This window comes from Salinimonas profundi (assembly GCF_014750655.1).
Classification (GTDB): Bacteria; Pseudomonadota; Gammaproteobacteria; order Enterobacterales; family Alteromonadaceae; genus Alteromonas; species Alteromonas profundi_A.
In genome coordinates, this window is record NZ_JABBXD010000016.1 from 1 (window position 1) to 54,429 (window position 54,429).

Below are 54,429 nucleotides of genomic sequence, written 5' to 3' on the forward strand. Positions count from 1 at the left end.
AATTAGAGTTTAAAAATTAGGCAGGTGATGCTGCGGCTTAACTAAGCGTTAAACTGCGGGACTTATTCGCAGTTTCCCTAGTTTGCGGCTAGTTTTGCGGAGCAGGCTGACTATGGGCTGAAACCTTTGTGTATTTACTGAATCTGGTAAGATTTCTAATCACATTTGGTATTTAGTGCAATTAACGAAGCAATTGCTGCATCGCTGAACTTGAGGAACAGTTTTGAGCAACTGGAGAACCGCAATTTTTGGAGGAACAGTTTCGCCTGGTGCAGCAGAAGCAGGATGGGAAAAGCAACAAAGCCAATGTAACCAGGGCTGGGGGAGCTGTTTAATGAAACAGAAGAGATAGCCGCTGAACCTAACACTGAGCAGGAAGCTATTTACTCTGTCCGCACAAAGCGCAACCCGCTATCCCAAGCACCGCGTTAGGACGTGATAGTTCACGATATTGCTGAGGAAGATAAAGTCTGCTTTCACTCTCCTATATTTTCTTTGTAATTAATTCAGGATAATAAGGAATTATTACAAATCTTTTAAGTACCTCCAGATCCTAAGAGCGCAGAGATGCTTCAATTTAAGCTGCCGGCAGCTTGGTGCGAGGGGAGTATTAGAATTTCATACGCACGATAACAAGCGACTGGCATAAATGCTGCTTGCCTACAAAGTTCCGAAGTTAGGTGTATAAACCATAAACAAGAGGAAATAATTTATGTCTCATAATAAATTTACTAGTTGTATTGAAGCTTGCTACAAATGTGCAACTGCCTGCGACCATTGTTCAACTGCCTGTTTGCAGGAGCCTGATCCTGCGAAAATGGCAGATTGCATACGTGCAGACTTAGACTGTGCTGATATCTGTCGGCTAGCTGCGGCAGCAATGGCGAGAGGAAGTGAGCATGCCAAGCAAATCTGCCGTCTCTGTGCTGACATATGTGAAGCTTGCGGTGAGCTTTGTGCTAAACACGAACCGGATCATTGTCAAGAATGTGCTCGTGCTTGCAAATCTTGTGCTGATGAATGCCGTAAGATGGCTGCCTAAGCTAAGTAAACCGTACTTTGGGAGCGCAGAAGACACATCTAGCGCAAGAGTTTCTTCATTGCGCTCTCAATATTGAGAAACACCTTTCATTAGTCCAGTATATTGGCTCGTATGGGTGACATTGAGGTCAGTTCATGCTTCTTAAGTACCGTATATTTTTGATATTATCCGCTAGAACCCTTCTTTCAGCAGAGGTCATTTTTTTGCTCGATTTTAGTTGAGGTTTCGGACCCTAAGAACCCACTGTATTCTTCCGATTCTGCTCGTATTTACTGAGGATTTAATCTCATTACTGATGCTAATCAGGTTCGACTGCTTGTTGCCACTGTATTAAAAACTCCTTTATGACTTCCTCATCTACTTGAATTAACAAAGACATGCTCACCAGGTAGTAGTATCCCATTGGCTTGGGGCTACTTGCATACCATTATTTATTTGGAAACTGCTGAGGAATCAAAAATATCTGGTGCAATTAAAGTATACCCTTAACGCACTTTCAATTATTTAGTGCATTAATTCAAAAAATAAACCTATAATGCACTCACATTAAGACACCATTGTAAAACGCACTGAAATCTATGTTTCGAGTTTATGGGTACCTAAGAGCTTCAACCGAAGAGCAAGATGCAACCAGAGCTAAAGCTGAATTAGAAAAATTTACCGAACAATTAGGGTTCGGCGTTGCTCACTGGTTTATTGAAAATGAATCCGGCGCAAAATTACAACGGCCTGAACTTTTTAGGTTACTGGATATCGCCATGCCTGGTGACGTTTTATTAGTTGAGCAAATAGACAGGCTAAGCCGACTCAAAAGTGAAGATTGGGAACAGTTGAAGCGGCTGATTAACGATAAGAATATTCGTATTGTTTCACTTGATTTGCCGTCCAGTTTCGCATTGATGCGCAACGCTGATGAATTCACTGAACGCATTCTCTCTTCAATTAACTCAATGATGCTTGATTTCCTTGCTGCCTTTGCCAGAAAAAATTACGAAGAGCGACGCAGGATGCAAGCGCAAGGGGTCGCCAAAGCCAAAATAGAGGGGAAGTATAAAGGCCGTCGCGAAGACAAAGACTTGCATAGTAGGATATTGCAACTTCTCGATGATGGACGTAGTTATAACTTCATTGAAAGGACAATAAGTTGCTCTAGGCACACTATTTCTAAAGTTAGCAAACGCCGTAAGGCAGCACTTGAAGAAGAGGTTCTGTAACTGTGCCATGAAAGCCAAACGGATTGCGCCAGAGGTACTTTTAGATCTGTCTTCACGGATGGAGCTATTCCCTGCGCGTTCCGATGAGCGCAAAAACATTGTTAAATCAGCATGTGATTTATATGGTGTTTCCAAAAGCACTCTTTATCGGCAACTACGTTCTGTAAACAAGCCCAAACCACTGAAGCGCACAGATTCAGGCAAATCAAGAGTCATTCCTATATCTGAGATGGAGAAGTATTGCGAGATTATTGCCGCGTTAAAAATTCGCACCACCAACAAGAATGGACGGCATATCTCTACGAATGTTGCTATTGATTTGCTGGAAAGTACGGGTGTTGATTCAGAATACGGTTTTATCAAGCTAGAAAAAGGTAAGCTCAGCAAAACAACCGTTAACAGGTATCTAGCGCAATTTGGGTTAGACAAACGCAACCTTATTAAAAACTCGCCGGCCGTCAGGTTTCAGGCTAGACACAGCAACGAGTGCTGGCAATTTGATTTAAGCCCTTCTGACTTAAAAAGTGTAGACGAACCGCTTTGGTATGACGAATCTAAAGGTCTGCCTATTTTAATGCTTTACTCTGTCGTTGATGATAGAAGCGGCGTTTGTTATCAGGAATACCGAAATGTTCACGGTGAAGACGCAGGTAACGCGCTGCGCTTCCTTTTTAATGCCATGTCCCCCAAGTCAGACCCAGATCTGCCCTTCCAAGGGATCCCACACATGATTTACATGGACAACGGGCCAATTGCACGAAGTCGGGTGTTTCAGTCTGTGATGAAGTACTTAGGCATTGATGTGAAGATACATATGCCAGATAGCAAGGATAAACGGCGAAAAACTGCTAGATCAAAAGGTAAAGTAGAAAGGGCCTTTCGCACAGTAAAAGAATGCCACGAGGTCCTTTATCACTTGCGAGAGCCAAAGAACGAAGTCGAAGCTAATCAGATGTTGAGCGATTATCTGAAGAAATATAACGACCATCAACATCGAGCAGAGCCACATTCTCGGATGGAGGACTGGCTTCAGAATATCGACGGTGCTGTTAGACAAATGTGCAGCTGGGAGCGTTTTTCATCTTTCGCACGCGAACCTGAAAAACGGAAAGTAGGTATTGATGCCAGAATTCCCGTTGACGGCAGTGTATATGAGGTAGATCCCGACCTCGCAGGTGAACAAGTCGTACTTTGGTGGGGCCTGTTTGACGACGAATTGTATGTTGAACATGATGGACAACGATACGGTGCTTATTTCCCGATCAGTGGTCCAATTCCGTTGTACCGATATCGTAAGTTTAAACAAACCAAAACAGAGAAGCGGCTTGGAAAACTCGAAACGCTAGCAAAGTCACTTAAATTACCGGACTCTGAAAACGATGAGAATCACCAAGTTATTTTGTCAATGAAGAACGTAGTTGAGCCAGTACCAACGCGAGAATTTGATGATCCAGACCCGTTTAACGAAAAGCGGTTTGAAAACATACTGAAAGCCAAGCTTGCCATATCCAAGTATTTAGGTAAACCCTTGACAATACTTGCGCAAGGCGACAGAGATATGATTGATGCTATTTTGTCTGAGTCTTTAGATAAAGAGGCTGTCATGAAATGGATAAAAGAATATTTCCATAATAGGAGTGGAGAACATGCAAATTGAAGTCATGGAACACTTTGGTATAAAGAAGTATTTTCGTGATGCAGACTTCTTTGAAACTGACACGGCCAAAAGGTTATTCAGACAACTCAAAAAGATCATACCTGAAGGCCAGCTCATCGCACTGACTGGTGTTGTCGGTATTGGCAAAACTACCTACCTAGAAAAAATACAAAAACAATTAGCTGCTGAAAAAAATGTGATAGTCGCAAAGTCACTCTCAGTGGAAAAATCCAAGACAAATTTAACCACTTTGATCACAGCGTTGTTTTACGATGTTTCAGGTGATAATGGCTATCGGGTACCAAAGCTTGGCGAAAAGCGCGAGCGAGATTTGCAGGAGCTCATCAAGAAGAGTAAAAAGCCTGTTGTGTTATTTTGTGATGAAGCCCATGACCTGCACCATCGCACACTGACAGGTCTTAAACGCCTAATGGAAGTCATCCATGAGGGCGGCGGCAAGTTATCTATTGTATTGGCGGGCCACCCTAAACTTAAAAATGACCTGAAATCTCCCACAATGGAAGAAGTTGGCTACCGCACGGTTACCATGTCTCTCGATGCCTCGCAGGGTATTTTACGCGACTATATTTACTGGCTCCTGGATAAATGCACCAATGACAATGTAAAACCAAAAGACGTTATTGAAGACCAAGCAGTGGATTATCTAACTGAACATCTCAGTACGCCTCTTCAGGTAGAACAACATCTAACATTAGCCCTAGAAGAAGCTTACAAAGTCGGTATAAAACCTATCAATGTTGACCTTTTGGAGGAAACACTGTCTAGCCGCATATATGAAATTGAACCGACACTTATCAGGCATGGTTACAATGAGCGCGTCATTGCTGAACAATTCCGCTATCGCCCATCCGAAATAAGAAAATTATTCTCTGGAGGGCTAGAACCAAATAGAGCGAAAGAAATGACAGCTGAAATGCGTGAAGCAGGACTGCCAATTTAGAGTCGATTAAAGGGGGCCCAACCCGATGAAATCGGTCCTAGTATCAATCAATGTGGTTCCATTCTTAATTAAAGTGAGCCAGCCTCATAGGGTAGAATCAATGATTGTGGGCCAGGAAGTGCGGATAAAATCGGGTCAGACAGAATAAGAAGTCAGGTCGCTACAGCTATTGGGTGACTGATTTTACTTACATCCGTACCTACGAAGGCTGGCTATATCTTACTGTGGTTATCGACTTATTCTCGCGGCGCGTCGTTGGATGGACAATGAAAAGTAGCCCCAAAGCTGATTTAGTCATTGATGCTCTGTTGATGGCAGTCTGGCGTCGCCGACCCAAAAAGAAAGTGCTGGTTCATTCAGATCAGGGGATTCAATATACCTCATCTGATTGGCGTTCCTTCCTAAACGAGCACAACCTGGAAGCCAGCATGAGCAGGAAAGACAACTGCCACGACAATGCCGTTGCCGAAAGCTTTTTCTCTTTGCTTAAAAAGGATCGGGTGAAAAGAAAGATCTACTCTACGCGCGCTGAGGCGAGGGCTGAGATATTCGATTACATCGAAGGATTTTACAATCCCAGACGCAATCATGGTACAAATGGAGGGCTTTCTCCAGTCAGATATGAAAAGCAGTATTATCAGCAGCTTGAAGATGTCTAGAAAATTGGGGGCTTACCACATCATAGTACGTCTTTATTCTGCCAAATCATACACTTAGCAGTTCGCAAAAGTGGTAGGTGAAAAGTAATGAAGTTCGTTATATTGAACTACACTGCTTGGTCTAAGGTGCAGACAACCGTGAGCGTTTGGCGGGTCGGAGATTTGCTCTTTCCTGCCATCAATTAAATGACTACCACATCGTGTTTGAGATGTACGACTTAGCTATTCAATAATGCAACGACTTTGCGTTTGCACGCTAGAGCCCCATCAGCTATCGATGTTCCCACCGCCACATCAAAATGTGCGTTTGCCTCTTCGAAGGTTTGTGCAAGTGCTGTTTCAATGTTATCCGTTAAAAACGACAATATGCTAAGAGTGTCGTCTTGGCTCAGGCCTAAGTAAATGCCATGAGCTAACCAATGTCGCGCGGTGATATCATGCCAACGGTAGTGTGTGTTTTTACTATGCACCTTCATCGCCATTTTTATCTTCTGACGCTGAATGTTTCCCTGACCAAAATAAGGATAAGCACTGATCACATCGTAGAACGGCGTCAGCCGGAACCCATCGGCATTAAGCGAAATACTAAAATTTTTCGCGTGGCCGTCGATGGCTGCAAGTAACCAGAAAACAACCTGAGACTGGAAAAAAGCGAGCCTGTCAGCATAAGCATTGGATGAATGGCTAAGTAGATCCATAATTGCTGCTGCCCCGGGACCGCCGTTTTCCTCATATTTCGAGCCGCTGGCCATGCCCAACGCCTGGCAGAAATCTTCCTGCGGCAACCTAAGGATATTATCGCGCTGTAACCGTCTATCAAAGCGTTCAACGACCAGGACTTTTTGATCTTCAAATTGTGCAATCTCAGCCTGTGCAACCGTCATATCCAGATGGCGCATGAAGGCCAGACAAAACCATTCATTGTCTACGCTCGATGACAAATCAATGCGTAGGTTTTCATGGTGCCGGATTGGCGGTTTAAAGATATGGGTGGTCGGGGTTGATTGATGCGGCCGGCACCACGTGTTATTCCACCGCGTCAGCGCCGTTTTTTCCTGAGCGCCGGCCAAGGAGATACGAAAATCTTCATCTGAATTCATACCCAGCATTTTCTCAATCCGTGCTTCTCGGATTGTTTGCGCAACTTGGGCTTCAGAAAGTGGTGTCATTGCCAAAGGCTGCATTTCCTCTTCCGGGTGTTGACTCGTGAAGGTTAATGCACCTACACAATCTTTTCCTACTTCGGCGAGCAAATCAAAAGGCTTGCTACTGTTGGCGCCTAGCCGGTCAACCATGTGCTGGCGAATAGCATCGGCATCCGGTAACAGATTATCAAAATAGGCGTGAACCGCATCGGTTTTTATCTCGGACATTTGCATAGGTAAACTAAGCGATATTGCTCTGCTACCTTCCATGCTCATCCACTCAGGCGCGTATTTAAAGCTCATTCGCCCACTTTTTAGGAATAGCTGCCCTACTACATAGCCGTTCATTGAACAGTAAAGGGTTTGAGTATGTGATTTCCTTCCCATTAGAAAGACAGCGACCGCGTAGTAATAGTGTTTTGTGGCCGTTCTACTTTGATATCCAGATTTAATGCCGCGCTAAGTTTAAGTAGCATATCGACCGACATTTTTTCAGGCATGGTTTCACAGTTAGAAATTACGCGTTGATAAACACCGATTTGCTTAGCAAGCTCAGCTTGATTCATTTTTTTAGCCTTACGAGCATCCCTTAATAGTGCACTTAAGTCTTTTGGGGTGTTTATTTTCATGGATAACTCTTATCAGATGTTTGTATACCCCATAATATATACATGAAATAGTATAAAATCAAAATATACTAAAATCTGTATAATAATGTTTTATACTAAAGAGCGTATAAACATGTTGTCCTTCCACTCACACAACTCCATCACACATGTTAGTATCGCCTTAATGTGTAAGAACCTAACTGAAACTAAGTAGAGCAAATAAGCGGTAGATTTGAAAAGGGATGACTAAGCTGATTGAAAAATTAACGCCGGTGACCGGTGTTACCGGAGCCTTTTCAAGCTACGTCCGTTCTCTGTGTATTATCTGATAGACAATACCCTGACAAACCACTCAGATTTAACACAGCGCACAGTTTTCACCGGCATATTTGCGACCAATAGGATACTTTCGTTCCAAGCACCGGTCTTATAAGACAACAAACACCAATTTTTCCAATGCGATGAGCCAACAGAACTCTGCAAATAATTTCTTTACGTCGCCATACCCCTAAAACGTCTTTAACCTCTGGCAAACTCAACCCCCCCACCCTGGCGCCAACCTTTAGTGACCCCTTTTAAAAAATCTCACACCAACCGACCCACCAAACCGCCTCAGAACAACCGACTTAGACGCCCTCCCTACCTGACCACCTTTACACCATACCAAACCAAGCTGACACCCTCCCGGGATACCCCGTGCTCTTTTAAAAGGGAGCGAACGCCACCCTGCCCGACAGGCGCGAAGCGCGCGCGACCGGCAGCTCTGCTGCCGGATGGTTTTGCAAGAGGGGGTTAGAGGTATGGCGACGTAAAATGGTTTGGTTTTGGCAACTAAGGGGTATTCAGTGGTATCATCTTTATTCATTAAAATGCCGACTTGCTAAGGAAAGTTTATGAGAAGAGCATCTGAATATTCCCAAACCCGAAACAACAGCGTTGAGCGTAAAGCAATACTCAGTGTTGTCTTGTTCGCCTGCGTGTTGTTTTCCATTGGCCTGGGCGTCATTATCAATTTGTTTCTGCTGACGCCATCACACGGACTGGCCGCTAGCCTCTTCGGCTCCCTTGCGCTCCCCGCTTGTACCTCGGCGTTCATTTTTCGGCACTACTACAAGCATCATTTCGTGCCCCTGGCAACTAATTAAGTTTTTCAGACTAGGAATGCACCTTACCTTTAAGAAATGCAATATTCAGGAGGAATAATGAAGAAAAATGTTTATATGGCTATCTTGACCAGTGCATTGTTTACGCCCTTTGCTAATTCTGCCGTCGACCTTAAGTGGACAGAATCTGTGGGGGAAGTTATCAAACCAACTAGAGTAACTCAGGATGGTCTTGAGGAATTTGGTTATGAAGGCTTCAATTTGACTTATGAGATGAAGAAGCCTTGCAAGTACTTAATGATTTTTGCTACAAGCATTTCTAATGATGGTGTTGAATTAGGAAAAGCTTCTTTTCAACATGCTCGTGTTTCCATTGGCGATAAGTTCAGAGATCCGTTTACCCTGATTGTTGATGGTAAATACCATATTCTTCTGGACAATATCACCTGCCTAAAACCGTAGATTAATCAATGTAAGTTGAGGACAGTCGAGATCCTTAATCCTAAATTTTGTTGAATTACTGTTAGCTCTTTAAATGGTACAATTCAGGAATATCACGCATTAGCATCAGATAACATGTAAAAGAGCCGCAGCATAGATATCAAAGTTTATAGCGCAATGAATCAACCCGGAGTGCTATAAGGGGGGTGATTCATTGCATATTCAATATTTTGAATTAGTTTTGCGTATTATCAACTATCCAATTGCTACACCCCCTATCCCCTAAAAAGGGTCTGACAACTGGTTTGCCTGAGTTCGTTCACTTACACTACCTGCAAATCAGGTTGACTTATTCGGGGGAATGGTAAGTTGTGGGAAGTAAAATGAAGCTCGGCATTATCTGTGCGCTGGTTCTAACTAACTCATATCTGGTTTTTCAGTATGCACAAGACAAGTTTTCTTTGCCAGATTGGCTGGATGAGATTGCACAGAGCTCAAAAGACGCAGTAATAACCGCTATCGATTCGCTGGCCACCAAACCTATGCCGGCAAAATTGGGGCTGGCTGAACCTGCAAAGCAATTAGCGCCGGTGGCAGAAGTACCCAGTGAGCTAGCGTTCACCGGTGCAAGCTGTCTCGATAAGCGTAAGGCTACCCAATCTAAACGAATCTTTACCTGGACAGACAGTCACGGGATTCAGCATATCTCCGACAAACCTCGCCGAGTTGATGATGGTACACCGGTAACCCTGGTAAGCAATATTCACGCGAAGGATTTATCCATTAACTTTCTTGGCCTCCAGGGTAGCTATAATCTAAAACAGAAGATCATTACTTCAGTAAATGCCAGCAAAACGCTCTTCGAACAGGTGGTACCTGCAGAGCTGGTGAAGCCACTTACTGTCAACTTCAGGCTCTTTACGGACAAGTCCGGCTATGAAATGTATCGCGGTCCCGCAACAGGCCTTCTTAAAAACTCTCAGGGGTTTTATCGCGCCGGCACCAATGAATCAGTGGTGTGGGTTAAAAACGAGGCCCAGGGTGAAAAAACTGCGGTGCACGAGGCCATGCATAGCATTAACCGGCACTACATTGGACAAATGAGTAAGTGGCTCAATGAAGGACTTGCTGAAGTGGCCGAGGACATTGCTAATAATCCATCTGTGCTGCGGTCAACGCTGCGTTCGAGGCGACTATTACCTGTCAGCGACTTGCTCAACAGCATTCCTGAACAATGGGCAAAAGATTCATCCACCCATTACCGAACCGCTAAAGCGTTGGTTAGCTATTTGTATTTTACAGATAGGACTGCCCTTACCCGTCTGCTGTTAGCTGAATCAGAAAACGGTTGCGAGACACTACAACAGGTCGAGGTTACCAGAATTATCGGAAAGGACGTCCGGACAATCGACGCTATGCTTAAACGCTGGCTCTCTTGAGAAAGTTGGTAAAGATTAAATCTTGCTATCAGGGCCAATATACAGCGGACAACGTCAGATGGTAGTGGCATAATCCCATATAAGTTGCACCTTACTTAACCTGTCCACCAGCAAACCAAAAGTGAGTATACAAAATGGAATTTGTATTAATAGCCTGTGTCCTATTGGCATTGCTAATCTTCGCCTACACCTATTATCGCATTGGAAGGGTTAAACATTCTGTGCACATGGACTGCATCCCTCCAGCTATCGTAATTGAGCTTGAAAAAGAAAAAGAGCAAGCAGCGGAGAAGCAAATAATTTAGATATGTGCTTAGCTTTGAGCAATAAATGAATGAACATAAGTTCGCTTAGCTGAAGCGGTCCGCCTGAGACGAGGAGCGGAAACATTCAACGCGCAAGCAACGGCGCGCGTAAGCGCATCCAGCGCCATTCGATAGGGGCTGCTCTACAAACTGAATACACCTTCTGTTGAGTTAATGCTATTCACCGTCATTGAAGTTAAATCTGTGTATTTGTCCAACCCCATCCCAACCTCTAAATTGAGTAGTGCATAGGCTGTCATATAGTGGTGTAGCTCTAACTCGATGGCATTAAACTCTTTTCTTCCCCTCGAAAACTCGAACATGTTCCCTACTAAAGCATGAATTTTAGCCGCTAATATCATTGCAGCATTTACGTTGTCAGCTGATGGAGATATACGGTACTGACCTTTACAGTCCTCACACATACCCGATAAACGAGTGTCAAATACTTGAAGGTTGGATAATATCCTAGCTAGGTAATCACCTACGTCATCGTTGGCATTACTAATACATTCTTTGATTGTCTCACGGGCTTTGACTGGTAATCGAGGGTATGGAATTTCAAAGTCGCTGTCACTAGGCTGTGAAGCTTGTTCATAGTCGTCCCATAATTTGTCCAAGGACCGCGCTGCCGACTTCAAATAAGTTGTGAGTTCTGAAAGTGCGTCAGGTAGCATGGCTCTAGCAGCTTTGAATTGACGCTTTCTAGCTTGCTCAGAATGGTACTTAGTAGCCTTAAAGACCAATACACTTGAGATTAACGCTAAAACACCAACGTTAAAACTTTGCCACCTATCCCAAACACTTTGTAGATACACCCAGTCACACCTAACTATCAGAGGACCTATGAACATCCCATATATATAGACAAAGAGAGCCATAAGGAGAGTATATCTGTTGCTTATCACCTGGGTGAGATTTACCAACCTGAGCAGGCTGGAGAGCGACTCTTTTATGTTGGTTGCCTTTTTGCGTATTGACGTGTGAAGTGCAACGATGATGTGTCCCTTTCTTGTCTTTGTACTTTCCATATATATGAACTATTCACTAAATATTTCAAAGAGTAAATACTTGAGAAAACCTTCTTTAAACTGCCAAGTCATACACTTAGCCGTACGCCACACTGGGCAGTGAAAGATAAAGCTATCGATGTCTGAAGTGCCTCCCGAGCGATAGCTTTATATACAAAGCTGCCTGACGGCCATAGAACCCTTAATTGCAGCGAATAGCGTAATCCATACAGCCAGAAACGTAGACTTCTGCAGTACCTCAATCAGTTATTTTTCATACTCTGTTTGATTTTAGTTCACGACATAATCGATAGCTTGAATTTTCTATCATACGCCCACCCCATAACATCAGCAGGTAATACTTCATACTCGAAAGCGTATTCTGTCAGCCTGAAGCAGTTCCCATCAAAGTAGCCTTTTGCTACCAGAACCGGCTGGCCTATTGTTAGCAGAACTGGCTCGCCCATTTCCGGCATTTTGTTTATTGGAGAGTACACTATGCTTTCCTCAAAGATAGAAAATTTTATATGAGGATATGGACTGCGAAACTGTACAAAGTAGCTGAATGGATGAAGCGGCACATTTAAGTGCCGCAGCATTCCTCCTTCACTACCTACCTACTGGAATTTTCCAAGCCTCATAACCATAGTCATGAGCATCCAGTAGTTCGTTACTATTACGCTTACGACGGTATCGTCTATAAATATACTGCTGGCTCATAATTCGAACCCTCCAGTTATATCAGGAAATATCGTCGAGTGGCTGACATCGGATGGTAGACACTTTCTTCCATATTTCTGTGGAAGCACGCTGAGTGTGCCTTTACTGGTTTTTTGATTCTGCATTGAGAACCTCCATTCCAAAATATTATAAGGATGGAAGCTCTTGTGTACCCAGACATTTACGCCGATAGTGGAAAAAACGACCGGGTGCGGAGAGTATTGGTACTTGCAAAATTCTAGTGCAATACGATACTTTATCCACGTGACACAAATTGTGTCGCCTTTGGGATCCTAACCAAAGTACAAGAGCTTCTGGTTTTTGTAACTTGAGGGGGTCAAACTGGCAGGTTTGACCTCCTTTTCCCTCCTCCGCATATCCTTTTGCGCAAGTCACTCTAGCAAGATAGTGAGGTTTGAGTTTCATTGCAACCCAATATCTGGTGCTTGAAGCAGCGTTCAAACCGATAGCATTTTTAGGTTAGTGCTGACTAACCTAAAAGGATTTTACAAGCTTAATTTATCAAGAATGCAAGCAACTTTGATCGAAAGATCCGTAACATAAATTTATTATTCTATTTTTTTCAGACATTATAACTTAACAACATATAGTGGCATTTTTTCAACAAAACACTACATCTTGTGCATTAGAGTCAAGCTACATACCAGATTGTAGAGCTGACATCACCAATCATTCGGTGCGCGCTCATGTTAAAATTTGGCGATAATCAAGATGATGAGTTCATCTAATACTTCCTCTCGCTATTCACCAAACCTTGTTTAAAAGTTATACTGTACATATCAACAGCAATAATGGTCGGGGGCGACATTGAATCTTCTACGCTTGTACATGACAGACATTGAAAGCAGTCTCAGTGAACTCTGCCAATTAGTGCGGCAGTATGCGATTGCAGAGCAAGCAATAATGTTTAGCCTACCTGCCATTACAAAAGAAGATGAAGCACTTCTTATTGCCGATGATTACGAATCGATTCCTGTCACAACAATTGTCGGTCAGGCAGCAGTAGAACTGGCTATTAAAGCGCTCAAGGACATGTATGTTACCGATAACGCGATGTCACGGCGCTTTGTACAGAAATATCCCGGCCTTATCCCACTTAGCTGCAGTTGGGAAATGCTGGCGCCAGTCATTGACCGCGTTAACCTTGCTAAACAGAACTTTCGCGGCGAAGTTCAAAAGTATGAAGATGCTGAAGAAAGGTTCTTTGAGGTACACGATCGGTTCAATTATCTCATTACTACCATGGCGTATCGTGGTATCAATGCCTTTGAAGGCGACTATAAAGGCTTTTACTTCAACTGGTCACGTCGTGCACGGGGCGGAACAAAAACAGCTCAGGAATGGATTGAGCGCCTAGAAAGCGCTCGTTTCACCATACCAAGCTCACACACTAAACACTCCTGGAATGCTCTTATTGACCAGGAGCAGGAACAAATTAGGAACTGTGGGGCTGAGAAACTAAGTATGCGCCGGCCAAACAAACTTCGTCCCGAGTGCTCTGTGCGTTATGCTGATGGGAATATGCGTGGCCATAGTGCCAGCATGCCCTTTTTCATCGCTGACCATACCTGCAAGCCGAATTTTACAGAACTGAAGGACTACACACGCAAAGCGGCAAGGTCAGCGTCATCAAAGTGGAAGCTGGTGGCCAACCGTCCTAAATTATATATGGCGATATAAATGTCAGCTCTAAATGCAATCAATTGACTGATTAAGCTGCAAATTGTACAGCTAAATCGAACAATCCGATTTATTGAAGTTATTTCCTATATTTTGTATTGACCACCCCTTAAAGTGCCCACGTCGAATTATGACAAGTCGTACTTATAAGGAATTTTTAAATGAAACGCACTTTAGTTGCAGCTGCAATCGCCACTTTTTCAATGAACGCATTCTCTGCCCAGACTTTCTCTGATGGTCCTGCCTGGGATTTTGTTGAAGCTGGCTATCAAGTTGCTGACGTCGACGACGTCGATGTATTCGAACCATCGGGTTTTGACATTGAAGGCTCTATGCTGGTCGGTGAAAACTTTTTTGTGAACGGTGGGTATCGCAACCTTGATGATGAAGAAATGGGCGTCGAGCTTGAACTGAGCCAATTGAGCCTAGGTGTGGGATATCGTTACGGCATGACAAAAAGCACAGATGTATTTGCAACTGTGAGCTTTGAAAACCTGGATGCTGAAGTCAATTTTGAAGGTGAGAACTTTTTCGCTGGCGATGAAAACGGCTTTGGTGTTGCTATTGGTGTTCGCTCCATGGTTATCGACCAGCTTGAGCTGTCAGCACAGGTTAAGCAAATAGAGTTAGATGAAACATCTAACACCGGTTTTGAGGCAGGTATCAATTACTACTTCACTCCGGCGCTTGCTATCGGTGCGACCTATGAAGACCGTGATGATTATTCATTTACCGGTGCGCATGTTCGCTACGCATTTTAATAATTAGCGGGCTTCAGGCCCGCTTTTTTCACTCACATTATCTTCACCAACCACCAGCAGTTTAGCCTTTCCGGCTTTATAGTGATTACACTTAGCGCATTTCAACTTTTACTCATCGCGTCAAATTTAAAAAGTCTTGGATTTATCATGTATTAATGTAAGCATAGCGAAATATATATGCTTATAAGACATTTACGATAATCCTTATGACTGATTTTACCGATACGTTAACCCACCAAAGAAAGCTTCAGGCAGCAACCAACGAACTGACAGTCGAGCAGCTCGAAGACATTCGCACAAAGCTTGAAAACATCATTGAAAAGCGACGCGAGAAGGCAGCGGCACTGGAAGCTGAAAAAGCAGAGAAAAACAATAAGATTGAGAGCGTGCTGGCGCTTCTTCAAGAAGAGGGGCTCTCTCTTGATGATTTGACAGATAGCAATAAACCTTCGAAAAATACCGGCAAGAAACGTCCTATTAAGTATCGCCTGGTTGACGATCAGGGGAAGGAACATTTGTGGACAGGTATTGGTCGGATGCCAAAGGTTTACAAGCAAGCGTTAGATAACGGTAATCAGCTTGAAGAATACGAAATCAAGTAATAACGATATATACAAAAAAGGGGCTTTCAAGCCCCTTTCTTATGCCGCGTTTGGAATGTAGTGGTGTTTGTAGTAACGCATATTATCGGCCACTATCGCATCGAGGATCCCTGCTTTAGTAACACCTTCCTCAAAATCCTCTTCAATGCCCAAATGTTTACGCCTGGCTTCAATATCTTCCTGAAGAGAACCGCCCGGGTACCGGTGAACAAGCAGCTTCATCGCTTCACTTTCTCCTATTCTTTGCGCCAATTGTTCAACGACGTAGGTGTCAGTACGCGTTGAATTAACGCGCCATAAGAACTGTGGGCCGAATGTAGACATCATCAGCTGTTCAAGCCAACCATCGTCAGTATCAAATATGCCAAGCATCGTCGCACCACGTTTTGAAGGCTTTTTGAGACTGTTTTTTAAGTGATATTCCATTGTTGGACTAAGCTGAAACTCTTCAACAATAGATTTAACATTTTGAGCAGTACCTGAGCCTAAAATGATTATGCTAGATGCCAGTCTTTTAATATCAGCAGGAAATGCATCTGCTAATTGACTTGCAAGGGTGACATCAACACCCCACTTACGCCCCTCAAGTACGGCTGTAATAAGCTGCAAAATGAATTCTGGCACTTCACTACCACGATGAATCTCATCAGCACAAAAGCGTTTAACAGTTCGCTGTAAGCGCTCAACGTCCAGCTTGTGATATTTGCGATAATCAATCTTGTAAAGGCCAACTTCTGCTTCCATTTCTTTTAATGAATCTGGTCCCTTGTACATGTCAGTTGTTAATACATGATATGCCAAGGTATAAAAAAGTGTTGTGCGACGCTGTCCTTCAATTCCTCGCCCTTTAGTGACGTCATCAAGATCTAACGAAACAATCCTGGATTGGCCTATGTCAAAAAGCGTTTCGCCCCCAAGAATTGGATAGGCATTAACAGCTGCACGAAGTTTTCTTGAAACGTAACTGGTTATCGGCTCTTGGCTTAACGTTTTTGCATCTACAAATTCATCAGCAATCCGCGGATCCGAACAAAGTGAATTTAGATAGGGCACTGTAGGGACTGCGTATCGTTGCGCCAACGATGCAAGACGGGGCTCATCCTGAAGATAAAGGAAGTCTACAATGTCCCACCAGATTGGACGCTTTGCTTCTGATTCAAAACTGTATTTCTCTAAAGCTTCATCTACCTCTTCACATAAGCCTGGAACGTATGTATGAGCGTGAAGGCGTTCAGACAAACGCTTGTATGCCAAGTCAATAAGGCCATTTATCACATCCAGCGTACCTTCAGGTGGCGCCGAACCATCATCTTGAGCAGTTAATGATGAGACCAAGTTTAATATTGTAGAGCGATGGCCAGAAAGTGGATAACGTAGACCAAGCTGCGTATCCATGGGATTGATGCGATTTTCTTTCGTATTTTGAAGCCGGTTATATGCAGCTAGGTGCTGTTTGCTCAATGGAAGAAGAGATTTAACAAGCTCAACAAATCCTTTGGAGCCGGGGCCAATATCTATCTGACGAATATAAGGTATTTCTTGGGCGTCAGGGTGCAATAAAAGAGAAAAATTATCACCCGCCAGCTCAACTGTTTTACCAAATCCCATTGGCCCAACGATCATTTTCGTCCAGTGAGACTGTTTAATTGAGTAGGGCTGCACAGGCATTATTTTGCCACGTATGGAGCGCATAATACGCGAGCCTGACTCCCATACGCTTGCCGGCTGAGTAATGGGTAGCAAACTGATTGTATCGGACAAGGTATAGGGAAGCGGTTTTGCTGAGTTACCCCTGGTCAAGCCAGGAATACTTGATAGCACTGATTCAACAACATCACCCTCCGCTTGCGCCGATTCAGCATGTCCCCAAGATTGAAGGATTCGTGCTATTTGTTCACGCCGTTTTTTGGCAAGACTAACATCACCATCATACGCCCATGTGCAAATTGAGATTCTTAATTGAATAATTTCTTCACCGGCTTCACGAAGGGCACGGAGCCGCTCTGATACCTCAATTATATGTTTATTGTTCGGCGTGCCACCCAATTTATCGGTAATTCGAAGAAACGAAGCCATCGTCTCTTGAAATACCGTTAAGCTTATTCCATCAGCTGACATATCAAACGTTATCCTGCAAGGTATGTCAGCTTTTTTTAATTCCCTGTACAGTATATTAAATGGTTTAGCTTTTTGCGGGGCAAATGAAACAGATAAGGGGGCATATACAGAGTCTCCGACTGTTGCTAAAGAGCTTTCGACAATCTCCATCTCACGAGACATTATCTGATCGGCCAGTTTTGGTACACCAACCATAGAAAAGTCCCCTTTGCGTGACTCAGGCAACTCCATACTATGGTTATCACCGGGCAATTGGACCTTATAGTTAAGGTCCGTCCATGCGCTATCATAGGCGAGGCGCATATCAAAAGTGATCTCATGGGTGTCCAGTAGGCGACAAAAAATATCATTATTGCGAAACATCTCTCGCAAATTGTCGAGCAAAGTAAGATGTTTGTTCGCATAGTATTCAGCACCGTTCGCGATAGACTGGCACTTAGTCATGAACGGCATGCCCTCAGCCTGATTTAATTTTAGTTTTTGCAGCTCCTTACTTTCAGTTGGTGTTAGGTTGCGCACTTTCGTTTGGACAACAATATAATTGCGTTCACTGTGACAAAATGCTGCATTAGCTTGAATGTATTCATCAATAAGACTGGTATCTATTAATCCAAGATTCTTTGCTGTCTTTCTGGCATTGGCTCCGAATACTTGCTCCAACTCTTCCTCTGTTTTATCAGTATCCATCGAGAAAGAGTGCATTATGCGGTGAGTACCATTGCCCAGATAAGCTTTAAATTCAGCTTCTATCGAAAGTACCAGCTCATCCAGCTTATCAGCGCCAACGACTTGCCTGGAGCCGTCAATACGTATCGCTGATATAAGTGAACCATCATCTTGTATCAAACAGTGCTTACCAAAAACGGTATCTAGTGACACATGGTCTTTAGGGCTTTGTTTAAGCAGTTTTGACGATACTATCTGGGCAAGTGTTTCCCACGTAGAGAGTGCGCGTTCCGCGAACGTATTAGGGTGGTTATACAACATGAAAGGTTCTCTTGAATTAGATTACACAGGCTTTGCAAAGTAGTCAGGATTGGTCCGGTACCAATACTGAAAAACATGACGATAAGTGGCTCGGGAAGGAAAATAACGAAGGTGCTTAAATATTTTTGATGCTTCAGCCTCAAAATTACGGCGTACGCTTTTTAGTGCATTTACTGTCTGCTGAGTTGAGCCTTCATCCACCATAAACAGGTAGTCTTTTTTAGAGGCCTGCATTCGCTGAAATTTCGCTTGAACTGCATTAGCCCCATGCTGATAAGGAAGCTCTTCAATTATCGCGGTATTTAGAATGCGAGCGGCATTGCTCAACTGCCCCTGAGTTATGTCGGGGGCGTGTAGAATTAAACCATGATTTGTTGTGCCATTTACTGTTCTGCCCAAACGCAGCGCTGAACTGCAAAGCGCACAAAATACTGTGGGCCTGTCCTTAAAAACTATCACTTCCATATAGCCACTTACGACCTCTGGTGATGATTTTGAAACAAAACCACAGCAAGCACACGTAAATTCAGATTCGTTTAAAATTTCCCATTCACGCCGGGTTACCTGATAATTCAGGCTCTCCGGCATTGTAGGGCGATCTGGAAGATTTAAAATCACCGGTTCAAGCTACCGTGACTGTTCGATGAGCGTTTTTGTTTGTCTAACCTCTTCGCTACTACCGAAAAACTGAGAATTAACCGCGAGTATAATTCCAAAAGTGCCGGCCAGAAGTCCGCCCCCACCAATTTTTCTCCAATGGCTTCCACTGCTTTCCTGACCGTTTCTACCTTGGACTAATCCAATAATTCCTGCAGCAGCAGTTAATATTCCAATAATAAGCAATGCAATTTGGATTGCTTTCCATACACCTAAACCACCAGCGCTGGCGTTATCTCCCATACAGCCGATGTCACAATCGTTATTGGCCTGGGCTACAGTTGTAAACATAAAAAGTAAAACTGAGGATGTTACTCGCTTCATTGTTTTAGAACTTACTGTCATTTTTTTACTACCCTTTTTTTAAATTAAATAAAAAACACAGAGATATTAGTTGCGTTAAAAAGTTAGATATTCAGTACCGTATCGCCCCTGACCAAGAGTCATTGATAAAGCATCTACGAAATAAGGAAAGGCAACACAGCAACCAGCCAACCCCCATAGGACCAACGCCTCACTTACCCATTTTTCTCGACGATTGTGGGCACCTGTAGCACCAACATAGATAGCTTTGGCAACCAGTACCCACGCAAAAAAAGTGATATAGGTGGTGATTGCGTACAGGCCCACCCGAAAGTCATCATTGGATGCATAAGGTGAATAAGACTGAAGAATTACCGGATTGGTTGAACGCCTGAAAAGCGTATAACTGGCCACATTCAAAACCGTCCCAAGAGACAGCATCAATGGCCCCAAAAAAATCATGAAATAGCAGCTACCAGGTGCTGACTGCTGTGCCTTATTACTTTGTATTAATAGCGTTACACCTTTTGATGTGACTACTAGGCCGGTAATAGCGCTAAAGACAACAACTGCGCTATATAGGCCAGGAAGAGCCCGAGCAATAGAGTGAAGCACTTGTAAAGCGGCAGAGTAATCCATTTCTTAGCCTCGTTTGAGCAAGCAGCTACCGGCTTTGATCGAATTTGATTGGGCGCTCATCACTGTTACCTGGCCGCAATTTGGCACATCGACACCGGGTTTAACTCTAAGCTTTTGGCCAGTTACGGTATTTACGATAAAGCCAAGTTTGGCGTTGAAGTTAACTAGCTTTATAACCCATGGGGATTTCTCAACAGCGGGCTTACCTTCACCTTTGAATCGACGTGCATGAGTCGGCTCTTTGTCTTTTGCGGTGTCAGGTTCTGAGCTTAATTTCCACTCTTCCAGGGCCTTGGTACGATTAGCCAGCCAACCGTAATTTTTTGTATTTGTATCAACATCAGTAGCAATCTTTGATAAAGAACCTGTGACTGTAACCAGCTTTTCTTTTACATCTTCAATCCCAGCACTTGGACCGCTTGTTGCTATCATCAACACTTCTTGTTCCAGCGCATCGACACGCTGAAGTAATCGGTTGAGATTCTCATTTAAACGCTGGACTGAGGCTTTGTTTAACTCCCCTGCCTGTAAGGCAGCCTCAGCTGATTGTTTGAGATCAGTTGTTTGACTCCGGTTATTAATATTGACTGTTTGCGCAAGTTCTTTTACTGAATCTGTTTGGGCTTGTAGCGAAGCAAGCTTTTGCTCAAGAAGGTTCTGGCGATTACTATTGTCTTTGAATCCCGGCAAAGACAAATTCGAGACAGCCTCATAAAATTTATCTGGCCCCATTGCCGTAACAGTTACCCCAATTCCTATTGCAACAACTGCAGAGCCAACAATGTACTTGCTTTTATACCAAGCTGACAGGCTGCGCTTAACTGGTTTGGCCCTATCAGCTGTCTGTTCACGCGGTGTCTCGTTTTGCTCGTTTGGAAACGGCGTTACGGATGCAAGACCATCGTCTTCATCTGATGCAAAATCTGGATTAAATTTCTCTGCGCTCACTGCATGTGCCCCGCTGTTTAACTTATGGGGCTTAAGTTAAACACTCGAACGGGCGCTCTCAACGAAATAAGGTCAATAAATCGGGAAACTAAAAAACTACAACTTTAAGGCTTTACGTGAAGACGAAGCAGGTGGGAGCCTGGTGAGTTTAAATATCGCTATCCTTGCTATTGAATGAACCATGATATCTCAAGGTACTATTCATCCAGAGTGAGAACTGGAGGGAAGTGCTGTTTAATATTTATTTCTGTGGTAGGCGTTCGCCATCAACTTCAAAGTCTACCATGCCATACCGCACACTGGACTCTTTTTCTAAAAGGGCTATAAGTGCATCAAGTTCTTCTGAGCTACTTGAATGCACTTCTATTTGCCAAATGTTAAGTTCACTAATATTGCCGATGACTTTCCCATTAACAATCGTAGCCAGACGTAGCGCCTCGTTGGCATTAAAATCAGTTTTTAATGCAACATGTACATAACTACTAACTATTTTGTTACCGAATTCATCCTCAATAGATGAACTTATATGGCTAGGTGACAGATCTCCTGAAAAATCATTGCCGTCACAACCCAAAACAAAAAAACAGGTATAAAAAATAATTGTACTCGGCTTTTTTAAAAAACCTCTTTTAAACATTATCAATAACCCGATATTACCTAATGCGTAGGGTTTTGCTCTTTAAGTTGCTGCCGGTCAAGGTATGGCGTCTTGACGTTTAATGGCGGCGGCGTTGGAGGAATAGGCCTATTAAGAATCCTTATTTTATCTAAAATAATTCCGCTAATCACTGAACCACCAGGTCGCTTCTGCTTTTCACTTTCCAGAATTGAAGTTAAAAGCTCGCTCTTACCACCTCTTTGAATAAAACCAAAAACGTCTGAAATTTCACCTTTAAGGCTTTCATACTTTCTAATGTGCTTAGAGTTTTCTGTTTGCAGTCTAGCTACCGACTCCTTGTGATCTGCAGCAACTTTCGAATCCAGCTCGGCCTCCATTTTCATTCGAGATATTTTTCTATTTAGACGATTGATATGTATAAATGAGACTGTCAGTAAGAAAAGAGCAAGGAAAATAATTGCTAGTAGATACATTTTGGATGGTTTAGCTATGAAAAGTTGCCTTCAAATTTATCATTAAGCCAATACTGTGGCTAGCAGCAACATGTCCTTGAAATATAATTCAAATATTATTTTATAGCTCATACCAGCTATTCATTACTGCATTATCCTGACTAAGCAGAGCTGTAAGAAATATTTTAGCTCTGCTTACAATAGCCATAATGTGATTCTTATTATGGCTACAGACTCCCAATTAATGCTTAGTGGGTAAATCTTTATCTGTAATGTGAGTAAAGATTTTCATTACCATTTCTGTATTTTGAGGGATTTTCACAGTGACCGGACGATTTACGCGCTCTGCCAGTGATGGTAGCAGTGCCCGGCCAACTTCCCCAACCCCCTGTAATGCAATCTCCGCATAATTTAGACCTTCAACGATTGTCGTTGTTGAGGTGCTTCCCGGGATACTATCTGTTATTTGAGTGCGATCCTGAGAGTTAGCAACACCGTCTGCAACGCCAGTTCCAAATGACGCAAGGAATACGCCCCCAAACCGATACCAGAAGTGGTCGTCAACTTCTGCAGCCATACCTGCTGATGCTGTGGAAGGGTCTAATGCCAGCCCTTCAGTGCTGAAGCATTTTAATTCCAAAGGACAGATCTGATTAAATTTAAGAACTGCATTGTCGTAAACCAAATCCACTATTGCGTATGCTTTTGCCAAATGTAATGGATGGTCTGGAAAAGGCATATGAATCTCAACTTCGAGCCGGTCATTAAAATCGGTGTTAAGCGCATGGGTTGTCGCAACAAAGAATGTTGAGCCAGTAGGTTCCACAATTTGTGACTGGGGCCCTATACTTTTAGCTCCAGTGTTGCTGTCACTGCCTACAGGACTCACCTGAGTACTTTCTTGAGAAGGCATTCCCGGGACTTTAGCGGTAGTAACATCGGTAGGCTTGAATGTCGGTGTTATATTCTTTTCATAGCTTTTAGCTGTTTTTTCCATTGCGGCAATATAACTAGCCACCCGCTCACCAAACCGGCTTCTAGCGGCTTGGTCAACTGCACTTAATTTAATTTTCCCATCATCTGTTTGCGTCTCTTCAGCTTGTTTACCTAAATCTTTGTTTTCCTCTGTATCTTTCGAGGATACGTTTGTAACATCACTTTTCTCAGCTGGCTCTTCAGGTAAAGATGGGGGAGTGACATTATTCTCTGAATCCTTAGCTAAGCCATCATCAGATAATAAGTCTAAGTTGCTCAGCGTTACGGGCTTCTCATCGATAATTATACTATCGCCATTTGCTCCAACGACTTGTCCTCGGCCATCAAGGCGTAGTCTCTGGCCTCTGTATCTTATGGGTCGCTTTAGTCTATCCACCAGCTGATTTGTCGCATCTACATAGACATGTTTACCATCGCGCAAAACTGGCTTGCCGTTTTCATCAACTACTAGCCCTTCCTCTGACTTGTAATATTCAGTACCTGGAATTTTAGTAAGTTGCTTTGAGCCGGCCAAAAGCTTTCCGTCCGCGCCCAAAGCGACGCCTTGAGCATCCACCGGTGTTATACCGCTCGCTTTTTTCCCGTCTTTGGTAATAAACTCACCAGCTTCACTTAAATACAGAGAGTTACCACGAGGGTCACGCAAAGGGTTACCGTTCTCATCAATCAATCGACCTGTTTCAGGGTCAATCTCAATAGCTTTACCATTATATTTGAAAGGCCTTCCCTCTTTATCGAGAAGTTTTCCATCGCGTGTAATATACACGTCCGAGTCACCAATTTTCTTCATCGCAGAGGTGACCGGTTTACCATTACCAAATATCAAACGACCGTCACCATCTTCAAAGATAGCCTCCTTAACTGGCTCGCCATCCTCTGTAATGATTTCACCCTTATCATTCATGAATAAAGGGTTACCCTTTGAATCAGTGACAATATTTCCATCTTCATCGTAAATTCGGCCGTCAGCCCCAACTCTGACGTTTTTACCCTTATAAGTGAGAGGCTTGCCATTCTTATCAAGAATGTATCCATCTTCAGTTTTGATAAAGCCGCTTTCATAGCTGCGACCTAAAGGGTTTACTGCCTCAAATCCACCATTGGCTATTGTTGAAAGTGCGCCTTCATCCCATGGCGATATCGCTTCTTTCCCTGTTTTATCTTTAAGACGCATATTTTCATCAAGATACAGTTCACGACCATCACCCCCTTTAACTGCCTCACCATTTGCGTAAACCAAAGCGCCATCCGGGCGACGGTAAACCTGCTTTCCATTGTGGGTAAGTGGCTTTCCATTTAAAGTAACCAGTTCTTTAGGCACTGAAGCTGATTTATGATTACCCGATCCATGGGAGGGATTCGTCAACTGATCGTTTATCGCTGCATCAGGCACCCCAAACTCATTTTGTACCGTTCCGTCAGGAGCGACCGTTAGCAAAGAACCCGACTCATCTCGCAGCTGATTCCCATTTTCATCCAAAAGAATATTACCTTTGCGAAACACCGGCTTTCCATTCCGGTAAACCTGTTTACCATCTGGCCCCAATAGCGGCTTGATAACATCAAACTGTTCTGTCTTAGGGTCAATTTTTCCACTTTTGGTGCTAAACCCGTGCATTCCTGATAGCTCACCATTTTCATCAACGATAAATCCTTGCTCGTTTAAGCGAAGTGGACCACCATGCTCATCAAAAATGGGATTTCCGTCTGCATCAAAGAGCTGGCCATTTACTCCCTCAAACACAGCTTTACCATTATAAAAAAGTTGCTCTCCTGATTTGCTGAGGACTGGCTTGCGAGCATCTCTGTCCATCATCATTTCGCCAGTAGAAGATAAGACAATACCTTCACTGGAGGTTAGATCAACGCCAATCTGTGCCAGTTTGTTATCTTTGGTCACAAACCGGCCCAACTCATCTATATAGAGCCGATTACCCTGTTTATCTGTCACAGGCGCTAAGTCGTAAGTGCGTAAACCAATGAGTTTATTTGGAAGGTAAGTATTAAAGTCGAGAAACATGTCCTTGTGTTTGAATAGCAGAGGTTTACCACCTACAGATGCTAATAATCCATCACTTGAAATGAAAACATCAGATGTGCCCTTTTGTGAAAGCTTACCAGGTCTGGAAAGCAGGTGGCCATTACGGTCATAAGCGACACCATTGCTATTTTTCAATAAACCAGACTGGACACTTCCCTTGCCGATATCCACACTTAGCCTGCCATCGTCTTCCAATAGCACAGAAGCGTTTTTATGGTTTTTCAGGTTGGTTGCGCCTGATAACAGCCTCTGGCCTATGCCCAGTTTTACAGAGGCAGAATAGTAAGTGATTGCCCCAGAGAACCTATCTTTAAGATTTCCGTTATCATCAAGCAGAATATCAGAGTCACCCACTCGGCGAAGATTGGTCAATGGCTCAGTCAGCATTCCAAAGTTATCAATCATAATCCCATTGAAGGAAAAAATTATCCCGGGCTTAGTGAAGGTCGTTCCGGTGTTATCCACCAAGTGACCGGCATTTGACTGAAAAACTACGTTGTTTTCCCATCTTGCCGGAACACCGCGAGAGTCGGTTATTTCTCGCTCTCGATTACGAAAAACGAAATTGCCTGAGTGTCGAATTGGTCTTGCATCTACAGTTACTAGTTGTGACTCGCTAGTTATATAGATGTCAGTTGTATCTACTTGCACCATGTTTCCGGCTCTATAGGCGAAATATCCATTAGCAAGCAGCACAACGCCATCATGAGTTAACAATTGTCCTCGCATTGGGATAAGATTAGTTTCTTTATCAATGATTTCACCATCCACACTTAAGAAGAGCTCACCAACACCCGCCATATCGACTGGCCGATTGTCTGACCAAACAATGCCCCCGCTATCAGACAATTTTACGTCTTGACCATGAAGCTTTAGTTTTTGCTTATCGTCAGAAACCAGGTACCGATCTGCGGCAACATAAATATCACTATCACCAATTTGTGTTATCAGGTCGTTATCACTATCAAACTCAACGCCGGCACGCGACAAACGCGCATGAAATTCGGCATCTGACATTGTGCACCCACATGTAGAGACATCGGCATCTCCCCCGGCTATTGGCTCTGGCTTCTTTCCATCTATAACAAAAGGAATATGTACACCGTTCTGCGTCCGGATTGCTCGGTCGTAATTTTCTTTATTTTTTTGCTCAACAGCTTCCTTATAAGCATTCGACTTTTCTGCACCAACATTCACTACAGAGTTAGATGGTGTTGCCTGAAGCGGCGTTTTAGCGCCATCTTCTTCGGAGCTCGTGACAATAAAGAATATGACAAATGCTAAACTAACAGCGAAAAGAACGCCGCCGGCAACAAACAAAAAGGGGCGATTTGAAGGTGCTAGCAAAGCGCTGGTGTACTTATTGATTTTATTGCGCATAACTGACGCGCTCCTTTTGAAAATAGACAGACACTGCATTGCCGTTGTCAGTAGTGAAAAGCAAAGATGGGAGGTAGGAAATTTCATAAGCGGTATAACCGCCTGGACCATGACGCACGCTAAGAGGATCTACCCCGTGCACATGTAAATTAGTTAAAATATAAAGTAGGTTACCGCGCTGCCAGGCGCTTACATCCTGATGGGAGCTTTGTAATTTCTTAAATTCATTCGGTAAACCGACCCCTCCATGAAGTACCTTTTGCATATATGGCTCATTGGACATCATCGCGTGGTTATCATCTGATATAATATCCTTTGATGTATTGGGCCCGAGTTGGGGGATTTGTAGAGTCAATGACGAATGATATTTCTGTTTGTCTGCCACAAGTTCAAGCGTAATCAATTCATCTATGCCTTTAAGCCCAACAGTCAGATTTGAAGACCCGACCCGAAACTTCCCATTCACACGAAGTTTATTCGAGGTTTCGCTGATAACCTGCTTTACATCAAATTCTCCCGAAGAGCCTGTTGTTTGGTACATTACCGGCCAGACGTTACCTGCCGCATCAATAAATGAAACATGGGTATCCCAACCCGGTGTGATATAAATTCGATATGGTTTAGCTGCAGGTGAGATATCAAGTGCATCGACTTTGCGTATGGAATCTGCCGGCTTTTGACGTTTCAACGCTTCGGCCTCTGAACGTTTTCTCTCAACATATTGCCTGAGCTGCTCCGGCGTCATTTTGAAATTTCTTTCTAGAAAGATTTCAAAGGCCAGATCCTTCATTTCTTCATCTGTTAAGTCAGTTGCCTGAGCTTCGTCTGTATAAGGGACGACATCAGCCGGAATAGGATCTTTATTTTGATTAGCCTGTGCACCAGTGGCCAAGACCAGAGCGAGGAAAGAGAACGCTTTAAGTTTCATATGTTCTTACTCCCCGCTAACAGACTTTATAAAGTAAGCGTCGACTGCCAGGCCTTTCTCGTTGTGCTTTCGTGAAACGCGTTTAATCAGAAAATCTACTGTGTATTCACGCCCATTCGTTTGTTGCTTACCCCCTCCCATATACCATGTGAAGTTCAACCTGACCTGCCATGTAAGCGTGTCTTCATTAAAATTGACAATTTCAGGTGCCGCGCTTGGCTCAGCCCAGCTTGAAAGGCGATCATCGCGTATTTGAGTAAGTATCAGGCTATTTAAGAGGCTTCTTTGATAGTTTTCGAAAGCAGTATGAGTCGTAAACTCTCTTTCTAATGACACTGTATGTTCGATATAGTCAGTGAAAGATAGCTTATGAAATTGCTTCATCTTCTTCACTGCAAAAATCATCACATCTTCATCAGTAACCGAAGGAATATTTGTAGGTTGAAGCTCTGTCATATTGTTTTTGCTATCAAGTAGGTAGGCGAGAGTTTGAACAGGTCGGTTTGCTGAGATATTCAGTCCAATAGCCAGAGAAACCACTACTAACCCCAGAAAAACTGCAAATCCCAGCCAGACTTTGTTTAAGCGACGCAAAAACGCATTACGGTCCAGAACAATTTGAGATGGATAAACCCCCGTGTCTTTATGTGCCACCCTCAAATTTGTTTTGGCCCCGAAAAGCAGTTCTAACTCTTCGTTATATTTGTTTTCGTTTTCTGAACTCATCGCTTTATAGTCCCCAAATCACTGATTAACAGTCCTTCAATAGCTTCGTCACGCGACACGCGTTTAAATGTCAGTTCGAGTATTACTTTATTGCTTTCAGCCTCTCCGGAAGGCCCTACAGCGGTCTGAACCAATCTAATCTGATATTTGATAAATAGATCCCCATCGACGATAAACTCAGCCATGAGGTCTGCATTTCTAATTGTTGCAGCGGTAATGATGTAATTGTTTTTTTGAATTCGTTCGAATGCATCGGCATCTTGAAGCGGTCGTCTGTAAACAGCTTCATAGGTTTTATCGTCCACAAAAAGTGAGCGTCGTTCCTGCATCTGATTTTCAAGATTTAAAAAGTGAAAATTCATTAACCGCATCGCATACTTGTCGGCTAACGCGGCAGAAAATGCTAAAGAGTTTTCAAGATTGAATATGGGAGGAATGACTTTTGTGTTTCCCTCCTCATCAACCAGTACCGGCTCGCTTAAGCGTAATTCAGTTGCATCAAAGGCTAGAGTTAGTCCCAGGCCGACAATAACCGCCAGCAATCCTGACGATAAAAGCATTTTGCGCTGTAGCTTTTTTTGCATTAGCCGGTTTTGCTTCAAAGCGTATTCCAGCAACTCATCGGTGATAGTCACCACCTGGGGGGCATTCAATGTCGTCATGCAGGCATTGACTCGCTGCTATTTACCCAAACGACACCGAGTTTTTTTAAATATTGAACACATGCGTAAATAGCGAGAGCTTTTTCACCTTCACTTGCGTTGTTAAGAAAGCCTGTAAAGAGAACCTCTGACCTGTCTGATTCATCTGACTGCCCTTCAATCGGCAAGCTTACTTCCACATTGCCTGAGTTACCTGATAGCGAATCAGGAATAACATCAGCGTTTATTGAGCGAATAGTGCCGGTTAAATGCGCTATAAATTGCGCCAGCATGTAGACACGATTTTGCACGGGTATTTTGAAAAATGGTTCTTCCCAGTTTGCATTAACTCTAATTCCACCACTGGAAGGCTCTGCTACCTTCATACTTAAAACTAAAGATTTCATAATTCACCCTCGCACAATTTGTGGAGCGAATATTCTTTTAACCGCCCTCTTCTCTCAACCACAAACCCGATTTATCGACCTTATTACCTGTATGCCGGCACGACTGCTCTTTAGACTGACTATAGAAAATTTAAGAAGGGTATCGAATGAAGTCTTTAGTTTTAGTGGTTTGTATATTGGTGAGTATTCCTGCTTCAGTGTTCGCTGACACCTTTTCAGACTACCTATCTACCGCAGAACGCAGAGGCAAGGGACTCGTTACCACTTACTTTGGCGCAGGCTCTTATGTAAAAAGCTTTAAGCAGGTCCCTGGTGGAGCATTTAAATTGGATGCTGTATCTAAAGAAGGCGAGTCTCTTTCTTTATTTATGCTTGGTGATTTCGAAACACTTATTTATGGCCAGATGATCACGCCACACATAGCTGATAAAGCACAAGCTGGTGGACTACCGGTATTAGAGCAAATAGCAGAACGCAACAAAAAACGTATCAGCTTGAGGAAAAAAACAACCGAGTTCGTTGCAAAATACAGTGCCGGTACCGCGGCAGCATTGCTCAATGACGATAACTTTGAGAAAGACACTACTGAGCCACCAGCTGCACATTTGGCCACGCCCCAATCACAGAGTGAAGAGGAATCTGACAATGTAATCTTGGATAAAGTCAGGGGGTTACAACATGTACAGTTAGGCGAAGGAAACAGAGAGCTATTTTTGTTTATGGATCTTAACTGCCCCGCTTGCCAACAAGAATTACCTCACCTTATTGAGATGTCAGAATCCCGTTCAGTTAGCATCAAAGTCATACCGGTTGCGTTTGTTAAACCACAAGATTCAACTGACAAAGCTATTCATCTTCTTAGCGAAACGAATTCAAAAGCGCGAATAGATAGGCTAAAGCTCCTTGCACAACGAAAATCATTTAGTCAGTTGGTCAGTGATAACAAGTCAGTGGTGAATATCAAGGCGGCCCAAAGTCTGCAGCAAAACAATAAAGTTTTTAATTCACTTCCCAATATTGCCACCCCCTATTTTGTTGCAAATACCAGCTACGGATTAATAACCCGGGCTTTGGTTTCTGAAGCTAAAGTCGAGCAGTTAATTGATGCAATAACGCCGATTGCAGCACAGACAATGCAAAGTGGCGGTCCGGCTGTATCCACTAACGCAGATGACATTTAACCTCATTGCAGGTGAAAAATAAGAAGTAATGTTATGGCAAATTTAATCGACGCAACGGACCCGTCCATTTATCAGTACGCCAAGCCCAATTGGGAGAGCGTGTACAGCAAATTTCAACCCTACGTGATGGCTTTGCCACAAGTAAAATCTGGGGGCGTTAGTAAGCAGCAGGCGAGCAACTGGCTTGAGGTAGGCGCCAAGCTGCTTAAAGAGTCAGAATTACGGAGACTTATGGTTGAAAGCTCAGGCTTCACCGCACGTGATATTCGAGCACTTTGGGCGCACAAACATAATGAGTATTACCCAAAGTACGAAGCAACTGAGGTTTATCGTCAAAAGCAACTAACCGCTATTCGCACCCCTGATATTGCACTGCAGGATGAGGGTTTTCTAAAAGCTGTATTGCGCCAGGTGGCAATGGAAAAATACGGTTTTTCAGACGTTCAAGACGTTGTAAGTTCGCAATCAGCAAACCAATTAGCTAACCGGATTCCTTGGGCAGTCAAAAAAGACGTGCTACTTGGCCAGATAGATAACACGATTTTCACCTATGACGTAAAAGTTGGTTATGAGCAGACACTAACGCATTCAGACAGCATACGTCATCACTTCAACCATTTAGCGCTTGCCGATAAGAATATTGAGTCAGGCCACAGCGACCAATACAACTTTTCTGTTTCACCAGAGCTGACAAAAACAATTACAGATCTTGCCAAGCAGAAAGGCGACGGTTGGCGCCTGGCAATTGAGCTTGCAAAAAGCGCTGAAAAAATGGGGATTGGGGTAGATATTTCGAAAGAGCGCATCTCCCCTACCCCGGAAATATTTCAAACGTTATTAACCGTTGGCAATGAGCACTGGGCAAATATCAAAAACGGGGTTCAGCCCACTTTTCAGGCAAAAGTTGAATCAACATACACCCCAGAAGAAGCAACAACTTATAGACAACTCGCTCAACAATATACTGTTTCTAAAATGGCCAAAGAAGTTGCAGAGGAGCAATTTAACCATACGCGCGATGAATTAACTCGCTTGGTAGGAATAGAGCGAGCAGGAACAGCTACGCCGCATCCTCTTGTAGCGGCATCCGGTAAGAGCAACTTTGACATAGCATCCGCGGTTAACCGTCTTCAAAGCCAAGGCGTTCCAGAAGATTTCTACAAGTCTGCGACTTACGACATTGATGCCCTTGTTAAAGCGGCTGAAGCAAGTGGCGTAGATACAAATCAATACAAGTCATACGGACAAGCAGATAAGAGCAAAGTATTAAGTTCTCTTGAAATGGTTGGCATCAGTAAGGACGCCTTCACCACGCGAGACATTCACATCCATTTCACCAGTCAGACCCGTGGCGTTTTAAGCGAAGTTAAGTCACAGGCGCGAAACCTGGTTGAGACACACTATGAAGCGATGAAAACGAACGTCGCTAACAACGATTTACTTAAAGCAGATTCCATCTCGAAAAAGCTTCAACCGCAAGAGCCAGTCGAGCTCAAGGAAGCAGTCGACGAACAAAATACATTAGGCATGGGCTAACTTATGAACTTGAATAAAGATTTTATTACGCTGCAGATAACTGGACATAACGTCGAGAAAGGATATATCTATGGCATCCTAAAGGACGGTAGCGATGCTAAGTTAACGCTGGTTCAAAACAAGAACAGTACTGCACAAAACTTTGTTTCTGCATTGTCAGATAGCTCAGCCAAAACCTATGCTCCCGTGGGCGCCCATATAGTCGCCTATGGTATAAACACTATTAATGCGGACTCTGGATTTATTTCTGCTAACTTTGCCTCGGCAGTGACTAAGAATCCGGAACAAAAACATACCTTTGTTACTCCCATTAAAGTAGACAGAAAGCCTGTTGCACGAGGAAACGGTAATAATCGGTTCCTAACGCTTGGTGCAAGTGTTCTTGATGCAGATTACACCCGCTTACAAAACATCAAAGGTCTCAGGAAAGAGCTAACCGATGTTCTTCGAGGTTCATCTAACAAATCCGTTCCCGGATACTCACGTGGGTTCATGGTTCGTGTTGGGCATACACAACCTAACGGTCAAAAAGCAGTTGTACCGTATGAGTTTTATGCCTATCCAAATGAAAAAGCCTCAGATGCGATACAGCGTTTGTATGATGAAAACGGCGGGGATAATAAGTTTCGCAGGATGCTTGCGCGACTTAACCGAGAAATTGGGAAAGATAACGCTGTGATCGAGGCTGCCGGAATAAGTCGGGTAAGTTTTAATGACTATGGCAATCCCAATAACCTAAGTAAATACGCCAATGCCCAGCATTATAAAGCGAAGATACAAGGTCAAGTACGCCAAGCATATAGCATGGCCGCCATTTCAATCAACAAGCAGACAAACCGCATTGATTCTGCTCATCCGTTGCCACGAGCTAAGATTCAAAACTCAGTGAGCGGGTTACTCGGTATTCATAATGATATCGATGCCCCGTCATTTAACAGCGATACCCCTGGCACAGCAAATAAATCTCTTTCGGCGGGAATCAAAGGTTACCCATTACGAATTGAGCAACAACTTGATAGCAGCGGCCGGCTTTCTCGTTTTGCTGTCACAGGGCCTCGTACCGAGTTGGATAATTATAAAAGCCGTATTGAGTCTGCGGCTGTCGGCGTTAAGCCATTTTATAAAGAGGATACTAATAGCTACATCTTCCCCGCTATTGCTTATAAGGAAGTGGCAAGCACATTATCCGACCTCTCCGGTCCCCCGGCAATATACATCAGCGAACAAAAACAAACCGGAAAAGCCAGTTACATTTATATTAATGGTCGAACTGATGAGCAACCGTTTCGTAAGCGAATTTCTAATGTTGCTAAAAATCTGTCTGGAGAAAACGTAGGGGGAGCCTGGCGTTTTCCTGAGAAATACCGCCTTCAAGTAGAAGAACAATTGGGCGATTTGCTATCTCAAAGTGCAAGACCTGAAACTGCGATAGAAAAAAAGTTTAAGCCTCGCTTCCCGGATTATGCTGAATGGCAACAGCAAAAGTATAGCTTGTCAGGCAATTCAATGAAGGACGCGCATTATGACCAAATTGAAAAATATGCTGAAGAAGCAGGAATTGATTGGGCTAAAACCGCTCCGAATATATTAATGCCATCTCCGGATACCGGAACAGAAATGTTCCTTAGTAACGCCAGCCAAAAAGACGTTTTTCCAAAGCAAACTGCCCATAATGGGAGTTGCTCTGTCATTGCTTCTACGTACCGTTACAAATCCAAGAAAACTGATAAAGAACATCTTGGTATTTACCTACATTTTAAAAACTTGAAGATGGGCGGCGGAGAATTTTTCACTGAGTTCAAATCAGGGGATTATGACTTTAGCCTTTACGAAAGTGAGCGTGGAACAGGAAAAGTAAAAACAGGTGGTAGCTCACCCGAGGAAATCGCCAAGCGAGAGGCTGATAACCAACAGCGACTCGCAGAAAAAGCCAAACGAGAAGCTGAACAGACTAAAAAGTCATTGCAGGATGCATTGATGACCTGGGGGCAAGGCATTCAAGCAACCGGTAACGAACCCTACAATGTTAAAAAAGGCTTGCAATCTCATGTTGATTTAATTGACCTTCGCTCGGCGAAAACCCCTAGCGGCAGCACATTTAGCATGTATCAGCTGGTGGATGAATATGGCAATTTCACCGGACTTCAAAAAATCTATGACAAAGGCTGGAAAGATGAGAAGGGTCGGACAACGAATAAGGTGTTTACAGAAGGGACGGTCTTTAATGACTTAGATACTGGAAACCCTGTAGGCACCCACGGAAGAGTTGGCATTGATGATGGTATCAGACCAATAGTTTATGCCGAAGGCATGGCTGATACTCTCTCTGCAGTAGCTGCGACGGGTCATTTTGGAAAGATAGGCATCAATAAGAACAACCTCAAATCTGTTGTCGCTGTTTCTGTCCACAACAATCCAAATCGTGACCATATTGTTGTGGGTGATAACGACCGTGCCCATAAAGATGGAAACATCGGCGCAAAAGCTGCGTTAGATGCTGCTTGGCAAAACAACGTGAAATGGATGATTCCTAATTTTGAGGGAATGGATCTTTCCAGCGACCCGAAAGATATCAACGACCTGCATCATCTGGCGGGCCTTGAAGAAGTCCAGCGCCAGATAGGAGCTGCGTACCCTGCACCACAGAACCTACTTGAATATTATAATACCCGACTTCGGTTCGAGAACGACAAAACCTACCCTGCTGCATTTGAAAAGGCGCTCAAAGAAATTACTGAGCGATACCCTCAAATGGATAAAAGCCGCATTGAAGCAGGATTAACATTCAAAAGAACTGAGCAAAATAAGTATCAGTCTCAGGTTAATGACAGTCAAACTAAATCAGAGCGAAGTGAAAAATCTGAATCCGAGTCAACTGAATCGACCGAAACCGATGATGTTGTAAGCGAATTTACAGCCCAATTCCCTGTAGTAATCGAGGAGAAAGTTGCTCCTCAGTCACAAAAAAAATATCTGGTTATCCGCGACCATTCAAATGGCGTTTATGCAGATCCTATAGCTACAGCAATTGAGGAGTGCATGCCTGGTAAGCAGGCCATGTATCACCCTGGACTTAAAAGCTATGTAGCCCCAGCGTCACTTAAGAATGTGTTAAACAGCAAACTACATGAGGTAACCGGCGCCCCTGCGAATTATATTGGTAAGCGTTTAAATACCGAAGGGCCGGGGTTCGTGGTACGCGGTGAGCTTACCCAAGAAGTTATCGATGATTTGGAAAGCACCATTGGATTTATCAATGGCTACTTTGATAATGCAGAGCAAGGCTTTGTTGTAGAAAATGACTTAGCCATTTACCTGGTTCAAGAAGCATTAGGTAACCGACTCACGGGTAGCCATACACCCGCTTCATTTACAGCAAGTGCGACTGAATTTCAGCCACAAACGCTTGTTGATGGAAGCCTTGAAAACCGTGCTAAAGAGCTTGGCCTTAAGCCTTCAGACATAGCAAAAATGCAGGCCTTTTTGACAGTGAAGGAAAAAGGGCTTCCGCAAGACGGCTACTGGTTCGCTGGATTATGCGCAAAAATAAAACAGTCCGAACAAGCCAATGGACAAAAAGCTTCATATTCGAGTTTGCTACAGAAGGCTTATCATCAGGTATCAAGCCTATTTGCTACTGACACTTACTCTGATGAGCAGTTCATTGCTGCCGCACCGGTATGGTACTTCCTTGGCGACAAATACGATTGGACCGGCGTACAAGAAGATGAAGTTTCAGAAAATACAGATAAGCAAGAACAAGACGTTTTACCTGCAGAGCCTGTCCAAAAACCAGAAATAGAATCAACGCCAGAAAATGTCAGTACAGAAACCGTTAGCACTGAGCATACTTCTAATAACGCAGCTCCGGGGGTTGAAAGCGAGCAACCAGATAACACCGTAGAGCCAATAGATGAACCTCAAAGCGTTGAAGCAACAACTAATGCGAATTCGAAGTCTGATGTGCCGTCTTCTGAGGAATCTCCTCAAAGTGATTTGTTTGGGTTTATATCAGAGCAAGAGGAGAAAAATGTCACCAATGCTGTCGATGCGACTATTCCCAGTGTTGAGAATAGCAATAGTGTCAAACGTGAACCTGTTGAACAGCCTTTAGAAAGCCAAGATGCAATTAAGCAGGTAGATAGCGAGAAATCTACTATTGGAAAACAGGAGGATACTTCTGAGCATGACACTACTGAGGCTTTAGAAGACGTACAAGACGCCAGCTCTCAAGAAGTGAATGAGCAAGCAATATCCGAAATTGAGCTTAGGATACGAAAGCTCAATGACACTATTACCTTGCTTGTCGAAAATGGTTATTCACATGATGAATTTCTGGATCTAGTTAGTGACTCTCCAGACTGCATTGGCTACGAAAAAGAAGACGGCAGTTTTGATAAAACCCTATTACAAGCAGACTTTCGTCAAATATCGCTGCACCCTATCCCGGATTTAGCCACCTTCAAGCCAACCTCTTTATCTGCGGCTTACTATCACACCTACAATATAGTTAGCGACAACCGGATAAATGAACTTAAGGCATTCATCAGCGAGTTGATGGAAACAAAGGGGGCGTTATCCGAGAAGAGCTTCACTAAATACATTAAGGGCAAAACTTCGAGCAAGGGCTTTCAATCTACCCAGCCATACCTTAGTGATGGTGAGTTTAATGAGGAGTTGATGAATGAAGATATATTGCACGTCACTGAATACAAACACGTTAACGAACTATATCGTGATATGCGAGAGCTGTTTAAGCGTGACCTTGCAAATGAAGAAGTTGATTCTCAAGAGTCAGAGCCGTCAGTCACAATAACACTTGAAGGTCAAAAACAGTCTGCTACAAGACTGTATGATTCTGGCAAAGCTTCTCTATTCCAGACGGATGAAACCGGTGAATACATTATACAAACCGGCGATAAGATCGAGCTGGCCACTATCGAAAATATCAAAAATGCCGGCTCTGAATCAGAACCACTCATGCTTGATAAAATTCAAGGTGAGGGCAGAGGAATGTACGTAGTAACGAAGCCTGATACAAACCGTGTTTTTTACACAAGCTTTGGCGATGCTACAGCACTCTACCGGCGATTAGAGGCCTCGATAGTTGATACAGACGATAGTGATGTATCAAGCTCTGTGCAACCTACAGCCACACAGATACAGCAAACGTTATCAGCTTACTTCAGCGACCAAATATCTATTGATGAAATAGTTAAGCGTGTTGAGCAAAAATTCAATGTTATTGTCGATGAACCTACAAAAAACATAATTTCATCCGCCTTTGATAAACATAGTGAAAGTTTTAGCGACACACCTGTTTCCCAGTCTGAGAAGCTTAGTGCGTTACAAAATGAAATGGCTACCCGTGCAAAAACTGAAATGCTTTTTCACGAGTTTTACGAAGACCATTTCAAACCTGAAGGTTTCGCTTATGAGGAAAATCCATTCTTTTCTAATGAAACAGGGAGCATCGATCGGAAATCGCTAAATGCATCGCTTAAAGAAGCCGGTTTTAACTCTCTCAAGCAGATGTATCAGGACATATTTGACAGTGTCGTTGAGATTACTCATGACCATTACACCGCTACCAAAGTGGGCGGATTTATTCCAAACGCTGGCTTTAAGAAAGACATTGACCTTGAAGTCCAATTTGAAAACCTGCTAAAGGTTGTGCGCCGCGCAGAGCCGACGACCGCAGATTCTCAGTTACTCCCCTTTACTGATTACTTGGGTAGTACAAGCGCTTATCAACCGATTAATCAGATTCAGGGCGAACCCTTAGATGCTATTGCTGAACCGGGTACCACAGACAAATATTCGCTTGATGAGTATTTGCTTTTGGCTGATCTTCATCATGTGGCCGATGTCACCGCATCAAACTCTAAAGTAGAAATTGCTGAAAAGATTAAGGCGACATGGAAAGTGAGAAAAGAACTGACTTTCATGTCGGAGACTGAAATAGCGGCGTTAGATATCCCAACTTTGCAAGAATATGCTGAGATACTTAACGTCAGTACGACCAGCCACAATAAGATGTATGCGCGGAAAATCGTGGAAAAACTGGTTGAGCTAAAAGATGCTACTCATACGAAAGTTGCTCAATATAATTATATAGCCGATGCAGTTTCAAGCCTCGATAAAAATGTTGCTCTGCCTGGATACGTATATCGAGACCTTAGTAATATTACTGATAGCACAGTACTAAATATCAGTCAGGTCACCCAATATAAGCGCAAACAATTTGATAACGCTAAGATAAGAACCGAACTTGCAGACTCGCTAAAAAGCATCAATCTGCTTAGCCCAGAAACGCGCGGAGTGTTGAGCAACGTAGATTTGAGCGATGCTTATGTGGTCGGTATTGAAGAAGCCAAGTATGCTTCCAAAGCCTACACATATTCAATTCCAAAAGGTACACATATAGATAGAGTTCAACTACCTCTGGATGTTTCATATCATACTGTAATAAACGACCAACTACTTGGGCTAAATAAACCACTCGACCAATTCTGGATAGCACAGCATGGCTATTCACCTGTTTCACCCAAAGCGATGAAGGCACTGTCTATACCAGTTGAGAAATTCGTGGAGTCGACCGGCTATCTTGGATTTCGTGACGCGAAAGGTAATAGCGCTCTAATTCGTCCAGCAAAGCGGGGCTTTTCAGCAATTGAGTACGACGAATCAACAGGGGAAGTCAATACAAGACGCTTTCAGTACACAAGTGAATTCGTAGAATTATACCGTGCCAAAGGCTACGAATTTTCTGACTTGGATCCGATTTTGGATGAACTTGCTCTAGATGAATCAGCAGATAAGGTTGAGCAGTTAGCATTCATCCGCAATTTACAAGATGGCGACCTAACCAATGATCAAACAGATCAACTTGCCTCCCTCCTCACAGATGAAATCGAGGCAACGGCAAAACAGAAAGCAGTGGTTGCCTTATCCCGGATTGAAGCATCTCTTAAACAATCGATTACTGAGAAACTAACCCACGTGGCTCAGTCTATACCGATCAACATAAATGCGAACTACCCTTCCACCATCACTGCTTTAAAAGAAGCCAAGCAGATGCAAGCTGAGCCGGTTATGGCTGAAACAAATCCAATTGCAGAACAAGCGATAGTTGAAACTCCAGAGCCGCAAGCCACCGTCAGTGGCGGCTTATTCGATATGTTGGACAGTGATGCGCCAATCGATAAAATTTCAGAGGAAGCTCAAATTGCCCCTGTAAATGAAATAGGTGAAGGCAAGCTGGTGGTTCACTCAAGCGGTCGAGTCGGTGTTGTCAGTAACGTTGACGGCGAACAGGTCACGGTTAAACCGGACTGGGAGTATAGAATTCTCCAATCAGCTTCAGCGCGTGACTCATTGATTGATAAAGAGTCGGGCCGATTTATTTTTACCTTAGAAATGTCCGAGTTTGCTAAAACAAAAGATGCATTAGCTTTAGACATTGATATTGATTTGCTAGACCCTCGAGATGCTAATGGTATCGCACGAATTGAATCGATGCCCCTACTCCATTTAAAAGAGTTCAATAGCATACTCGCCAATGACACCAGCTCTAATGACAGAAGTGTGCTCGCTGGGAACGCAGTTTCAAAAGTGCAAGCCAGAACCGTGGGTAGACTTTTCGCAACGGGCGACTCTGAATTAGTTCAAGAAAATGAGTTGGCAGCACTTAAACATTTTGCCTCACCTGACGATCCATCAGAAGTTATCCAGTGGTACGGTGAAGAGCTCAAAAAAACAAAGGCTAATGTATTAAGCCGCAATTTTGAAAAGGCGCTATCAAAGGCCGTTGAGTTTGGATTCGAACCAGGAATGGACTCAACTCATCTGACCGTTTCTGCAGCAGACCTTGATATAGTAAACGAAGCAACTCTATTGAAGTTGGCCAGCACCAGCACTCTTAGTGAAATTCTCAATCAGCAAAGTCCTGAAAGTCGCTATATTGCCACTCGCCACGTGAGATTTGATGAACTTGAAAGTTCTGAAAAAGACGTGATTCTCCATGGCGATGTACGCATTAATTTTATCGGCGAAAAAGTATCTTATTCAACGAGAGACGGAAGCACTTACCCATCTCTTAATATGCTGTTAGACCATCATACTACACAAGATCCCGAGCCTGTTTTCCATGCTGCCCAAGAACTGGTTTTAGTTGATGGTGAAAATGTAACAATTGAGGTTGTCGCTGAAGATACTTACCCTGAAGATGGCACCGTTATGCTTGGTGAAGAGTCGTCGACAGCACACAAAATTGAATCTGTATTTGAGTATGACTTTCGTGAAGTTGAAGCCAGAAGTCGTCAATTCTTCGATAATGCTAACGGAACTATCAAGCAATTACTAAATCAGCCTTTTAAAAATGATTATAACGACGCCAATATTAAGGATTTTGCTTATAACAAGATGGCTGAAACATCAGTCAGATCTATGCTTGAAGAGATAGAAGCAAATGGCCAACATGAATTTATGGGCTATGAGCTTTATATTGCAGACAATAAGTACAGTTATTTTGATGAAACACAAAAGACTGATCCATACGAAACCATTGCCAATGCTCAAGAAGCGGTACAGACCTTAGTTAATCAAGCTCGTGAGGAAGAACAAAATGCAGATGCAGAGAGACATAGAGACATACATGATGACGTTTTGTCCGGTTCAGCAGAGCCAATTGCAAGCGACCGGCAAATGGGAGGAATGGCTGAAGAACAAAACGCAACAATTGCAGCTACAGCTAACCAAGAAGATAGAGGATCTAGAGTCGACGACTCCGCCTCCCCAGGGGACAGACTATCACGAGCAGGTAGCGTACCATCAGTACATAAAGGACCAAGCAATGCAGGGAGTGCTCAAAGAGCACCTACCAGCGAGCGAACTGTAACCTATTCTTACCCAGATAATCTTGAAGACAACATTGGTACTTTACCTAAGAAAATTGAGCTGAACATAGAAGCGCTGCGCATTAGCAAGCTCATCGATGAAGAACAGCGTGAAGCGACTTTAGAAGAAAAAGATGCTCTTGCCCACTACACAGGCTGGGGTGGCATGCCCGGCATGTTTGATCATACGAACTACCTGTATTCCCAACAACGCAGGCAACTAACAGAGTTAGTTTCTGCACAAGAGTACAGCTCTATTAAAGAATCTGCATTGACCGCCTTCTACACGCCGCCCTCTATTATCAAGGAGGTTTATTTTGGCGCTAGTAAATTCGGCTTTGTCGGGGGAGAAGTTAGTGATCCTTCTACTGGAATTGGCTCATTTTTGTCAACGATGCCCGAAGAGCTTAAAGAAAACTCAAACGTTACAGCTCGCGAGTTAGACACAGTTACAGCCCGTATAGCTCAGCAAATACACGGAGAGAAAATCGTCAAACAAGGTGGCTTTGAAAAGACAAAGCAACCTAACAATTATTTTGACTTGATTACGTCCAACATTCCTTTTGGAAATTATTCTGTATTTGACCCTGACTATGCACAATATGGATATAAAATTCATGACTATTTTCTTGTCAAAAATATCGACAAGGTCAAGCCTGGGGGGATAGTCGCATTTATAACTTCCACAGGCACCATGGACAAAGCTGATGATGCTGCTCGTCAGCACGTTTATAAGTCATCAGACTTGGTTGCTTCAGTCCGACTCCCCTCAAAAACATTCTCAAAGTATGCAAATACTCATGTAGGCGCCGACGTTGTATTTTTTAGAAAGCGTCTGCCCGGAGAGGAGCCTTTAAGCTCAGACTGGCTAAACACTGAGACTATTGATGCTGAGGATAGAAATGGCGATATCCATACTCACAGTATCAATGGCTATTACGTGAAGAACCCTCAAATGATAATTGGCAATACGGTTTCTGTGCGAGGACAGTATGGCTATGAGCTTTCAAGCTTATACGATGGCAATGTGGCTGAAGCTTTACACAATGCTCTTGAAGGCGCCCCATCTCCAAAGCCTACCCGCAAAAAGGATGCTTCCATTGTTATTGAGGAAACGAAGAGTGAGGAAACTATCACGCTGATAGATGACCACCTTCGCCCTGGCTCATTTACGATGGCTGGAGATCAATTAGGAGTTGCTGTATCAACTTATAATCCGGAAACAGAGGATTATGATCTAACGTTCGAGCCAATCAATGTCAAAGGTAAGAAGGCTGAAAGACTATCAAGCTTGATAGGAATTCGAGACCATCTTCGTGCGCATATTAGTCTGCAAATGCAAACGACTGGTATGCCTGAAGAATTGGCAGAATCTATTACGAGACTTAACACTCTTTATGACCAACACGTAAAGAAATTTGAGAACCTGAGCGAGAGCACTACAAAGCAGGCCTTTCAGGAAGATCCTGATTATCCCCTATTAATGGGTCTTGAAATCGTTGATAAATCAACTCAAAAAGTTGTCAAGACAAACGTATTTAGCGAAAGAACGATCGGCAAAAACAGTCGCCCAACCCATGCTGCTAGCGCAGATGAAGCTTTTGCTATATCGATGGCGTGGGATGGAACGATAACCCCCTCATTTGTTAGTGAGCTTCTTGGCAAGAACTGGGAACAAATCACCGAAGAAAACGTGGGCACGTTGTTTGTTGACCCAAGCCAAAACAATTGGGTACACCGCTCTCAGTATCTTTCTGGAAATATTCTTGAAAAGCTTGAAAGTGCGAAAGCTGCAGTAGAGTTAGATTCAAGTTTTCAACAAAACGTAGAAGCACTTGAAGAAGCGATGCCGGAGCCGGTTCTTGCAGAAGAAATTAAGTTACGTTTGGGTAGCGGCTGGGTTCCTACTGAAATTATAAGCCGGTTTACTGAAATGGTTATTACAGGAGAGTCCTCGCCATTTCCTGGTGAAGCAAACCCTAATTTCAAAGTTTCGCTTATAGGTGCAGATTGGCAAGTCGGGGTAAGCGACTGGACTATCTCTCAAAATGACGGGCGGGCGCGAAACAGGTACGGTACGGAACGTATTAGCGCTTCTGAGCTAATTCAAAAGGTGCTAAATGGTAGTAAAATTGAAATCTGTGACACTGTTGAAGACAAGCGAGTTGTTAATATAGACCAAACTGCAATTGCTAACTCTAAAGCACAGGATATCAAAGAGCTATTCAACAGTTGGGTCTGGAATGACCCTGAAAGAAAGGCGCTATTAACACAGGTCTACAACAACAGATTCAATGTATTTGTAGAAGCTAAATATGATGGTTCTGGTATTCAGTTCACAGGTCTAAGCCCAACTTTTAATGGGAAGCCATTTACACCTCGTCAAACACAACGCAATACGATTATGCGTTACTTTCAAGAAGGACGAGCGCTTTTAGCACATGGTGTAGGTACCGGAAAATCATTTGAATTGGCTTCAATTGCAATCGAAGGGAAAGCCCGTAATTTACATCAAAAGCCAGTTGTAGCGGTGCCAAACAACGTTTTCGGTCAATTGAGTCGCAGTATTCAGCAACATTATCCTAACGCTAGGGCCCTGAGCCTTGACCCTAAGAAAATGAATAAGACGCAACGCAATGAACTAACGAGCAAAATTGCGACTGGGAACTGGGATTGCGTGGTTGTAGCCCATAGCACATTGGATAAGCTCAGCGCACCTAAGCAGTTCGTTGACAATCAGTTACAAAAACAAATCTGGGAGCTACAAAGCGTAATAGATAATCAAGATAGCCAAGGTACGTTTACAAACAAACGCGCCCAGCAAAAACTGAAAAACCTGGAAACAAAACTTCAAAAAAGACTCGACCAGGATTCAAAGGACAATGTGCTTTACCTTGACCAGTTAGGTATAGATGCCTTGCTGGTGGATGAGGCTGATAACTTTCTAAACCTCGGCTCACCTTCCAACATGGCTCACGTCAACGGTGTAAACACGCAAGAATCTAAGCGTGCGATGAACATGTTATTTATGACTCGATTTATTCAGGATATGAATAACAATCGTGGCGTTGTATGGGCCACCGGTACTGACATTAGAAAGTCGATGAGTGACCTGTATGTAAATTTGTATGTATTGGCGCCTGATGAGCTTAAAAAACTTGGCGTAGATAACTTCGATGCCTTTATGTCAGTGTTTGGTGAAGTAGTTACTACCATCGAAGCTAATCCGGAAGGAACCGGATATAGAGAAAACTCACGCTTGGCCAAGTTCAACAATTTACCTGAACTGGGTCAGTTATATAGAACTGTCGCCGATGTCGTTACAGCTGAGATGGCAGGTGTGGAAAAGCCTGAGTCAACTAAGATTGGTGTCAAATGCCAAGGTAATGAATTCTTCTCAGCTTACATGAAAGACATAGGTAAGCGGGCTACCTCATTTCGCCAGGGCTCTAAAGAAGAATCCTGGTTTGCAATACAGCACTCTTCACAATTAGCGGCAATGGATATGCGCTGTGTTGATCCAACTATACCTGAGGCACCGGGCTGTAAAATCTCGAAAGCGGCTCAAAATATCTTGGCTGAACACAAACCAGAAAGCGAGACACCCAGAGCCCAATTGGTCTTTATTGACAGGTTTGTTAATCCAACTGCAGCTGGGTTTAGCGTGTATGACACTCTCATCGATAAATTAGTTGATGGGGGTATTCCTCGCGACAAAATTATCGACAGCCGGCAAGTTGTCAGTGAGTCCCAGAAAAAAGATTTTGAGGATGGCATGAATAGTGGCAAATATCTTGTTGCCATTGGAACCACTGAGCGATTTGGTGTTGGGAACAACATTCAAACGAACTTAGTTGCCATGCACGAATTGACTCCACCTTGGAACCCAAGGGACTTAGAGCAACGGTTAGGAAGAATTGAGCGCCACGGAAATTTAAACGATGAAGTAAATGTTTATCGGTATACCACCGAAAATAGCTTTGATTTGTTTCAGTGGGAGACAATGAAACGTAAAGCTTCCTTTATCATGCAAACTAAGCTGGAACCACACTTGGCTCCACGCGAATATACCGAAGAAGCAGACGCCACTTATAGTGAAATGATGGCCATTGCTACCGGGAATACGTTGATCAAAGATAAAATAGAGGTTGATGCTGATCTACAACGCTTAGAGCGCCTAAAACGCTCTCACATTGATGGTAAGCGACAGATGCAAGGTTCTATTACTTATTCAGAAAGGTTCGTTGTGTCGCAGCATAAGCATCTTGAATTTATTCAGACATTTATTGATAAGTTACCGGATAACTCAAGCTTTGAATTTGAAGGTAAGTCATTTGGCCAAGACCTAAAAGGTGGTGCAGAAGCCATAAAATCTGTATTTAAAAAGATGGAGGGTAATAAGTCACCTCAACTTATCGTGAATGCCGGCAAATTCGGGGATTTAGAGCTTAAATTTAGACTAGAAGAAAGATCTGATGGCAAAAAGGGGTATACGCTGAAAGCCTACGTTGGCAAAGAGACTGTGAAAGTTTCAAATAACGCCTATGTTGGTGCACAATTATCAGATCTCCCTACCCTTTTACCGCGACTTTTAGAGGAGAAAGAAAGTTGCCTGGCTCAGATCAATAAAGAGGAAAATAGAATAGAAAGCCTTAAGCAAGAGCTGCATCAGCCATTCGAAAAAGAGTCAGAGCTATTAACGCTTACTAACCGCGCTGAGCAACTTAATAAGCAACTACTACAAGCTGCTAATGAGGCGTCTAATAGTGACGATGATGTCGATTGGGAAACTCTGCTTGGTGAACATAATCAATCGGAACATAACCTAACCAACCAGCCGTCCATGGGAATGTAAATTTAAATATGCCCTGACACCCCATAGAGTCAGGGCATACAATCCCGATATAACGAGCTTATTTCATTGCTTGCCAACCTAAATACAAAGACCATCAACTTGTTACTTTTGCAATGTGGTCTTTATGTCTTATTCAAAGAAAATTAATCCAATACTGAAGCTGTGTCCGTTTTGTGGCAGGCGACTTACCTTTGGGTCGTTAGATGATGGGATCAATACCTCCTGCAAGTGTGGATTTGAAGAGGCACCCGGCTCTCTTTATATTCTTCAGCACTTATCAGATGTCGTTTCTGAGTACACCCAACTCAAGGGAATAACAACGCTACAAGGTGTTGGCCAAGACAAATACTCAGTTAGCAAAGGGTTTGCTCTTGGCTGCTACGGTTATTTATCAATACTTCAGAAACGAAACGAAGCGATGGTTTTTGGTGCAAGCGCACAGTCAGCGCTATTTCAAGGCTCTGACTTATTTAGTGTTGTTGAAAGCGCAAAAGGTGTGCTTGGTGAACGTCTTTGCATGAATATGCATGACTACGAGCCAGATGTCATTAAACATCTATTTATCAATCAGCTTATTAGTTTGACCTATGTGATTGATGAAACGATGAATATCAGTAAGCAATCATCATTGGAGCGGTCACCAGACACCATCTACATCGAAGATGTGAAGAGTCTTGAAATACACTTACCGGCTAAAGCAACAGTAAAATCAGCACACAAAGAAAATGCCCCATCGCAGTTGAGTCTGAACAACACTGACATGGGTATGAACTGATGAATTCAGCAGTACAAGATGCTATTGCTTTAGCACTACGTGAGCAATGTTTGCCTAATGAGATTGAAGATGCCAATGAAGAATCATCTGCAATTCATCAAAATGACAGTCCTTCTTTAGACCAAAATAAGTCGCGACCTGCGATTGACATAAGGCGTTCATTTAATGGACTTCGAGTAGGACTACCACTAATAAGTGCCGCCCTGAGTACTTCTGATGAACCTGATGAAGCTCTGGAGCAGATGATGAAGCTAATCAGAAACCTATCAACAGAATTAATTGGGGACTTGAATGGAAACATTAACCCCGATGACGCCGGGCAAAAGTCAGCAATACTAAGAACTTTGATTTTAAAAAGCGTAGAGTCTGCGGCCATTAACGATCGACTTGAAGATATTAACGAAAAAACACTCGTGACTCTTATAAACCAAGTGCTTTGTTTAACCGATGTAACCGAACAAACAGGGAACAACGTTAGTCATTTTAATGCTCATTATCTCATTTCAACCGGTTTAACAGCAAAAACCTTCATCGACTCCGAGCCCGAATTCAAAAAGCACACTAAAGCTCTGTTAGATATAACTCACCAGGCGTTTAGCGAAATGCTTAAATACGAAATTGACAACAGTCAATTACAATTTATTCAGCAAAGTTTTCTAGTTGATTTATCAGCGCTTTATAAACGCATAGTTGAAGACGAAACAAGAAAAAAGAAAGCTGAAATACTAAGTTCCGAAGGTGAGAGCTTGTCATTAGTGAAACTTATCGAGAGTCATTATAAGACTTATCTTTGCGGTGTAGTCAACGCAGCAATTAAAAATGCGGAGGTTCGCAATGACAATATTTGATTGGTGCTTTCAGTTATTCTTAAACAAATTCGAAAAAGGTGGCATCTACAATGCTAACTTCGAATTCAAGGATAATTATAGTAATGAAATACATGTACGAGAACATCTTTTTAGGGCCTTGAGCATAGAGCAGGCTCAAAGAATTAAGATAAAACTAGAAGCTTATTACAAGAGAGCTTTATCTTCCAAGGGGGCCGCTAGAGAATTTGGATTAAAGCACTCTGACAATGGATTTTTTCTCAATAACTTACAAAGAATTTCAGGCACGCGAAATTTAAAAACAAACTTTAGAAAAGGTCTTATGCCAGGCGATGTACCAATGTTTGCCTTTACTCGGTACAGCTACAACGTTGTATCCGATGGTATAAAAAAAGTTACACGACCCAAACATCAAGAAAGCAACCAAAAACAACAAATAACTGCTGAAGAAGTCAAAATAATTAAATTTCGACTACTTTGCACATTTGGATTGGGTACAGGCATTTTAGCATCATGCTTGATTTTATTCATATACTCCCTTTCAAACGGACATATATGGTCACTGCAAAGCTACTCATCTATATCTATTTTTGTAATCAGCCTGCTGACGTGTATTGCTTGCACTAAACAATATAAGGGGTTGAATAATGGCTAAGGGACATGATCCTGATAACGATTACTCACTACTATATGGCGCCGCAGCAATTAGCCTGATGTGCTTCGTGGGATGGTATTTTTCAAAAGAGTATATCAACTATAGCATTTTGGCATTTGCAAGATGTAATTTTGAAATACTGAGAGTATTGCTTCAAACAGGGGATACTGGCTCGGCGATTGTTGCTCTATTCGCACCGGGACTGAACTCAACAAACGCGCCAAATCTAGCTGCAACTATGTATAGCTCAAACCCCAACTTTATGGAATGGAATGAGACACTCTTGTATCTAGAATTTCTAGGACAAAACCTAAGACCTTTTCTGATCGTTATTTTGGTTTTTTCTGGTGTACGGGTTTGGCGAAGTCAGCGTCAAAAAGGCCTCACAAAAAAGTACGATCTAGACATGCTTTATAAAAAGGCCGCTCAGTATTACCCGCATCTAAACCCTGTTATAGCTCAGGATTTGATAGAACAAGACCCTGATGTTGGAAACCTTGCGAGAGAGAAATCCCCAATAATCAATGCAATTGAAAACGGCTTAGTCTTAGTACATGACGTTGACCATCTTGATATGCCAACTGACGAAACCATGGTACCTACATTTGATAAGTCACTTAATAAGAAGAAAGGATATTTTTACATAGAAAAAAATCTCACAAATATGGATACCGGTATACCAGTAATACATAGACGGTGCAGCTTTTTGAGGGAAAACGCTCAGCTCTATTTTGTACAACAGCTAGGTGAAAAATATACAAGTTGGAGAGACATGCGCTTAGAACGGCGAGCTGTTATGGCTATTTGTAGTTTGTTCATGAAAGGGGTCGATTCAGGCGGTGTTGAACAAGCTCTTGAGCTAAACAAAAGAATAAATGAGCGGTTTACCCTGAAAGGTACAAAAAAACTCACATATATTGATGACGCGGAAATTAATAGCATCATCGAAAGCTGTGAGGATCGTCCACAATTCAAACGACTGATAGCAGCACACAGTTTCGAGCTTACACTGATTTCCAGCTTTATCGAAGAAGCTAGAACTAAAGGCAAACTTTATTTCAGCAACATGTATTGGATAAAACATACTGATCGCGCCCTTTGGTTTAATTGTGATCAAGAAGGTGGTCAAAAGGCGTGGAGCGAGTCAGCCGCCGTAAGAGCACACCTTCTTAGGGAGCGAAGTGTGGGTATGGGTTTAGAAAAACCTCATATTCTTGCAGCGGTGAAAGGCCTGGAAAAGTTTCTCGGCATTACTGAGGGTTGGTTAATCGCCTCGGGGGAGGATATCAAAGATGCTTGAAACAAGAGCGCCTTCAAAAGATAGGGCTATTGATGTTAAAAGACGATATGTAGACCATAGACACTGGCTGGTAATCCTGATCCATGAAGTCAGGAACAGAGAATCACTTTCATTGGCCTATGCTACGATGATTGGATTATTGCTTATTTTTCCAGTTCTTTGGCCCGCCATTAGTTTGCTTTTGGTATTTCTATTAGTAAACAACAGAATATCCTTTAAAAAGCTGCAAACATTACCTTTAAAGCTGCCTCGATGGTTAAATAAGACTGACTATCACGAATTAGCCGTAGCAAATAGATATGCCTATCAAAAAGCACAAGGCTCAATCCACATGGGAAACGAATTGGGTACCCAATTAGAACTATGGATTGTACCAAACGACCAGCTAACACATATGCTATTTATCTCGACTACCGGTGGAGGTAAAACTGAGTTTTTATGGTCCTACGCTGCAGCCAGTAGCTTCATGTCCGGGGGGGCCTTGATCTATGTTGATGCAAAGGCAGCTCCTGATGGACTTGAAAAACTGTTTTTCTTGGGTAGAAAAACAGGTAGAGAAGATTCAATTCGAATTATGAATTATCGAACAGGAAACAAAGAGGTTAAACAGGCACACTGGCAGCGGGTATCAAACACATGCGGAATGTTCGCAATAGGGACAGCCTCGATTGTTCAACAATTTCTTGAGGATATGATGCCACCAGGAGAAGGTGAGAACCAGGTATTTAGAGATAAAGCTGTGGCTGGTTTAAAAGCATTTCTGCCGGCAGTCGTTGAATTGCGGGATCAAAAGCTTGTTAATATTACTCCCACCCTAATTGGTCAATGGTTCTCCATTCCAATGCTCTGTAAGCTAGCATACCCTGAACATTGCGAGCACGTTATTCCACTTTTGAACGAACAAACTGGGGAAATTACGGACATTCCAATAAAAATATCTACTGCTAAAAAAAGAGCGCTTCGACGTTATCTTGAAAGCGGTCTACCGGGTTTCAACAGTGAAAATGTCGATATGCTGAAAAACGGCAACAAACAACCGCAAGAGGTGCATAGACAGTTTGGGTTTGGGCTTGGTTACGTTGCAAAGCCCCTTATTGAATTAGGTAGTTCATACGCTCACATCTTCGAGTGTGAACAAGGCGAAATTGACTTTCGGGACATTATTTTAAACAACCGGGTGCTTGGTGTCTTTGTACCTGCCTCTGAACAATCTAATGACCAAAAACAGGTACAAGGAAAGATTGCTCTCTCGGGCATTCGCGTGGCTATATCCACGGGACTTGGTGACAAAAGTGAAGGCGACATTGATGATGTAATTAATAACCTGCCAATCGACAAGAAAAATCCAAGTCAGATTATCATTGATGAATACGCCGAGGTGGCGATTGATGGATTTGCCGTTGCAGCAACCCAGGGACGTGGGCTGGGAATAGGGGTTACGTTCAGTGGTCAGGATCTTGCCGGATTTATAAAAGCCTCTAAGGAAGAAGCTACTCAGATTTTCGGGAATACGCGCCTAAAAATCCTGGGACCACAAGAAGACGTTAAAGAGACTTGGGATTGGTTTAAAGATCTTGCTGGGACTATGAGCGTTGCAGAAAGTAGCGGTTGGGAAGAGAGCAAGGGAACATCCTTATATCGTCAAAATTTTTCTGCCCAGATTAAAGAGGTGGATCGTCTGAACTGGCTCGATGTAAAAGAGCAAACAACAGGCGAAGGTATAATTTTTCAGAACGCAAACATAGTCAAGGCTCAGCTTTTTAATATTAAAATGGACACGAGCAGACTTCGAAACTTTAGAATAAATAGATTGCTTGAAGTTCTCCCGCCATCGCAAAAAGAAATTGAAAGTCTGCTTCAGGAAGTAGAGATTGCTAAATCTTTAAAGTACATGATAGATAGAGCAAAATTTCCTAGCACCACGAACCATGTTGATCTAGGAGATGTCGAGATAGGCAACGGCACTGATTGGATTTATGCACTAATTGGCCATGAGAATAACTACTCTAAGCGAAATTCTGAACTCAATCAAAAGCTTAAGTCGCTTACAAGCAATACCGATACAGAAAGTGAAGCTAAAGAACCATCCATACGGGAAAGTTGTTCTAATCACGACACTTTTCAAGGTGACCCTTTCAACGGTGATGCGGTGGAGTCTGTTGCAATAAGGAAACCCAAAGCAGAGACCTCTGATATATCTACTGAAGCACTCAACAAAGCTGAGAATGAATTTATTTATGAATTCGATACCGACTTAAATATTGACGCTATCGAAGCTCTTAAGCAAAACATGTCACAAATGACCCAAAAGATGGGAGTTGATAAAAACGTGGCTGAGAAGCTTTCAGAGCTTTCAGCTGAAAAGGTTAAAGAAGAATTAAAGTATACCCAAGAGCCTATTGCTACAGACCCTGGAGATATTGACCTATTGTGGGGCGAGATAGATAAACTGAGTAAAAAAAGGTAGCTTTATAACTATAATATACTCAGTTCGGTATCACTTTGTGTACCGAACTGAGTATAACCATTTGAGTAGTAAGTAGCCTGATTAATTTGACATTTCTGCTGTATCTGATGCACTTTTACTAAACATCTTTTTAATAGATTCTAAGACCTTCTCTATAAGTTCCTGAAGTGCTTTAGTCTTATCATTTGATTCACTATTCTCATCGAAATGAGTTTCCGAGTCATCCTTGATACTATGTAATGCTTCTTCGATTTTACTGACAGTATCCGCTTGAAAGTCTTCATCTGATTTCTCGAGTTCTGACTGTATATCCCCTATTACATCCTTCATTTCATCCAGGTCTCTTTCCGATGGTGGTTGCGCTCCTATCGTTTGCAGCGTCTTAGCAAGGCTATCTAATTGCTCTACACCAACATCATTGTCTCCGGAATATTTAGGAACAATGTGTTCAAGGCTGGCCACTGTTTCTTGATCAGTACCATCATTTTTAGGCAGGGAATCTGATAATTTATAAATTCCATTCTTTGCAGCACTACCAGCACCCTTGATCAACGCTCCGGTTAATCCAAATGCTGCTCCTGCAACTGTAGAACCTATATCAACTAATGCACCTCCGACATTTTTACCTTGTGAATATCCTTGAGACAAGGAAGCACCAGGTGCAGCTTGATGTTGGTTTGTTTGCTGTGGTTCACTAGAGTTTTGCGACCGTAAGTATTGATGAAGTTCTTCAGAGATATTGGCGCCAGATTGCATTTGAGATTTATTAATCCTCTCCTCTGCGTCACTTGTTATTTCACTCTCCGTTTCAGTCACATCCTCTGAAGTATTGATAAATTCGCTATCAAAGTCATGCTGATCTAGATCACCATTCGTCTCAAATGATGAACTAGCATTATCTGCTTCGTGGTACGAATTGAATGATGACGCATCCTCATCCTCATCCTCATCCTCATCTTCATCTTCGTTCTGTTTCTCGTTCTCAGGTACCTGAACACTATCGTCCTCTGAAATTTGATGCGGTATATCATCTGTATCGCCAGCTTCAACAATGACATTGTCCTCAGGCAGGGATTCTGCCTTAGAATCATACTCCGCCATTTCTTCCATCAACGATTCAAACTCATTCGAGGAAATTTGACCTTCATCCATGTCTAAAGCCGGCTCATTTATAGATTCACTAATCGATTCGGTAACTGAAGCATGATCTTCTACCTGACTTCTTTTTGAGTTCGCTTCTTTATCAAGTTGCTCAATCAACTCTTCAAAACTTTCCTCTACATTATCTACATCACCCAAGCTTTCGTTATGACTATTAGTATTGGACATCGTTATACTTCCTTAAATATTGGTTTATCCAAGACTAGCTGGATAACATTTGAGCTGTACAGAGAACGCTAAGTCGTTTGCAGCATAGCTGCTGCAATCATTCATCGCTCTTTGTAATAAGTTTAATTGCTAGCAAGATATTGCGTTGCCTTCCAACCTCATTGAGTTTATTAAGGTTGGTATTGATTGCGTTTTGCGACAAAGCTTGTCTTATCAAAAGAGCATGGTCATTTTGCTTCATAACAGCTGACATATCGTCTGAAATAGAATTTGCTTCATGACCTCTCAACAGTGTGTCAAATGTAGTCCCTTTAAGGTAAGTAGAAAGGTTTAGTTTCGAATAGCCTTCGACATTGCTATTGGACGTTTCAGTGATTCTATTAGCTACCACTACCGACTTTAGCTTTCTAATGGCCTTGTACCTGGGGTTTGAGTCAGAAGATTCTTTTATGAAGATACCCTGCATACGGGCAACTTCAACCGGACTTAGTGACGATGCAGCAAAATTTGTTGTCAACCAATCATGCTGCACCCTGTTCTTTAGAACTGAATTACTCGATTCACCACTGGATTCAAATGTAATTAGGGCTAATTTTGACTTAGTTTTAGCCAACTTGCTTTCAAGGTCGCTCAGTACATGTACAGGCTCTAAAGCACAATCGGGGCATGAGGCCTTAAAGAGATAGGGGTGAGAGTACTGGCCTAATTCTCCATATCTTTCATGAGAATTTATAAAAGATTTTACTTTTGATAAATCCTTTATATTTTTAACAAAAGTATTAGTTATGGTATTAGCATTTGCTTCATGAAACTTAGCTGACTGTGTAGTTGATAATGTTATTTTGCCCACAAAACCATCTAAAGCAGTAATTGCATCTGTGTGATTTGAAAATAAAGCTTCCGTCATATCAGCAGTCAAGTCAGCAAACTCAGTGCTGGAAGACGCCAAACTTTTAGTCAATTCAGTGCATTCTATTTTATACTGATTTATTGAAGAAACCGTATCGCTTGCCAGTCTGCTCATTGCTGCACCGCTGCAACCCGCATCACAAAATGGCAAACATGGTTCCCAAGCCATGGCTTGCTTTGAAAAAATAAATATGAACGTTGCTACCGCTGAACTAATTTTTGTCATTGGCGGCTTCCTTCAATACTGTATTTCGGGACCTTCTAAGCTCTATCAATTGAAAAAGTAAAGATTCGGCCACTTGTCGGTTTAATGAAATTTTTCTATGAAGGCCAACATCATTTAGCGAGTAAGTTTCTGCAACTGCTTGAGTATCAGCTACACCCTTTAGAGCAGCTTCTGATAGTTTAAGGGTAAGCGTCCGGTAATCCCACCTATTGTTTAGCAAACTGCCATGGTAGTAGCCGCTCGATATCGGCTTCGGGTCTGC

The 54,429-nt window shown here is 42.9% G+C and carries 37 protein-coding genes and 1 pseudogene; 19 read left to right on the forward strand and 19 right to left on the reverse strand.

Annotated features, from left to right (window positions below; all coding sequences use genetic code 11):
* Positions 1-880: 880 nt before the first annotated feature.
* The 5 genes and pseudogenes from HHX48_RS18835 to HHX48_RS17625 form a co-directional block, all read left to right on the forward strand.
* Positions 881-1,042: a four-helix bundle copper-binding protein gene (locus HHX48_RS18835; RefSeq protein ID WP_223858534.1), complete on the forward strand. Its 162-nt coding sequence runs from the start codon at positions 881-883 to the stop codon at positions 1,040-1,042.
* Positions 1,043-1,620: 578 nt separating this feature from the next.
* On the forward strand, positions 1,621-2,256 hold the full coding sequence (locus tag HHX48_RS17610; protein ID WP_117316872.1) for a recombinase family protein: 636 nt from the start codon (positions 1,621-1,623) through the stop codon (positions 2,254-2,256).
* A gap of 22 nt (positions 2,257-2,278) precedes the next feature.
* A complete protein-coding gene (locus HHX48_RS17615) occupies positions 2,279-3,913 on the forward strand; it encodes a DDE-type integrase/transposase/recombinase (protein ID WP_117318717.1) in 1,635 nt (544 codons plus the stop codon).
* On the forward strand, positions 3,903-4,874 hold the full coding sequence (locus HHX48_RS17620) for an ExeA family protein (protein ID WP_191026617.1): 972 nt from the start codon (positions 3,903-3,905) through the stop codon (positions 4,872-4,874). The genes HHX48_RS17615 and HHX48_RS17620 overlap by 11 nt, the downstream gene beginning before the upstream one ends.
* 137 nt (positions 4,875-5,011) lie before the next feature.
* Positions 5,012-5,533 (forward strand): annotated as a pseudogene (locus HHX48_RS17625) (IS3 family transposase); the annotation flags it as partial.
* Positions 5,534-5,751: 218 nt separating this feature from the next.
* Here the strand turns inward: HHX48_RS17625 and HHX48_RS17630 are convergent.
* Both HHX48_RS17630 and HHX48_RS17635 read right to left on the reverse strand, forming a co-directional pair.
* Complete coding sequence (locus HHX48_RS17630; RefSeq protein WP_191026618.1) at positions 5,752-7,065, reverse strand: type II toxin-antitoxin system HipA family toxin; 1,314 nt, start codon at positions 7,063-7,065, stop codon at positions 5,752-5,754.
* Positions 7,065-7,307: a helix-turn-helix domain-containing protein gene (locus HHX48_RS17635; protein WP_191026619.1), complete on the reverse strand. Its 243-nt coding sequence runs from the start codon at positions 7,305-7,307 to the stop codon at positions 7,065-7,067. Before HHX48_RS17635 ends, HHX48_RS17630 begins: the two co-directional genes overlap by 1 nt.
* A gap of 872 nt (positions 7,308-8,179) precedes the next feature.
* On the opposite strand from HHX48_RS17635, the gene HHX48_RS17640 reads away from it, so the two are divergent.
* The 3 genes from HHX48_RS17640 to HHX48_RS17650 all read left to right on the forward strand — a co-directional run bounded on the left by HHX48_RS17640 (position 8,180) and on the right by HHX48_RS17650 (position 10,269).
* Positions 8,180-8,431 (forward strand): hypothetical protein, encoded by a 252-nt coding sequence (locus HHX48_RS17640; protein WP_191026620.1) that lies wholly within the window; start codon positions 8,180-8,182, stop codon positions 8,429-8,431.
* A gap of 57 nt (positions 8,432-8,488) precedes the next feature.
* Positions 8,489-8,851 carry a hypothetical protein gene (locus tag HHX48_RS17645; protein ID WP_191026621.1) on the forward strand — a complete coding sequence of 121 codons (363 nt, stop codon included), beginning with the start codon at positions 8,489-8,491 and terminating at the stop codon, positions 8,849-8,851.
* Between the two features lie 362 nt (positions 8,852-9,213).
* Positions 9,214-10,269, forward strand: a complete 1,056-nt coding sequence (locus tag HHX48_RS17650; RefSeq protein WP_191026622.1) for a hypothetical protein — start codon at positions 9,214-9,216, stop codon at positions 10,267-10,269.
* Between the two features lie 448 nt (positions 10,270-10,717).
* On the opposite strand, the gene HHX48_RS17655 is transcribed toward HHX48_RS17650, so the two are convergent.
* Positions 10,718-11,392 carry a hypothetical protein gene (locus HHX48_RS17655; RefSeq protein WP_191026623.1) on the reverse strand — a complete coding sequence of 225 codons (675 nt, stop codon included), beginning with the start codon at positions 11,390-11,392 and terminating at the stop codon, positions 10,718-10,720.
* Between the two features lie 488 nt (positions 11,393-11,880).
* On the reverse strand, positions 11,881-12,081 hold the full coding sequence (locus tag HHX48_RS17660; RefSeq protein WP_191026624.1) for a hypothetical protein: 201 nt from the start codon (positions 12,079-12,081) through the stop codon (positions 11,881-11,883).
* Between the two features lie 1,072 nt (positions 12,082-13,153).
* On the opposite strand from HHX48_RS17660, the gene HHX48_RS17665 reads away from it, so the two are divergent.
* From HHX48_RS17665 to HHX48_RS17675, 3 genes are all read left to right on the forward strand, one after another.
* The gene (locus HHX48_RS17665; protein WP_191026625.1) at positions 13,154-14,005 is read left to right on the forward strand and encodes a DNA replication terminus site-binding protein; all 852 of its coding nucleotides are present in this window, start codon (positions 13,154-13,156) and stop codon (positions 14,003-14,005) included.
* A gap of 161 nt (positions 14,006-14,166) precedes the next feature.
* Entirely contained in the window at positions 14,167-14,766 is a 600-nt protein-coding gene (locus HHX48_RS17670) for an outer membrane beta-barrel protein (RefSeq protein WP_191026626.1), read from the forward strand.
* 206 nt (positions 14,767-14,972) lie between these two features.
* Positions 14,973-15,368: an H-NS histone family protein gene (locus HHX48_RS17675; RefSeq protein WP_191026627.1), complete on the forward strand. Its 396-nt coding sequence runs from the start codon at positions 14,973-14,975 to the stop codon at positions 15,366-15,368.
* Positions 15,369-15,407: 39 nt separating this feature from the next.
* On the opposite strand, the gene HHX48_RS17680 is transcribed toward HHX48_RS17675, so the two are convergent.
* The 12 genes from HHX48_RS17680 to HHX48_RS17735 form a co-directional block, all read right to left on the reverse strand.
* Positions 15,408-18,473, reverse strand: coding sequence for a hypothetical protein (locus tag HHX48_RS17680; RefSeq protein ID WP_191026628.1), 3,066 nt, complete (start codon positions 18,471-18,473; stop codon positions 15,408-15,410).
* A 21-nt stretch (positions 18,474-18,494) separates the two neighbouring features.
* The gene (locus HHX48_RS17685) at positions 18,495-19,091 is read right to left on the reverse strand and encodes a hypothetical protein (protein WP_317983520.1); all 597 of its coding nucleotides are present in this window, start codon (positions 19,089-19,091) and stop codon (positions 18,495-18,497) included.
* A 9-nt stretch (positions 19,092-19,100) separates the two neighbouring features.
* Positions 19,101-19,475 carry a hypothetical protein gene (locus tag HHX48_RS17690; RefSeq protein ID WP_139758190.1) on the reverse strand — a complete coding sequence of 125 codons (375 nt, stop codon included), beginning with the start codon at positions 19,473-19,475 and terminating at the stop codon, positions 19,101-19,103.
* 54 nt (positions 19,476-19,529) lie between these two features.
* The gene (locus tag HHX48_RS17695; RefSeq protein WP_223858532.1) at positions 19,530-19,895 is read right to left on the reverse strand and encodes a hypothetical protein; all 366 of its coding nucleotides are present in this window, start codon (positions 19,893-19,895) and stop codon (positions 19,530-19,532) included.
* Positions 19,896-20,075: 180 nt separating this feature from the next.
* Entirely contained in the window at positions 20,076-21,020 is a 945-nt protein-coding gene (locus HHX48_RS17700) for a hypothetical protein (RefSeq protein ID WP_191026630.1), read from the reverse strand.
* Between the two features lie 241 nt (positions 21,021-21,261).
* Entirely contained in the window at positions 21,262-21,657 is a 396-nt protein-coding gene (locus HHX48_RS17705; RefSeq protein WP_191026631.1) for a hypothetical protein, read from the reverse strand.
* A gap of 20 nt (positions 21,658-21,677) precedes the next feature.
* Positions 21,678-22,022, reverse strand: coding sequence for a hypothetical protein (locus tag HHX48_RS17710; protein ID WP_191026632.1), 345 nt, complete (start codon positions 22,020-22,022; stop codon positions 21,678-21,680).
* Positions 22,023-22,332: 310 nt separating this feature from the next.
* On the reverse strand, positions 22,333-26,508 hold the full coding sequence (locus HHX48_RS17715) for a hypothetical protein (RefSeq protein ID WP_191026633.1): 4,176 nt from the start codon (positions 26,506-26,508) through the stop codon (positions 22,333-22,335).
* Positions 26,498-27,436 (reverse strand): DotH/IcmK family type IV secretion protein, encoded by a 939-nt coding sequence (locus HHX48_RS17720; RefSeq protein WP_191026634.1) that lies wholly within the window; start codon positions 27,434-27,436, stop codon positions 26,498-26,500. Before HHX48_RS17720 ends, HHX48_RS17715 begins: the two co-directional genes overlap by 11 nt.
* A 6-nt stretch (positions 27,437-27,442) precedes the next feature.
* Positions 27,443-28,162 carry a DotI/IcmL family type IV secretion protein gene (locus HHX48_RS17725; RefSeq protein ID WP_191026635.1) on the reverse strand — a complete coding sequence of 240 codons (720 nt, stop codon included), beginning with the start codon at positions 28,160-28,162 and terminating at the stop codon, positions 27,443-27,445.
* A complete protein-coding gene (locus HHX48_RS17730; protein WP_191026636.1) occupies positions 28,159-28,824 on the reverse strand; it encodes a DotI/IcmL/TraM family protein in 666 nt (221 codons plus the stop codon). The genes HHX48_RS17725 and HHX48_RS17730 overlap by 4 nt, the downstream gene beginning before the upstream one ends.
* Entirely contained in the window at positions 28,821-29,210 is a 390-nt protein-coding gene (locus HHX48_RS17735; protein ID WP_191026637.1) for a hypothetical protein, read from the reverse strand. Before HHX48_RS17735 ends, HHX48_RS17730 begins: the two co-directional genes overlap by 4 nt.
* A gap of 146 nt (positions 29,211-29,356) precedes the next feature.
* Between HHX48_RS17735 and HHX48_RS17740 the strand changes: the two genes are divergently transcribed.
* The 8 genes from HHX48_RS17740 to HHX48_RS17775 all read left to right on the forward strand — a co-directional run bounded on the left by HHX48_RS17740 (position 29,357) and on the right by HHX48_RS17775 (position 51,703).
* Positions 29,357-30,391: a thioredoxin domain-containing protein gene (locus HHX48_RS17740; RefSeq protein ID WP_191026638.1), complete on the forward strand. Its 1,035-nt coding sequence runs from the start codon at positions 29,357-29,359 to the stop codon at positions 30,389-30,391.
* 33 nt (positions 30,392-30,424) lie between these two features.
* Positions 30,425-31,927: a hypothetical protein gene (locus HHX48_RS17745; RefSeq protein WP_191026639.1), complete on the forward strand. Its 1,503-nt coding sequence runs from the start codon at positions 30,425-30,427 to the stop codon at positions 31,925-31,927.
* Positions 31,928-31,930: 3 nt separating this feature from the next.
* A complete protein-coding gene (locus tag HHX48_RS17750; RefSeq protein WP_191026640.1) occupies positions 31,931-45,679 on the forward strand; it encodes an N-6 DNA methylase in 13,749 nt (4,582 codons plus the stop codon).
* Positions 45,680-45,803: 124 nt separating this feature from the next.
* The gene (locus tag HHX48_RS17755; RefSeq protein WP_191026641.1) at positions 45,804-46,454 is read left to right on the forward strand and encodes a hypothetical protein; all 651 of its coding nucleotides are present in this window, start codon (positions 45,804-45,806) and stop codon (positions 46,452-46,454) included.
* Entirely contained in the window at positions 46,454-47,302 is an 849-nt protein-coding gene (locus tag HHX48_RS17760) for a hypothetical protein (RefSeq protein ID WP_191026642.1), read from the forward strand. The genes HHX48_RS17755 and HHX48_RS17760 overlap by 1 nt, the downstream gene beginning before the upstream one ends.
* A complete protein-coding gene (locus tag HHX48_RS17765) occupies positions 47,289-47,936 on the forward strand; it encodes a hypothetical protein (RefSeq protein ID WP_191026643.1) in 648 nt (215 codons plus the stop codon). Before HHX48_RS17760 ends, HHX48_RS17765 begins: the two co-directional genes overlap by 14 nt.
* Positions 47,929-49,236 (forward strand): secretion/conjugation apparatus DotM-related subunit, encoded by a 1,308-nt coding sequence (locus HHX48_RS17770; protein WP_191026644.1) that lies wholly within the window; start codon positions 47,929-47,931, stop codon positions 49,234-49,236. Before HHX48_RS17765 ends, HHX48_RS17770 begins: the two co-directional genes overlap by 8 nt.
* Entirely contained in the window at positions 49,229-51,703 is a 2,475-nt protein-coding gene (locus HHX48_RS17775; RefSeq protein ID WP_191026645.1) for a TraM recognition domain-containing protein, read from the forward strand. Before HHX48_RS17770 ends, HHX48_RS17775 begins: the two co-directional genes overlap by 8 nt.
* 81 nt (positions 51,704-51,784) lie before the next feature.
* On the opposite strand, the gene HHX48_RS17780 is transcribed toward HHX48_RS17775, so the two are convergent.
* From HHX48_RS17780 to HHX48_RS18840, 3 genes are all read right to left on the reverse strand, one after another.
* The gene (locus HHX48_RS17780; protein ID WP_191026646.1) at positions 51,785-53,032 is read right to left on the reverse strand and encodes a hypothetical protein; all 1,248 of its coding nucleotides are present in this window, start codon (positions 53,030-53,032) and stop codon (positions 51,785-51,787) included.
* A gap of 97 nt (positions 53,033-53,129) precedes the next feature.
* Positions 53,130-54,167, reverse strand: a complete 1,038-nt coding sequence (locus HHX48_RS17785) for a hypothetical protein (RefSeq protein ID WP_191026647.1) — start codon at positions 54,165-54,167, stop codon at positions 53,130-53,132.
* Positions 54,154-54,429: hypothetical protein (locus HHX48_RS18840; RefSeq protein WP_223858533.1), on the reverse strand; the 276-nt coding region annotated here is incomplete at its 5' end. The genes HHX48_RS18840 and HHX48_RS17785, both read right to left, overlap by 14 nt.

Bases quoted from the DNA above. Each gene is read 5' to 3' on its own strand.
- HHX48_RS17610 (WP_117316872.1), top strand. From the start codon at position 1,621: ATGTTTCGAGTTTATGGGTACCTAAGAGCTTCAACCGAAGAGCAAGAT.
- HHX48_RS17735 (WP_191026637.1), bottom strand. From the start codon at position 29,210: ATGAAATCTTTAGTTTTAAGTATGAAGGTAGCAGAGCCTTCCAGTGGT.
- HHX48_RS17715 (WP_191026633.1), bottom strand. From the start codon at position 26,508: ATGCGCAATAAAATCAATAAGTACACCAGCGCTTTGCTAGCACCTTCA.
- HHX48_RS17640 (WP_191026620.1), top strand. From the start codon at position 8,180: ATGAGAAGAGCATCTGAATATTCCCAAACCCGAAACAACAGCGTTGAG.
- HHX48_RS17765 (WP_191026643.1), top strand. From the start codon at position 47,289: ATGACAATATTTGATTGGTGCTTTCAGTTATTCTTAAACAAATTCGAA.
- HHX48_RS18835 (WP_223858534.1), top strand. From the start codon at position 881: ATGGCGAGAGGAAGTGAGCATGCCAAGCAAATCTGCCGTCTCTGTGCT.
- HHX48_RS17690 (WP_139758190.1), bottom strand. From the start codon at position 19,475: ATGACAGTAAGTTCTAAAACAATGAAGCGAGTAACATCCTCAGTTTTA.
- HHX48_RS17780 (WP_191026646.1), bottom strand. From the start codon at position 53,032: ATGTCCAATACTAATAGTCATAACGAAAGCTTGGGTGATGTAGATAAT.
- HHX48_RS17630 (WP_191026618.1), bottom strand. From the start codon at position 7,065: ATGGGAAGGAAATCACATACTCAAACCCTTTACTGTTCAATGAACGGC.
- HHX48_RS17775 (WP_191026645.1), top strand. From the start codon at position 49,229: ATGCTTGAAACAAGAGCGCCTTCAAAAGATAGGGCTATTGATGTTAAA.
- HHX48_RS17710 (WP_191026632.1), bottom strand. From the start codon at position 22,022: ATGAAAATGGAGGCCGAGCTGGATTCGAAAGTTGCTGCAGATCACAAG.
- HHX48_RS17620 (WP_191026617.1), top strand. From the start codon at position 3,903: ATGCAAATTGAAGTCATGGAACACTTTGGTATAAAGAAGTATTTTCGT.
- HHX48_RS17665 (WP_191026625.1), top strand. From the start codon at position 13,154: ATGACAGACATTGAAAGCAGTCTCAGTGAACTCTGCCAATTAGTGCGG.
- HHX48_RS17730 (WP_191026636.1), bottom strand. From the start codon at position 28,824: ATGACGACATTGAATGCCCCCCAGGTGGTGACTATCACCGATGAGTTG.
- HHX48_RS17720 (WP_191026634.1), bottom strand. From the start codon at position 27,436: ATGAAACTTAAAGCGTTCTCTTTCCTCGCTCTGGTCTTGGCCACTGGT.
- HHX48_RS17645 (WP_191026621.1), top strand. From the start codon at position 8,489: ATGAAGAAAAATGTTTATATGGCTATCTTGACCAGTGCATTGTTTACG.
- HHX48_RS17675 (WP_191026627.1), top strand. From the start codon at position 14,973: ATGACTGATTTTACCGATACGTTAACCCACCAAAGAAAGCTTCAGGCA.
- HHX48_RS17760 (WP_191026642.1), top strand. From the start codon at position 46,454: ATGAATTCAGCAGTACAAGATGCTATTGCTTTAGCACTACGTGAGCAA.
- HHX48_RS17705 (WP_191026631.1), bottom strand. From the start codon at position 21,657: ATGTTTAAAAGAGGTTTTTTAAAAAAGCCGAGTACAATTATTTTTTAT.
- HHX48_RS17750 (WP_191026640.1), top strand. From the start codon at position 31,931: ATGAACTTGAATAAAGATTTTATTACGCTGCAGATAACTGGACATAAC.
- HHX48_RS17670 (WP_191026626.1), top strand. From the start codon at position 14,167: ATGAAACGCACTTTAGTTGCAGCTGCAATCGCCACTTTTTCAATGAAC.
- HHX48_RS17680 (WP_191026628.1), bottom strand. From the start codon at position 18,473: ATGTTGTATAACCACCCTAATACGTTCGCGGAACGCGCACTCTCTACG.
- HHX48_RS17745 (WP_191026639.1), top strand. From the start codon at position 30,425: ATGGCAAATTTAATCGACGCAACGGACCCGTCCATTTATCAGTACGCC.
- HHX48_RS17725 (WP_191026635.1), bottom strand. From the start codon at position 28,162: ATGAGTTCAGAAAACGAAAACAAATATAACGAAGAGTTAGAACTGCTT.
- HHX48_RS17650 (WP_191026622.1), top strand. From the start codon at position 9,214: ATGAAGCTCGGCATTATCTGTGCGCTGGTTCTAACTAACTCATATCTG.
- HHX48_RS17635 (WP_191026619.1), bottom strand. From the start codon at position 7,307: ATGAAAATAAACACCCCAAAAGACTTAAGTGCACTATTAAGGGATGCT.
- HHX48_RS17755 (WP_191026641.1), top strand. From the start codon at position 45,804: ATGTCTTATTCAAAGAAAATTAATCCAATACTGAAGCTGTGTCCGTTT.
- HHX48_RS17740 (WP_191026638.1), top strand. From the start codon at position 29,357: ATGAAGTCTTTAGTTTTAGTGGTTTGTATATTGGTGAGTATTCCTGCT.
- HHX48_RS17770 (WP_191026644.1), top strand. From the start codon at position 47,929: ATGGCTAAGGGACATGATCCTGATAACGATTACTCACTACTATATGGC.
- HHX48_RS17785 (WP_191026647.1), bottom strand. From the start codon at position 54,167: ATGACAAAAATTAGTTCAGCGGTAGCAACGTTCATATTTATTTTTTCA.
- HHX48_RS17695 (WP_223858532.1), bottom strand. From the start codon at position 19,895: ATGATTTTTTTGGGGCCATTGATGCTGTCTCTTGGGACGGTTTTGAAT.